Here is a 56,426-nt window from a genome sequence, read left to right as displayed (position 1 = left end):
GACGTCCTCCAGGGCAGCCCCGCCCGCAGCCTCTACGAACGCCACGGCTTCGTCCTCGACCACGAGGACCCGATCGACGTCTACCTGGTCCGCGAGCCCGCCGCCTGAACCGGGGCCGGCCCGTTGGTCGGGGCGTGGCGCCCGGTGACGCTCGCCCGGGTGACGCGAGTAGGCCGGACGGATGGTGACCGGCGGTCGGGCGCGGCGCTCACCCGAGCACCGGGCCCGACCGCTTGTTAGCGTCCCGTCCATGATCGACAGCCCGCACTCCACCGGCTCCGAACACCCCCGCGCCACCCGCCGCGGCCTGCTGCGCACCGCCCTCGGCGCCACCACCGCCGGAGCCCTCACCCTCACCGGCGCCCGCCCCGCCCAGGCCGCGCCCCGCACCGCCACCCGGCGCATCGACTTCCACGGCCTCCACCAGGCCGGCATCACCAACCCGCCCCCCGGCTACGGCACCTTCCTCGCCCTCGACGTCAAGGCCCGCGACCGCAAGGCCCTCGAAACCCTCCTGCGCACCCTCACCGACCGCATCCGCTTCCTCACCGCCGGCGGCACCCCGCCCGACCTCGGCCCCGCCGCCGCCCCCTCCGACAGCGGCACCCTCGGCCCCGACCTGCCCGCCGACGACCTCACCGTCACCGTCGCCGTCGGCGCCTCCCTCTTCGACACCCGCTACGGCCTCACCCGCCACCGCCCCCGCCGGCTCACCGCCATGCGGCCCTTCCCCGTCGACGCGCTGCGCCCCGCCGAATGCCACGGCGACCTCTCGCTCCAGATCTGCGCCGAGAACCGCGACACCGTCCAGCACACCATCCGCGACCTGCTGCGCAGCACCAACGGCCTGATCCGCCCGCGCTGGCAGCTCGACGGCTTCCAGAACCGCTCCCGCCCCACCGGCGCCGCCCGCAACCTGCTCGGCTTCAAGGACGGCATCGAGAACCCCGACACCACGAACGCCCGCGAGCTGGACGCCCTCGTCTGGGTCGGCGAGGGCGGCGACGAACCGCGCTGGGCCGCCGGCGGCAGCTACCAGGTCATCCGCGCCATCCGCACCCTCGTCGCCGGCTGGGACGAGGTGCCGCTCAAGCAGCAGGAACGCCTGATCGGCCGACGCAAGAACGACGGCGCCCCGCTCGGGGCGGCCGGCGAGACCGACACCCCCGACTACCGCAACGACCCCGACGGCGCCGTCATCCCCCTCGACTCCCACATCCGCCTCGCCAACCCCCGCACCGACGGCACCCGCGACAGCCGCATCCTGCGCCGCGCCTTCAACTACGACCGCGGCCTCGATTCCGACGGCGAACCCGACCTCGGCCTCGCCTTCTGCTGCTACCAGCAGGACGTGGCCCGCCAGTTCGAAGCCGTCCAGACCCGCCTCAACACCGAACCCCTCGCCCGCCACCTCCGCCCCACCGGCGGCGGCTACTTCTACGTCCTCCCCGGCGCCCACGACACCACCGACTGGCTCGGCCGCACCCTCCTCACCGCCACCTGACGCCCCGGTTCGCGCGCCCGTCGCCCAACCGGGGCGCGGGCGCCCGCCGTTGGGGCGACCTGCCGAAACCGAGGGGGCCGTCCGCCGCCGTACCGGCCCGCACCCCGACCGCCCCGGCGGCCGGGATGTCGGTGGGGCGGGTGATGATGGGGGCTGTTTCGAGAGGCAGGACGGAAGGACACCCCCTTATGAGCTGGTGGCAGCAGCCACTGGTCGGCTTCGACCTGGAGACCACGGGCACCGACCCGGCCGTGGACCGCATCGTCACGGCCGCGCTCGTGGACACCGTCGGGGCCCGCCGGGTGGGGGCCGCGCACTGGCTGCTCGACCCCGGGGTCCCGATCCCGGCCGAGGCGGAGGCGATCCACGGCATCGGCGACGACCTGGCCCGCGGCAAGGGCCGGCCGGCCAAGGAGGCGGTGGAGGAGATAGCCGGCGCGCTCTGCGAGCGGCTCGCCGCAGGGCGCCCGGTGGTCGCGTTCAACGCGCCGTTCGACCTGTCGCTGCTCGACGCCGAGCTGCGCCGGTACGGGCTGGTGCCGCTCGCCGAGCGCCTCGGCGCCCCGGTCGGGCCGGTGCTGGACGCGCTGGTCGTCGACCGGGCGGTGGACAAGTACCGCAAGGGCTCGCGCACCCTGCAGCGGGTCTGCGAGGTGTACGGCGTCGAGCTGACGGACGCGCACGAGGCGGGCAGCGACGCGCTGGCGGCCGTCCGGGTCGCCGTCGCCCTCGCCGAGCGCTACCGGGCCGAGGTCGGCGACGTCGCGCCGGCCGAGCTGCACGAGCGCCAGATCGGCTGGTACCGGGAGTGGGCCGAGGGCTTGCAGGCGTGGCTGCGCCGCGGCAAGGACCCGCAGGCCGTGGTCGACCCGCGGTGGCCGATGAGGTGACCGCCCCCGGTGAGGCCGGCGGGCCGGGCGGGGCCTAGCCGGCCGGCCAGTCGAAGGTGTAGCCCTGGGCGACCAGCCAGGGCAGCAGCTGCTTGAGCGCGGCCACGGTCTGGGTGCGGTCGCCGCCGCCGTCGTGCATCAGGATCACGCCGCCGGGCTTGAGCTGCTTCTGCACGGTGGAGACGATGGCCGGCACGCCCGGGCGGGACCAGTCGCGCGGGTCGACGGACCAGCCGAGCGAGGACATGCCGAGGCTCGCGGTGATCTGCTCGTTGTCGGCGTTGAAGCCGCCGCCGGGGGCGCGGAACCAGCTGACCCGGGTGCCGGGGCCGCCGGCCTTGACGATCATGTCCCTGGCGGCGGAGATCTCGTAGGCGGCCTTGTCGTGGGGGAGCTTCGCGAACGGCTGCGGGTGGTGGACGCTGTGGTCGCAGAGCCGGTGGCCGGCCGCGAGGACGCGCTTGACCAGGGCCGGGTTGGCGGCGGCGTTCTGGCCGATCTCGCAGAAGGTGGCCTTGGCGTGGTACTGGGCGAGCAGGTCGAGGATCTGGCCGGTGGCGGGGCCGGGGCCGTCGTCGAAGGTGAGCGCCACGGTGTGGCCGCCGGAGGCGGTGGAGCCGATGACGGTGCCCGGCTTGACCGGCGCGGGCGGCGGCGCGGGGGTGCCCGAGGGCGTGGTCGCTACGGGCGTGGTGGTGACCGGGGCGCTCGGCGTGCCGCTGTGGGGCGCGGCGGTCGTCCCGGCCGGCGCCTTGGGCGTGCGCGGCTTCGGGACGGCCGGCGGGGCGGCGGAGGCGGGTGCGCTGTCGGAGCCGGGGGCGGGCGCGACGGTGGCGACGGGGCCGTCGGTCGGCCGGGAGTCGGTCGGCGCGATGGTGATCGGGGGCTGGGTGCTGACGCCGGCCGTCGGCTGGAGGGCTCCGCTGGCGGTGCCGCACGCGGCCAGGCCCAGGGTGGCGGCCGCCACGACGCAGCCTGCGACCAGCCGGCGGCGGGCCGTGAGGGCCGTACGGGTCGGAGGGGAGGGCCGGCGGGTGGCGGAGTGGGGCATGGCGGCGGCTCCTGTGGTGCAGAGGGGTGCAGAGGACGGGTGCCGATCCCTCGGTCAGGATGACTGTCCGATAGGACGCCGAGCGTACGTGCCCCGGTTGCGGAGCGGACCGGAGCGCCGTAGGAGTCTTCTCACACGCGCCCGGGTTGGCGCCCCCGCGGCCCGCCGGGTATCCCGGGGGCCGTGACGGGGGCGTCCCGGCACTTCAAGGCCCGGCACTTCAGGAGCCCGCCACTTCGGAAGCCCGACGCCCCGGGAGCCCGACGCCTCAGAACGGGTACCAGCGCACCTCGGTGGCACCCTCCCGCAGCGAGGCGACCCGGCGCCGGAACTCCGCCAGCGCGGCCGGATTGCCGGGCACCTGCTGGGCGACCCAGGAGGCGCTGGCGGTCTCCCGGGCCCCGCGCAGCACCGCGAAGCCGGGCCAGGCGCGCACGTCCCAGCCGTACGCCTCGACGAAGGCCCGGTACTCCTCGCCGGGCACGCCGTACCGGTCGTGGCTGAGCGCGAGGACCACCAGGTCGTGTTCGCGCAGGTCGTGCGAGACGTTCTCCAGGTCGAGCAGGACGGGCCCGTCCGGGCCGACGTGGACGTTGCGGGGCAGCGCGTCGCCGTGGATCACACCGGGGTGCAGGTGCGGGGCGAGGTCGGGCAGGGCGGCGGCGAAGCCGTCGCGGCGGTGGCGCAGGAAGGCGACGTCGGCCGGGTCGACGTGGCCCTCGGCGGAGGCCAGCCAGCGTTCGACGGGGGCCAGCAGGTCGCGGTGGGCGAGCGGGAAGGGCGGCAGCGGCAGCCGGTGCAGGGCGCGCAGCAGCGGGGCGAGGTCGGCGGGGCGGGCGGGGCGGACGGCGGGGGCGAGCCGGTGCCAGAAGGTGACGGGGTGCCCGTGGGCGAGCTGGGGCTCGGCTTCCACCGCGTCGTACGGGCGGACCACCGGGACGTCCTGGGCGGCGAGCCAGTGGGCGACGGCGAGTTCGTGCCGCGCCCGTTCGTACAGTTCGGGGCCGCGGCCGACCTTGGCGACGACGGCCGGGTCGCCGAGGTCGAAGACGGCGTTCTCGCCGAGCGCGAGCAGCCGGGCGTCGCCGGGGCCGGGCAGTCCGGCGGACTCGCAGGCGTGGGCGAGCAGCAGCCGGGCGCGGCCTTCGTCGAAGGGGATCATGGCGGTGCTCCGTTGGGGCGGCGTTCATCCGGAGGCCTCCGGACGGTGATCATCATGACGGACCGGGGTGGGGTTTTCCCTACCCTCCTACCCTGACATCTCCTCCCAGGGGGTAGGGGAGAGATCCACCCTGAGGGGGAGCTGTCTCCACCCGGAGCACGAGGTCAAGGGGCGTGCGCCCGGGAGAAACTGGGTCGGGGCCGCTTCGGAGCGGCCTGACGGGGGTTGGACCACGGGGGCTCCTTGCCGGGCGGCAAGCAAGTACTCGTAGGATGACGCCCAAATCCACTTACCTGCCGACCGGCTAGGGAGCGCCGCCGCGCGTCTCCCACCGGTCCAGCCGTCGCCCGGCGTCCCGTCCCCCAAGGGCTGCGGTGAACCATGCCCAGGAGGCATCGAGCATGTTCCACCGACTAGGACAATTCGTCGTACGCCGCGCGTGGTGGGTGATCATCGCGTGGGTGATCGGAATGATCGCCGTCCTCATGACCGCGCCGAAGGTCAGCTCGCAGACCGACGAAGCCGCGTTCCTCCCCAAGCACTACGAGTCCATCCAGGCCGCACAGGTGCAGGAGCGCGCCTTCCCGGCCGCCTTCACCCCGGGCGCGCTCGCACTCTTCGAGCGCAACGACGGCGCCGCGTTCACCGACGCGGACAAGGCCGCGATGGGCAAGCTCGTCCAGGACCTGACGGCCAAGAAGATCGACGGCGTCGAGAAGATCATCCCGCCGTCCGACCAGCTGGGCATATCCCCGGACCACAAGTACGCGATGGCCATGATCGCCGTCGACAAGTCGAAGCAGCAGGACCAGAACGGCACCGCGGACATCGCCAAGGCCCTCCGCGACGACGGCAAGGCACTGGCCTCCGGCACCGACCTGAAGTTCCAGCTCGGCGGCCCCGCCGCCCAGGCGCTCGACCAGAAGGAAGCCTCCGGCTCGGCCGAGGGCATCATCACCATGGCCACGGTGCTCCTGGTCATCGTGATCGTCGGCATCATCTTCCGCGGCATCCTGGCCGGCCTGCTGCCGGTCCTGGTCTCGCTGATGATCGCGCTGCCCGCCTCCATCGGCCTGATCAACTACGCGACCGACATCTTCAACCTCAAGAGCACACCCATCCTGATGGCGATCCTGATCGTCGTCGTGCTCGGCGTCGGCACCGACTACTTCCTGTTCCTCGCCTTCCGCTACCGCGAGCGGCTGCGGGCCGGCGACGACCGCAACGCCGCCGTGGCCAACGCGGTCGGCCGGGTCGGCGAGGCGATCGCCTCCGCCGCCGGCGCCGTCACCATCGCCTTCGCCGCGCTGATCCTCTCCAGCCTCGGCATGTTCCAGGCGCTCGGCCCCGCGCTGGCGATCGCGGTCGTGGTCACCGCCCTGGCCTCGCTCACCCTGGCCCCCGCGCTGCTCGCGGTCATCCCCGCCCGCGCCGTCTTCTGGCCCGGCAAGAAGTGGACGGACGAGCCGAGCACCGCGCGCTTCACCGCGCTCGGCCGGGTCGTCCAGAAGCGCCCGGCGCTGGCCGCCGTCGCCTCCGGCGGCGTACTGGTCGCCCTGTCCGTGGGCGCGCTCGGCTACAACGGCCTCTTCGACATGGCCGGCAGCTCCATGCCCAAGGACAAGGAGTCGATGGTCGTCCAGGACAAGATGGCCAAGGGCTTCTCCGCCGGCGCCGCCGACCCGAGCCAGGTCTACCTGAGCAGCACCGACGGCAAGAAGCTCGACCCGGCCTCCTTCCCGGCCTACGCCGACAAGCTGCAGGGCGTCGGCGGGGTGTCCAAGGTCTACCTGCCGAGCGCCGACGCCAAGAGCATCAGCGCCGACGGCGCCACCGCCCAGTTCACCGTCATGCTCAAGGACGCCCCGACCAGCAACGAGGCGATCGACGCGGTGACCGAGCTGCGCACCGTCGCCCACGCGCAGGCCCCGGCCGGCAGCGAGGCCAAGGTCGGCGGCCTCACCTCGGTGTTCAAGGACATCAACCTGGCGATGACCCACGACTACAAGCTGGTCTTCCCGATCGCCGGGCTGCTGATCCTGCTCATCCTGGCCCTCCAGCTGCGCAGCGTGGTCGCCCCCTGGTACCTGATGGCCTCGGTCGGCCTCGGCTTCAGCGCCACGCTGGGCGCCACCACGCTGATCTTCCAGAAGATCGGCAACGAGACCGGCCTGATGTTCATGATGCCGATCCTCATCTACCTCTTCGTGGTGGCGATCGGGACGGACTACAACATCCTGATCATCGCCCGTCTGCGCGAGGAGGCCCGCGCGGGCCGCAGCCCGCGCGAGGCGGCCCGCGAGGCGCTGCGCCACGCCGGCCCGACCGTCGCCGCGGCCGGCTTCATCCTGGCGGCCTCGTTCGGGACGTTCATGCTCGCCGGCAACACCTTCATGATGGAGTTCGGCTTCGCGATGGCCTTCGGCATCGTGCTGGCGGCCTTCGTGATGGCGATGTTCTTCACCCCGGCGCTCACCGCGCTGATCGGAAACCGGGCCTGGTGGCCCGGCCACGGCGCCGACCCCGAGCACGGCCACGGCGCAAGCCTCGGTGCCGGCCCGGCGCCGGCGGCGGACGCGTACGGCGTGCCGGAGCCGGCCGGACGGCGCTGATCGCCTCGTTCGGACACGGGCGACGCCCGACCGACGCGCCAAACAGGCGGCGTCCCGCTTCGGCGGGGCGCCGCTTGCCCCCTTTCCCTGGCCGTCAAACGTGATCTGTTGAGCACAAAAGTCCCCGGTCAATCGGGGTGTCGCCGTGCTACAGTCGACTCAGTTGCAGTTTTGGTTCCCATGAACGCATGTGTGCGCCTGCTGGTCCAACCAACAGGCGCATTTGTTTTGTCCGGTGTTTCAGTCTCCGGATGGGGATCGCGGCTACTCCGGGGTTCACGCGGTGTGAATCCCTGATGCCCCAGTTTTTTGAGGAGACGGTTATGGCTACCGGCACCGTGAAGTGGTTCAACAGCGAAAAGGGCTTCGGCTTCATCGAGCAGGCCGAGGGCGGCCCGGATGTGTTCGCGCACTACTCGAACATCCAGGCCAACGGCTTCCGTGAGCTCGTTGAGGGCCAGGCCGTCGAGTTCGACGTGACCCAGGGCCAGAAGGGCCCGCAGGCCGAGAACATCCGCGTCATCGGCTGACGTCAGCCTCCACGCTGACTCGCGATCTCGCGAAGCGGGGGCCCGTACCACACGGTGCGGGCCCCCGCGCATGCCGCCGTACGGCCGGGGCGGCGAGTTTCCTACCGACGGCCGACCAGCCCCCACCCGGGGCTGCCGACCGACGTACGGAGACTTCGTGACCACCCCTGCCCGCCCGCCGCGTGACCGCGCCGCCCGCACCACCGACCAGGCCCGCCGCGGCGAGAACCCGCGCCGCAGCGCCGGCGCCGGCCGCGGCGAGAACGCCGGTCGCACCGGCGCCGGCGACCGCGCCCGCCGCGGCGAGAACCCGCGCGCCACCGGCGACGCCGAGCGCGCCCGCAAGCCGCGCGGCCGCACCGGCGCCCCCAAGAACACCCGCGCCGCCGCCGTGCCCGAGGCCGCCGACTTCACCGTCGTCGAGGGCACCCCGGCCCGGCCCCCGGCGGACACCTTCGCCGAACTGGACCTGCCCAAGGGCATCCTCAGCACGCTCACCCGCGAAGGCGTCACCGCGCCGTTCCCGATCCAGGGCGCCACGCTGCCCGACTCGATCGCCGGCCGCGACGTGCTCGGCCGCGGCCGTACCGGCTCCGGCAAGACCCTCGCCTTCGGCCTGCCGCTGCTCGCCCGCACCGCCGGGCGCCGCGCCGTCGCCCGCTACCCGCTGGCGCTCGTCCTGGTGCCCACCCGCGAGCTCGCCCAGCAGGTCACCGACGCGCTCACCCCCTACGCGACCGCCGTCAACCTGCGGATCACCACCGTCGTCGGCGGCATGTCGATCAACCGCCAGGCCAACGCCGTCCGCCGTGGCACCGAGGTCCTGGTCGCCACCCCCGGCCGGCTCGACGACCTGATCGGCCGCGGTGACGTCAACCTGTCCGACGTCGCCATCACCGTCCTCGACGAGGCCGACCAGATGGCCGACATGGGCTTCCTCCCGCAGGTCAGCAAGCTGCTGGAGCAGGTCGCCGAGGGCGGGCAGCGGATGCTGTTCTCCGCGACCCTGGACCGCAACGTCGACCGCCTGGTCAAGCGCTTCCTCACCGACCCGGTCACCCACTCGGTCGACCCGTCGGCCGGCGCGGTCACCACCATGGACCACCACGTCCTCCAGCTGGACCAGGCCGACAAGGCGTCCACCACCGCGCACATCGCCTCCCGCGACGGGCGCGTGATCATGTTCGTGCACACCAAGCACGGCGCCGACCGCCTCACCAAGCAGCTGCTCGCCACCGGCGTCCGGGCCGCGGCCCTGCACGGCGGCAAGTCCCAGCCGCAGCGCAACCGGGTCCTCGACCAGTTCCGCGACGGCCACGTCACCGCGCTGATCGCCACCAACGTCGCCGCCCGAGGCATCCACATCGAAGGCCTCGACCTGGTCGTCAACGTCGACCCGCCGGTCGACCACAAGGACTACCTGCACCGCGGCGGACGCACCGCCCGGGCCGGCGAGTCCGGCACCGTCGTCACCCTCGTCCTGCCCGAGCAGCGCCGCGAGGTCAACCGGCTGATGACGGTCGCGGGCATCCGCCCCACCGTCACCAAGGTCCGCCCCGGCGACGCCGACCTCGCCAAGATCACCGGTGCCCGCACCCCCAGCGGCGTCGCGGTCGCCGTCGCCGTCCCCGCGCCCGCCGAGGCCCCCGCCGCCAAGGCCGACGCCAAGTCCGGCAACCCGCGCCGCCGCCCCGGCAAGCGCTCCGCGCTGCCCGCCGACGTCGACATGAACGGCAACCCGCGCCGCCCCCGCCCCAAGCAGCGCATGGGCGGCGCCGCCACCCAGGGCGACCGCCCCCAGGCGGCCGGCTTCATCGGCCGCTCCTCCGGCCGCGCCAAGCCCGGCAGCGGCGCCAAGTCCGGCTCCAACTACGGCACCGGCCGCCAGCGCCGCGCCATCGACTGATCCCCGGCGACCGCCCGACGGCCCGGCCCCCTCGCACCGAGGGGGCCGGGCCGTCTCGTCGTGGACCCGGCTGTCCGACGGACACCATCACCCCGCGGCGGTCCGACCCGGGCGAACCTCCGTTGATGTTGGTCATGTGCAGTGCTATGTACATCACCACCATCGATCGACGGAGGTATCCGGATGTCCGTGACACAGATCGACATCGATGACGACGCACTGGAACGAGCAATGACGCTCGCCGGAGTTCGGACCAAGAAGGACGCAGTCAACCTGGCACTGCGCTTCTACGCCGAGCGGCAGGAACGTGCTGCCCGGATCAGCCGGCATTTCGAGCGGGCTCGGCACTGGGGAGCCGTCGAGGACGCAGAGCGGATGCACCGAGCGGAGAAGGACGCCCGGTGATCTATCTCCTCGACACCTCCGGACTCGTCCGGTTGTTGGGCGAGCCCAAGCTCCTGGCCGTCTGGTACGACGCGATCGACGCGGGGTCGATCGCGTCGTGCTACCCGCAGCGCGCGGAGTTTCTGCACAACGCGCGCAGCGGCCGGGAGTACGACGAGATCACCGAGATGTTCGCCGACCTGTACCCGGACGTCTCGGTACCGAAGAACGCTGGGCGCTGGATCGACACGGTTCAGCGGCGCACGGCCCTCGCCGGGCAGCACCGTAGTGCCTCCGCGGTCGACCTCATGATCGCGGCGACGGCCGCGCACCACGGCCTCACGGTCCTCCACGACGATGCGGGCTACCGCACGGTGGCGCGGCACGCCGCCGACCTGAGCGAGCACAGCATCCTCGATCACGAGTGAGTCGGCCCCGTGGTCAGGCGGTGAGCGTCCGGGGCATCGTGGCGGCCGCACGCGCCTCGTCGTAGCGCTCCAGGAGGAGGGTGGCGAGTTCGGGGGCGGGGCCCAGGACGGCGGCGACGGCGTCCGCTCCGGCGGCGGCCTCGGCGATGCGGTCGGGCAGGAGGCCCGGGGCCAGCAGGTAGGGGGAGACGGCGGTGCGGGCGGCGCCCGCGGCGCGCAGGGCGGCCAGGGCGTCGGGCACGCGCGGGCCGGTGGCGGAGGCGTAGGCCACCTCGACGGCGGCCCAGCCGCGGCCGCGGCGCCACGTGGTGGCCACCGCGCGGGTGGCGGCGTCGGCGGCCGGGTCGGAGGAGCCGGCCGCCGCGAGCACCACGCCGGTGCGGGCCCGGACGGCGGCCGAGCGCACGTCCACCCCGGCTTCGGCGAGGCGGCGGTCCAGGGCGGCGAGCAGCAGCGGCGACGGGCCCAGGACGGCGGCGACGGGCAGGGCCGCGCCGGCCGTGCGCAGGGCGGCCGGGACGTCGTGCTTGGCGTGGTAGGCCCGGTTGAGCAGCAGCGGGACGGCCACCGCGTCGTCGAGCCGCCCGACGACCTGCGGGATGCGCGGCGCGCAGTGGTCCAGGTAGGCGGTGGCGACGTCCAGCCCGGGGCGCAGCGCCCGCACCTCCTGGACCAGTGCGGCCACGGTCGCGGCGTGCCGCGGGTCGCGGCTGCCGTGGGCGATCAGCAGGAGGGCGGGCATCGGCGTCGGCCTTACTTGACGGCGGCCAGCAGGCCGCGGTTGCGCAGCACCCGGCGCTCGACCGGGGTGAAGACGAGCAGTTCGATGGCGATGCCGACGAACAGGATCAGGATGATGCCGAGCAGCACCCCGGACATGTCGGAGAACTCGCGCTGGTCCTCCAGGAACCGGCCCAGGCCCCGGCCGAGGTCGGGGGAGGAGGCGACGAGTTCGGCGGCCATCAGGGAGCGCCAGGAGAACGCCCAGCCCTGCTTGAGGCCGGCCAGGTAGCCGGGCAGCGCGGCGGGGATCAGCACGAGCCGGGCGCCGGTGAGGCCGGTGGCGCCGATGGTGCGTCCGGCGCGCAGGAACAGCGGCGGCACCTGGTCGATGCCGGCGACCAGGCCGTTGGCGATGGAGGGGACGGCGCCGAGCAGGATCACCGCGTACATCATCTGGTCGTTGATGCCGAGCCAGATGACCGCGGCCGGCACCCAGGCGACCGAGGGCAGCGACTGCAGGCCCTGGAGGACCGGGCCGATGGCGGTGCGCACCGGCCGGACGCGGGCGACGACCAGCCCGATCGGGGTGCCGATGACGCCGGCGAGCAGGAAGCCGGACAGGCCGCGCCAGACGCTGGTCCAGATGATCGAGAACAGCGTGCCCTGGTACCAGAGCTCCTGGGCGGAGTGCCACACGTCGGTCGGGCTGGGCAGCTTGTAGGCGGAGGTGAGGTGCAGGCTGTAGGCGCCCTGCCACAGGGCGAGCACCACGAGGACGCCGATCAGTGGCGGCAGGGCCTTGGTCCGCAGCGCCTCGCCGAGCGAGCCGCGCTGGGCGGAGACGGCGTCGAGGGCGTCCAGGCCGGCGCCGACACCGGCGGTGTCCGTGGCGGCGGCCCTGTCGGTCCTGTCGGCCTTGTCGGTCTTCTCCAGGACCGGGGTGCTGTCAGTGCTGGCCATGGCGACGGATCTCCCCACGCAGTTCTTCGGTGATCTCGATGGACAGGTCGGCGACGCCGGTGGACTCGATGCGGCGCGGCTGCGGCAGGTCGATCCGCCACTCGCGGGCGACCCGGCCGGGGCGGGAGGAGAGCAGGACGACGCGCTGGGCCAGGCGCACGGCCTCGCGCACGTTGTGGGTGACGAACAGGACGGACAGCTGCCGCTCGGCCCAGATCCGGGTGATCTCGTCGTGCAGCACGTCGCGGGTGATGGCGTCGAGCGCGGCGAACGGCTCGTCCATCAGCAGCACCTGGCTGCCCTGGGCGAGCGCGCGGGCCATCGCGACGCGCTGGCGCATGCCGCCGGACAGCTCGTGCACGCGCTTGCCGTACGAGCCCTTGAGGCGGACGAGTTCGAGCAGGCGCTCGGCTTCGGCGCGGCGCTCGGGGCGGGGGACGCCGGCCAGCTTGAGGGCGAGTTCGATGTTGCGGCCGGCGGTGAGCCAGGGGAACAGCGCGTGCTCCTGGAACATCAGCGCGGGACGGCCGCCCGGCACCTCGATGGCGCCGGCGGTGGGCTGGTCGAGGCCGGCGACCAGGTTGAGCAGGGTGGACTTGCCGCAGCCCGAGGCGCCGAGCAGGGTGACGAACTCGCCGGGCGCGACGTCGAGGGTGATGTCGTCCAGGACGTGGGTCTGCGTGCCCGGGCGGCCGAAGGACTTGTGCACGTGCGAGATCCGGACGGCGGGCGCGGCGCCGCCGGCGTCGGCGCCGGCGGTGTCCGCCGAGGTGGTCAGTGCCGGTGTCATCCGGGCACCTCCTGCGTGAGTGGTCTGGCTGAGGGCTGGCGGAGCGGGGCCGGGGCCCGGCCCCGCCCGTCCCGGTGGGCATCGATCGCGGATCGACCGGGCGGGCGGGGGTCCGGACCGCGGAGTCGGGGGCGGACTCGGCGCGGCTCGGCGTTACTCGGCACCGCTCGGTGCCGTTTCGGAGCCGGGTGGCGCTACTTGGCGCCGAGTCCGGCGTCCGCCACGGGGCCCTGGCCCTTGGCCGCGAGCACCTTGTCGAGCAGGGTGAGGTCGTAGATGCCGTTCAGGTTGGGCTTCTTGAGCAGCCCGGCGGTGACGGCGTGGTCGGCCTCGGCCTGGAGGGTGTTCGCCAGCGGGTCGTCGAGGAAGTCGATGTCGGCCCAGGCCGGGTCGAGGATGGCCGGCTCCAGCGCGTTGCCGGCCTCCTTCTTGATCGCGTCGTTGGCGTCGGCCTTGGCCTTGTCCGGGTTGGCCTTGATGAAGGCGTTGGTGTTCACCGAGCCGCGCAGCACGGCCTCCACCACGTCCGGGTGCTCCTTGAGGAACTTCTGCGAGACGATGATGTTGGTGATCACGAACTTCTTGTCCGGCCAGACGTCCTTCTCGTTGAGCAGGACCTTCGCGCCGAGGGTGACCAGCTTGGAGGCGGTGGGCTCGGGCACCCAGGCGCCGTCGATGGAGCCCTGTCGGTAGGCGTCGGGGGTGACCTTGTTGTCCGTGCGCACCACCGAGACGTCGCCGGCACCGGACGCCGCGTCGACCTTGAAGCCCTTGCCGGCCAGGTAGTTGAGCAGCGCCACGTCCTGGGTGTTGCCCAGCTGCGGGGTGGCGATCTTCTTGCCCCTGAGGTCGTCCAGCGAGGGGATCTTGTCCGGGTTGACCACCAGCTTGACCCCGCCGGAGGCCGAGCCGCCGATGATCTTCAGGGACTGGCCGTCGGACTTGGTGTAGCCGTTGATCGCGGGGGAGGGGCCGATCCAGCCGATGTCGATGGAGCCGGCGTTGAGCGCCTCGATCTCGGACGGGCCCGCGTTGAAGACCTGGGTCTTGATCTGGGTGGCGCCCAACTCCTTCTGGAACAGCCCCTCCTGGAGGCCGACCAGGGCGGTGCCGTGGGTCAGGTTCGCGAAGTACCCGATCTTCACGGTGTCCGCGGACAGCTTCGCGCCGGAGGCGCCGGCCGAACTGGCGGCGGAGTCGGCGCCCGCCTTCTTGTCGTCCGCCTTGGAGCCGTAGCTGCACGCGGACAGCAGGGTCACGGCGGTCAGGCCGGCCACCGCGGCCACCGCGGAGCGTCTGATCCGGCCGGCGTCGGGGCGGGCACGGGTATGCGAGAGGGCCGGGTTCGGGGCCATGGTGAAGTCCTGTTCATCGACGGACCGTCAGGAGGCGGTCTCGGGGACGTGGCGGTCGCCCGTCGGGGCGGCCGGGGGTCGCAACTCAGCGCTGTCGGCCCGCACATCGGGTCAGGCCGCCCTGGCCGCTGCCGAGGACGCCGCTGCCGATGCGGCCGCCTTCCTTGTCCATGTCCGAGAACGCCTCGCTGGGCATCAGACCCAGTCCTCCTCAGCGGGTTCGGTGGCGCGTACGGTCGCGAAGGCCTCGCCCGCCATGCCGGCGGTGAGGGTGGTGCCGTCGGCCGGGTCGATCAGCAGGAACGAGCCGGTGCGGCGGTTGTCGGAGTAGGCGTCGAGTGCCAGCGGCTCGGCGGTGCGCAGCACCACGTGGCCGAGGTCGTTGACGTTCAACCCCTCGGCGCCGGAGCGCTGTTCGAGGGTGTCGCCCGCCTTGGTCGGCAGAGCGATGCGGTAGGTGATGTCCTTGACCAGCGCGCGCACGGTGCGGGTGGTGTGCTTGAGCAGGACCTTGTCGCCGGCGCGCAGCGGGCGCTCGTAGAGGTGGCTGACGGTGGCCTCGATGTCCCTGGTGGGCGCGGGGATCACGCCGGCCGCGATCAGGTCGCCGCGGGAGACGTCGAGGTCGTCGGCGAGCCGGACGGTGACCGACTGGGGTGCCCAGGCGAGGTCCGTCTCGCGGCCGAGCGCGTCGATCCCGGCGACGGTGGTGGTGTGGCCCGAGGGCAGTACCGTCACCGGGTCGCCGACCCGCAGCACGCCGGAGGCCAACTGCCCGGCGTAGCCGCGGTAGTCGGGGTGCTCCTCGCTCTGCGGGCGGATCACGTACTGGACCGGGAAGCGGGCCGGCTCGGCGCCCGGGTCGCTGCCGACCGGGACGGTCTCCAGGTGCTCCAGCAGGGTCGGGCCGCCGTACCAGTCCATGTGCGCGGACGGCTCGACGACGTTGTCCCCGGCGAGGGCGGAGATCGGCACGGCCACCACGTCGCCCACGCCGAGCGAGGCGGCGTAGGCGGTGAACTCCTCGGCGATGGCGGCGAAGACGGGCTCGGCGTAGTCGACCAGGTCCATCTTGTTGACGGCCAGCACCACGTGCGGCACCCGCAGCAGCGCGGCGACGGCGGCGTGCCGGCGGGTCTGCTCGACGACGCCGTTGCGGGCGTCGACCAGTACCACGGCCAGTTCGGCGGTGGAGGCGCCGGTCACCATGTTGCGGGTGTACTGCACGTGCCCGGGGGTGTCGGCGAGGATGAACCGCCGCCGGGGGGTGGCGAAGTAGCGGTAGGCCACGTCGATGGTGATGCCCTGCTCGCGCTCGGCGCGCAGGCCGTCGGTGAGCAGCGCGAGGTCGGGCGCTTCCTGGCCGCGGCCCAGCGAGACGCGTTCGACGGCCTCCAGTTGGTCGGCGAGCACGGACTTGGAGTCGTGCAGCAGGCGGCCGACCAGGGTGGACTTGCCGTCGTCGACGGATCCGGCGGTGGCGAAGCGCAGCAGCGACGTGGCGGTTGCTTCCTGGGTGGTGCTGGTCATCGTTAGAAGTACCCCTCGCGCTTGCGGTCTTCCATCGCGGCCTCGGACAGCTTGTCGTCGGCCCGCGTCGCGCCGCGCTCGGTGAGGCGGCTGGCGGCGATCTCGGCGATCACGGCCTGGATGTCGGTGGCGTCCGAGTCGACGGCGCCGGTGCAGGACATGTCGCCGACGGTGCGGTAGCGGATCAGCCGCCGCTCGACGGGCTCGTTCTCCTTGGGGCCGCCCCACTCACCGGCGGTCAGCCACATGCCGCCGCGGGAGAAGACGTCCCGCTCGTGGGCGTAGTAGATCTCCGGGAGGTCGATGCCCTCGCGCTCGATGTACTGCCAGACGTCCAGCTCGGTCCAGTTGGACAGCGGGAAGACGCGCACGTGCTCGCCGACGGCGTGCCGGCCGTTGTACAGCGACCACAGCTCGGGGCGCTGGCGGCGCGGGTCCCAGGCGCCGAACTCGTCGCGCAGGGAGAACACCCGCTCCTTGGCGCGGGCCTTCTCCTCGTCGCGGCGCCCGCCGCCGAACACCGCGTCGAAGCGGTTCGTCTCGATGGCGTCGAGCAGCGGGACGGTCTGCAGCGGGTTGCGGGTGCCGTCCGGGCGCTCGCGCAGCCGGCCGTCGTCGATGAAGTCCTGGACGTGGGCGACGTGCAGGCGCAGGCCGTGCTCGGCCACGACGCGGTCGCGGTAGGCGATCACCTCGGGGAAGTTGTGGCCGGTGTCGACGTGTAGCAGCGAGAACGGCACGGCGGCCGGGTGGAAGGCCTTGAGTGCCAGGTGCAGCATGACGATGGAGTCCTTGCCGCCCGAGAAGAGGATCACCGGGCGCTCGAACTCCCCCGCGACCTCGCGGAAGACGTGCACCGACTCGGCCTCCAGCACGTCCAGGTGGGACAGCGCGAAAGGGCCCCTGGCCGGCTGGTTCTGGGCGTCGGCGGTGCGGACCGGGCCGTCGGTCGCGGTGGTCATGCGAGACCCCTCTCGGTCAGGAAGGCGTGCAGCTCGGCGGCGGACTCGGCGACCGCGCGGCCCTGCGTCTGGATCCGCAGCTCCGGCTTCTCCGGCGCCTCGTACGGGTCGTCCACGCCGGTGAGGCCGGCCAGCTCCCCGGCGGCCTGCTTGGCGTACAGGCCCTTGACGTCGCGTTCGGCGCACAGCTCGACCGGGGTGGCGACGTGGACCTCCAGGAACTCGGTGCCGGCCGCCGCGTGCCGCTCGCGCACCGCGGCGCGCGAGTCGGCGAACGGGGCGATCACCGGGGCGAGCACCTTGACGCCGTGGGCGGCGAGCTTCTCGGCGACGAAGCCGATCCGGGTCACGTTGGTGTGCCGGTCCTCGCGGGTGAAGCCGAGGCCCTTGGAGAGGAACTCGCGGATCTCGTCGCCGTCCAGGACCTCGACCCGGTGGCCCTCGGCGCGCAGCCGTCCGGCCAGCGCGAAGGCGAGCGTGGTCTTGCCCGCGCTCGGCAGCCCGGTCAGCCACACGGTGGCGCCGCGCTCGCAGGGGGCGGCCGCGGGGGCCGCCTCCGCGGCTCCGTCGGCGGCCCGGGTGTGAGCTGTCACAGTCTCAAGTCCTTCGTCGGTAGTGGGGGGTGGGTCAGAGGTGGATGCCGCACTCGGTCTTGCCGGAGCCGGACCAGCGCCCGGCCCGGGCGTCCTCGCCCTCGGCGGGCTTGCGGGTGCAGGACAGCGGCGAGCAGCCGATCGAGGTGTAGCCCTCCCACAGCAGCGGGTTGAGCAGCACCCCGTGGGCGGTGACGTAGGCGTCCACGTCCTCCTGCGTCCACCGGGCGATCGGGGCGATCTTGACCTTGCGGCGCCGGGCGTCCCAGGACACCACCGGGGTGTCCGCCCGGCTCGGGGACTCGTCGCGGCGCAGCCCGGTCGCCCAGGCGTCGTAGCCGCCGAGGCCGCGGTTGAGCGGCTCGACCTTGCGCAGCGAGCAGCACAGGTCCGGGTCGCGGTCGTGCAGGTGCGGCCCGTGCTCGGCGTCCTGCTCGGCCACGGTGCGCAGCGGCCTGAGGGTGATGACGTTGACCGGCATGGTCGCGGCCACCGCGTCCCGGGTGCCGATGGTCTCCGGGAAGTGGTAGCCGGTGTCCAGGAACACCACGTCCACGCCGGGGAACACCGAGGAGGCGAGGTGGGCGACGACCGCGTCCTCCATCGAGGAGGTGACGCAGAAGCGGCGGCCGAAGGTGTCGGCGGCCCAGGCCAGGATCTCCTGGGGCGTCGCCTCCTCCAGCTCGCGGCCGGCCCGGACGGCTATCTCCTCGTGGTCAGTCTTCGCGCTGGTCACCGGACGAACCCCCGTCGTTCGCAGTCGAGTTGGCCGAAGTCGTGGCGGCCGAAGCCGAGTTGGCCGCGGTCGAGGCGGTCGAGGCGGTCGAGGCGGTCGAGTTGGCCGCGGTCGAGGCGGTCGAGGCGGTCGGGGACAGCAGGCCGAGGAACTTCAGCTGGAAGGCGCGGCGGCACCCGTGGCACTCCCAGGCGCCGTGCCCGGCCTCGGAGGGGCGCAGGTCCTCGTCCCCGCAGTACGGGCAGAAGAACGGCGCGGCACGCTCACTCACGACAGCTGCTCCTCGCCGGCCCGGGCCGCCCACTGGGCGAAGCGCTCGCCCTCGGTGCGGTCGGCCTGGTAGCGGGTCAGGACGCGCTCGACGTAGTCGGGCAGGTCGTCCTTGGTGACCTTGAGGCCGCGGACCTTGCGGCCGAACCCGGCCTCCAGGCCGAGCGCGCCGCCCAGGTGCACCTGGTAGCCCTCGACCTGCTCGCCGTTGCCGTCCGGGACGAGCTGGCCCTTGAGGCCGATGTCGGCGACCTGGATGCGGGCGCAGGCGTTCGGGCAGCCGTTGATGTTGATGGTCAGCGGTTCGGCGAAGTCCGGCAGGCGCTTCTCCAGCTCGTCGATGAGCGTGCGGCCGCGCTCCTTGGTCTCGACGATGGCGAGCTTGCAGTACTCGATGCCGGTGCACGCCATGGTGCCGCGGCGGAACGGCGACGGGGTGACCCGCAGGTCCAGCGCTTCCAGGCCGGCCACCACCGAGTCGACCTGGTCCTCGGCGATGTCGAGGACCAGCATCTTCTGTTCGGCGGTGGTGCGCAGCCGGTCGCTGCCGTGCGCGGCGGCGAGGTCGGCGATCTGGCCGAGCAGCCGGCCGTCGACCCGGCCGACGCGCGGCGCGAAGCCGATGTAGTACCGGCCGTCCTTCTGCCGGTGGACGCCGACGTGGTCGCGCCAGCGGCCGCTGGGCTCCTGCGGCGCGGGGCCGTCGACCAGCCGGTACGCGAGGTACTCGTCCTCCAGCACCTGGCGGAACTTCTCCACGCCCCAGTCGGCGACCAGGAACTTCAGCCGGGCGCGGTTGCGCAGCCGGCGGTAGCCGTAGTCGCGGAAGATGCCGATGACGCCGCCGTAGACGTCGGCCACCTCGTCCAGCGGGACCCAGGCGCCCAGGCGCACGCCCAGCTTGGGGTTGGTGGACAGCCCGCCGCCGACCCACAGGTCGAAGCCGGGGCCGTGCTCGGGGTGGACCACGCCGACGAAGGCGATGTCGTTGATCTCGTGCGCGACGTCCAGCAGCGGGGAACCGGAGACGGCGGACTTGAACTTGCGCGGCAGGTTGGAGAAGTCCTTGTTGCCGATGAAGCGCCGCTGGATCTCCTCGATGGCGGGGGTGCCGTCGATGATCTCGTCCTCGGCGATGCCGGCCACCGGGGAACCGAGGATGACGCGCGGGGTGTCGCCGCAGGCCTCGGTGGTGGACAGGCCGACGGCCTCCAGCTTCTGCCAGATCGCCGGGACGTCCTCGATCCGGATCCAGTGGTACTGGACGTTCTGGCGGTCGGTCAGGTCGGCGGTGTTGCGGGCGTACTGCTCGGAGACCTCGGCGATCGCCTTCAGCTGGGCGACGGTCAGCCGGCCGCCGTCGACCCGCACGCGCAGCATGAAGTACTCGGCGTCGAGCTCGTGCGGCTCCAGGATCGCGGTCCTGCCGCCGTCGATGCCCTCCTTGCGCTGGGTGTACAGGCCCCACCAGCGCATCCGGCCGCGCAGGTCGGCGGGGTCGATCGAGTCGAAGCCCCGGTGGGCGTAGATCGTCTCAATACGTGTCCGTACGTTGAGACCGTCGTCGTCCTTCTTGAACTGCTCGTTGGCGTTCAGGGGGGTGAAGTGGCCCATGCCCCACTGGCCCTCGCCGCGGTGACGGGTCACCTTGCGAGGCGCGGCGGGGCGGCGCGCGGCGGCGCGGTCGGCCGTGGGCTCGGCGGTCTCGGGGGTGGTGGCCATGGTGAAGTCCTTCGGGGCAGATGGCTCTGACGCCGGGTGGGTCGCTGGGGGTGCGTGGCGGTGCGGTGCTGCTGTGACCTGCGGGTATTCCCAGGGCCGGGGAGAGCAGTGACCGTGGCCGGCCGGGCGCCCGCGCGTCCGCTCCAGCGGGGACTGCGAGGTGGGTGGCGCCGGGTGCGGTGGTGCGGCGGGGTGGGCTCAGATCGCCGGACAGATGGCGCTGGACACGCGAAGGAGATCGACGTGGAGTCGACCAACTAGGGTGGTTCCGGCGCTCGGCATGGCAAGAGATTGGCACGGCGCGGGACTCGCGGTCCACTAACATCCGGATGGCGGACGCTGAGGTTTCGACATGTGAGACTGCCGGGGATCCCCGCCGCTCCCCGCCCCGACGTCCGTCCACGCGCCCGTACCCCGGGGGAGATCAACCGCGCGGCCCCGGCCCGATACCGTTAGACCCGTGCAAGCAGCAGGCGAGACGAGCAGACCGAACCCCGAACGGCCCTCCCGGCGCCGGGGCAAGGGCTCCCGACGCGCGGCCAAACAGGCCGCCTGGCGCCGCACGGCGTGGGAGCTGGTCAAGGACACCACCAACACCTGCGTCGAGTACCGGGTCACCGGACTCGCCGCGGAGGCGGCCTTCTTCACCCTGCTGTCGATCCCACCGCTGCTCCTCGGCCTGGCCGGCACCCTCGGCTACCTCGACGAGTTCCTCGGCGCCGGCACCATCGACCGGCTCAAGCACGACATCGTCTCGGCCTCCGGGACGGTCCTGTCGGACTCGTCCGTCAAGGAGGTCGTGGTGCCGCTGCTGGACCAGGTCTTCGCCCACTCCCGGCCCGACCTCGTCTCGATCGGCTTCCTGCTGTCGCTGTGGTCCGGCTCCAGAGCGCTCTACATCTTCATCGACACCATCACCGTCATGTACGGGCTCGACGGCAAGCGAGGCATCGTCAAGACCCGGCTGATGTCCCTCGGCCTCTACTTCGGCGCCCTCGTCATCAGCTCCCTGGTGCTGCCGCTGCTGATGGCCGGACCCGGACTCATCGAGAACGCCGTGCCCGGCGTCGCCGGACTGGTCGGCGCCGCCTACTGGCCGGTCGCCATCGTGCTGCTGATCGTCTCCCTCACCACCCTCTACCACCTGGCCGTCCCCGTCTCCACCCCCTGGCGCGAGGACGTCCCCGGCGCCCTGGTCGCCCTCGTGGTGCTGGTCGTCTGCAGCGTCGCCCTGCGGATCTACCTGGTCAGCTCGGTCGAGGTCCCCTCGGTGTACGGCTCGCTGGCCGCGCCGGTGGCCGTACTGCTGTGGATCTTCGTGGTCGCCCTGGCCGTCCTCATCGGCGCCGCCATGAACGCCGCCATAGACCGCCGCTGGCCCACCCTGGAGACCGCCGACGCCCGCGCCGAGAACGAGCGCGCCCAGGAGGAGGCCGCCGCCGCCGTGGTCCGCGAGGTCGCCGCCCGGCGCGCCGCCGAACGGGCCCGGCGCGCCCGCGAACTCGGCCTCGCCGAAGGCGCCGAGGAGGAGTGGGGCGAGGAGGACGGCGACGACGTCGACGTCCCCTCCGAGTACCCGGAGCGCTGGGCCGACGTCCTGGCCGCCGACAACGTCCGCGGCCGCCTCACCGCCCGCGGCGGGCCCCACCACCGGCCCGGTCCGCCCCCGCCGGACAGCGACCGGCCGTCCGGGCCGCCGCCGGAGCGGCGGGCGCCCGACTACCCGCCCCGGCCGCCGTGGGAGCGGCAGTAGGGGCAGGGTTCCGGCACCACGACGAACGGCACAGGGCCTCCCCCGCGGGATGCGGGGGAGGCCCTGTGCCGTTCGTCGTCTCCTGGTGCCGGTTCGCCGGTTCGCCGTCGCCCGTTGCCCAGAGGGCGGCCCGGGGCCCGGCGGTGGGTCAGGCGGTGGGTCAGGCGGTCGCCGGGTTCGGCGGGAAGGGGGACGGCGGGGCCGGGTGGTACCCGTACGGGGACTGCTCGGCCGGAGGGTGCGGGGCGGCCGGGTTGACCTCGGTCCGGTCCGGATCCGGATCCGGGCCCGGGGCGGCCGGGCGTGGGAGCGTCAGCTCCGGGGCCGTCGGGTTCGGGCCGCTCGGCGCGGTCGGGTTCGGGCTCGGATCCATCGCGGCCGGACCACCCGGGGCCGCCGACCGACCCGCCGGCCCGGCCTGCGCCGGGAGCGGATCGGGGCTCGGCGGCGCCGGCTCCAGCGCCGTGCGCCCGGCCGAGTCGCTCAGCTTGATCAGCAGCGCCACGATCAGCCAGTTCGCCAGCAGCGACGAGCCGCCCGCCGCCAGGAACGGCAGCGCCTTGCCGGTCAGCGGCACCAGCCCGCTCACCCCGCCGACCACCACGAACACCTGCAGCGCCAGCGCCGTCGACAGTCCCGTCGCCAGCAGCTTGCCGAACGGGTCGGTCAACCCGACCGCCGTCCGCAGCCCGCGCTGGACCAGCAGCAGGTACACCAGCAGCACCGCCGTCACCCCGGCCAGGCCCAGCTCCTCGCCGATCGTGGTGAAGACGAAGTCGCTGCGCCCGGCGAAGCCGATCAGCCACGGCCGCCCCGAGCCCAGGCCCGTCCCGGTCAGGTGCCCGGTGCCCAGGCTGAACAGCGCCTCGGCGGGCTGGTCGGAGATGATCGCCGGGTCGTGGTGCTCCTTGTAGATGTCGAGCGGGTGCAGCCAGGCCTCGACGCGCCCGTGCACGTGCGGCTCCACGGTGCCGACCACGGCCGCGCCGCCGACCGCCATCAGCAGGCCGAGCACCACCCAGCTGGTGCGCTCGGTCGCCGCGTACAGCATCACGACGAAGACGCCGAAGAAGATCAGCGAGGTGCCGAGGTCGCGCTCGAAGACCAGCACCAGCAGGCTGACCACCCAGATCGCCAGCACCGGGCCGACGTGCCGCCCGCGCGGCAGGGTCATCCCCCAGATCTTCCGGCCGGCCAGCGCGAGCGCGTCCCGGGAGGCCATCAGGTAGCCGGCGAAGAAGATCGTGATCGCGACCTTCACGAACTCGTCCGGCTCGAAGGAGAGCCCGAACAGGCGGATCCAGCGCTTGGCGCCGAAGTCCTCCGCCCGGCCCGGGAAGAACGCGGGCGCCGCCAGCAGGATCAGCGCCCCCGTCATCAGCAGGTACACGTACCGCTGGAAGAACCTGTGGTGCTTGATCAGCACGATCAGCGCGATCGCCACCGCGACCGAGATGAACACCCACATCAGCTGCGAGGGCGCGGCCGGGAGCTTCTGGTAGTCGCCCTTCCTCGCGTGCGCCGCCGCGTAGGAGATGTCCAGCCGGTCCAGCAGCATCAGCCCGAAGCCGGTCAGGAAGACGCCCAGCGGCAGGATCAGCGGATCCGCGTACGGGGCGAACCGCCGCACCGCCAGGTGCGCCGCCCCGGCCAGGCCGCCCAGCGCCAGGCCGTGGACCAGCAGCCCGGGCGGCATTTTGCCGGTCAGCGCCAGATCGGCGTCGACGTGCCCCGCCAGACAGACGGCCACCGCGAGCGCCAGCAGGCCCAGCTCGATGTTGCGGTGGCGCGCCGCCAGCCGGCGGCCCTCGCCGCGTGCAGTGCTTTGCACCCTTGTCGTCCCCTTGTCATCACCCGCGTGGCCGGTATCGCCGACGGTGCATCCTGCCAGACGAACACGCCCCTGCGCCGGTTGCGGTCCGGGGGCCGTCGAGGCCTGAACTTTGCCTGGGCAAAGCTTTTTCCGGGCTCGGTAAAGCTTTGTTCAGGTGCAGGTATAGAGGCGGGCCCCGGGCGCGGCGGGCCCCGGCCGGGAGGCCATCATGGCCGGGCGCCGCGGTCCGGTCCGCGCCGTCCGACGGACCGCCGGACGGCGCGGGCGGCGGCAGGGCGCGAACGAGGTGGGCGGACGGATGGACGGCGCGGTGCGAGTGCTCGCCTACAGCGGACCGCCGCCCTGGCAGTGGTCCGACCTGGCCACCTCGTGGACGGCCGAACCGCTCGTGCTCGCCCTCTCCGTGCTGCTCGGCGGCTGGTACCTGGCCGCGGTGCGCACCGTCCACCGGGCGGGCGGCGAGCGCTGGCAACCGTCCCGCACCGCCGCCTTCCTGGGCGGGCTGCTGCTGTGGATCTGGTGCACCTGCTCCGGCCTCGGCGTGTACGAGCGGATCCTGTTCACCGACCGGGCCGTCCAGGTCGTGCTGCTGCTGATGCTCGTCCCGCTGCTGCTCGCCCTCGGTGCGCCGGTCTCGCTGCTGGTCGCGGCCGCGCCGCCGGCCCGGCGCGAGCGCATCCTGCGGGCGCTGCGCAGCCGGCCGTCCAAGGTGCTGATGTTCCCGGCCGTCTCCACCGCGCTGCTGATGGCCCCGCCGTGGCTGCTCTACTTCACGCCCTGGTACGAGGAGTCGGTGTCCAGCGCGTTCGGGAACGTGCTGCTGCACCTGGCGCTGGTGCTGCTCGGCCTGGCGTACTTCTGGCCGCGGCTGCAGATCGACCCGGTCGGGCGCGAGTACCCGCACCTGGTCGGGCTGTTCATCACCTTCGCCGAGGTGATCTTCGACGCGGGGCTCGGGCTGGTGCTGATCTACGGCGGCCACCTGGTCGCCGAGCACTACTACGTGGCGCTCGGGCGGCCGTGGGGGCCGAGCCTGGCGCAGGACCAGACCTGGGGCGGCAACATGCTCTGGGTGCTGGGCGACCTGGTCGGGCTGCCGTTCCTGGCCGCGCTGGTGCGGCGGATGGTGGTGCAGGGGCGGGAGGAGATCAAGGCGGTGGACGCCGAACTCGACGCCCGTTTCGAGGAGGCCGCGGCGCGGGCGCAGGCGGCGGGGCTGCCGGCCGAGGAGGAGGCCGGGATGCGGCCCTGGTGGCTGGACGACCCGAACCTCAAGCACCGGTACGGCGGGTAGTCGGCTCCGGAAGGTAGTCGGCTCCGGAGGGTAGCCGGCTCCGGCGGGTTCCTGAGCGAGGGCCCGCACTTCTGTAGGTCCAATGCTGGCCCCCTGTGGATCCCTTCACCGCGTTTCCGCAGGTCAAAAACCAGTTGGCCCTGCCACCCCGACCCGCTAGCGTTTCTCCCGTCCAGATCGGGGGCCTTCACGGCCGCCCGAGGAGTAGAGAGCAGGAGGTGAACCCCGTGGTCGTTGTCGCCCCGATAGCTGCCTTGGGCAGTACTCGCGTTCACCTCCTCTTCCCGGCCGCCGGCTGACCCTTTCCGCGCCAGCCGCAGCCCGCCGGGATCATCTCCTCCCGAAGGGCCCACCGCGTTGTTCAACGCTGCCTCCACTTCGTCGTCCCCCTCCACCTCTGGCTCCCTCTCTGACGAGCTGCCGCTGTCCGGCTACGGCTGGACGCCCGAGCTCGCCGAACTCTTCACCCCGCTCGCCGAGGCCGGGCTGATTCCGGCCCGGATCGTCCGGGTCGACCGCGGCCAGTGCGACGCCGTGCTCGCCGATCCGGAGACGGGCGAGCCGCGCACCGTCCGGCTCGACACCCGCCCGGTCGGCGACGCCGACATGATCAACTGCCCGTGCACCGGCGACTGGGCCGCCGTGGACCTCCACGCCCAGCCGATGGCCGCCGTCACCGCACTGCTGCCCCGCTCGACCGCGATCATCCGCAAGGTGGCCGGCAAGCGCTCCGACGGCCAGGTGCTCGCCGCCAACGTCGACACCGTCCTGATCGCCGCCTCGCTCGCCGCCGATCCGGACCTCGGCCGGATAGAGCGCTTCCTCGCCCTGGCCTGGGAGTCCGGCGCCGACCCCCTGGTCGTCCTCACCAAGGCCGACCTGGTGGACGACGCCGAGTTCATCCGCGCCGACGTCGAGGCGGTCGCGCCCGGTGTCACCGTGCTCGTGGTCAGCGCCGGGACGGGCGAGGGCATGGACGTGCTGCGCGCCTGCGCGCCCGGCACCACGGCCGTGATCGGCCAGTCCGGCGTCGGCAAGTCCACGCTCACCAACGCGCTCGCCGGCGTCACGGCGATGGCCGTCCAGGAGGCCCGATCGGTCGACCAGAAGGGCCGCCACACCACGACCACCCGTGAACTGATCCCGCTGCCCGGCGGGGGTGTGCTCATCGACACCCCCGGGCTGCGCGAGGTCGGCCTCTACGGTGGCGAGGGCGTGGACCTGGCCTTCGCCGACATCGCCGGACTGGCCGAGGACTGCCGCTTCCATGACTGCGGCCACCACACCGAGCCCGGCTGCGCGGTGCAGGCGGCGCTCGCCGACGGCACCCTGCCGCAGCGCCGGATGGACAGCTACCTCAAGCTCCAGCGCGAGAACGAGTGGATCGCCTCCCGCTCGGACGCCCGACTGGCCTCGGCCCGGGCGAAGAAGTGGAAGTCGCTCTCCAAGTCGATGCGCGCCGCGGGAGGCCCCGTGAAGCGCTGACCAGGAAAGCCGACCAGGAAAGCCGACCAGGAAAGCCGACCAGGAAAACAGGAGGCCGCGGTCGGCCTCCGCCCGGGCCACCCGGCTCGGCGGAGGCCGGGCGGGCCGGCAGCCGGAAGTGCTTCAGGGCCACTGCGGTGGCGTCGTCCACGGTGAAACCCGGGTCACCGAGGGCGGCGAGCCGCCCTGGCCGGCGGCCAGACCGCGAGCAACGCGCGTGCGCCGGGCACTGCGGCGCGGTCTTCCCCCGGCGTGGACCCGGGGCGGGCTCGCCAGTGCGGGTCTCCCGGCATGGGCCCCTGTGCGGGCTGTGAGGGCCCCCGGCGTGGGCCCTCCGGGCCGGTGCTCGGGATGGGTGGGTGGAGGTGGGCGGAGGGTGGGGTGGGGGGAGGGGAGCGGGAGGGACCCCAACGGCCATGTCCGATTTCCGCCAGTCACCCCCCGCCCCAGTGCCGCAGACTGGACAGCGTGATCGACGACGACATCCGGTACCGAGCCGTGGACAGCCGAGACGCCCGCTTCGACGGCGTCTTCTTCACGGCCGTCACGTCCACCGGCATCTACTGCCGACCGAGCTGCCCCGCCGTGACCCCCAAGCGCGTCAACTGCGTCTTCTACCCCAGCGCCGCGGCCGCCCAGGGGGCCGGCTTCCGCGCCTGCCGCCGCTGCCGCCCCGACTCCGTGCCGGGCTCCCCGGAGTGGAACCACCGCGCCGACCTGGTCGGTCGCGCGATGCGCCTGATCGGCGACGGCGTGGTGGACCGCGAGGGCGTCGCGGGCCTGGCCAGCCGCCTCGGCTACAGCTCCCGCCAGCTCCAGCGCCAGCTCATCGCCGAACTGGGCGCCGGCCCGATCGCGCTGGCCCGCGCCCGCCGCGCCCAGACCGCCCGCCTGCTGCTGCAGACGACCGAACTCCCGGTCACCGACATCGCGTTCGCCGCCGGCTTCGCCTCGGTGCGGCAGTTCAACGACACCGTCCGCGAGGTCTACGACCGCACCCCCAGCGGTCTGCGCGCCGAGGTCGTGGCCGGCCGCCGCGTCGCGACCCCGGCCGGCGGCCTCACCCTGCGCCTGGCCTACCGCGGCGCGCTCGACAGCGACCACCTGATCGACTTCCTCGCCCTGCGCGCCGTCCCCGGCGTGGAGGAGGTCGTCCCCGGTCCGCGCCCCGGCGTCCGCACGTACCGGCGCACCCTGGCGCTCCCGTACGGGCACGGCATCGCCGAAGTCGACGGGCTGGCGCCGGGCGAACCGCGCACCCGCGGCTGGCTCGACTGCCGACTGCTGCTCGGGGACCTGCGCGACCTCCCGACCGCCGTCCAGCGCCTGCGCGGCCTGTTCGACCTGGACGCCGACCCGGACGCGGTCGACGAGCAGCTCGGCGCCGACCCCGTGCTCGGCCCCCTGGTCCGGGAACGCCCCGGCCTGCGCTCGCCCGGCCACGTGGACCCGCACGAGCTGGCCGTCCGCGCCGTGCTCGGCCAGCAGATCACGGTCGGCGCCGCCCGTACGCTGGCCGGCCGGCTGACCGAGAAGTACGGCACCGCGCTGCCCGAGCCGAGCGGCGGCCTGCGGCTGCTGTTCCCGCCGGCGGCGGTGCTGGCCACCGCCGACCCGGAGGACTTCGCGATGCCCGCCGCCCGCCGCCGCGCGCTCACCGGCCTGTGCGCGGCCTTGGCCGAGGGGGCGGTGCGACTCGACGGCGGGGTGGACCGGGAGGAGTCCGCGGCCCGGTTGCTGGCCCTGCCCGGCATCGGTCCCTGGACCGTCGGCTACCTGAGGATGCGGGCCCTCGCCGACCCGGACGTCTTCCTCCCGGGCGATGTGGGCGTCAAGCACGGCCTCGTCCGGCTCGGCGCCCCCGGCGACCCGAAGAACGCCGCCCGCGCGGCCGAGGCGTGGGCCCCGTGGCGCTCCTACGCCGTGCACCGGCTGTGGGCCGGGCCCACGAGCGCCAGCACTGGAACGGAGAAGGCAGAGGCATGAGCACCACCGTCTACACCACCATGGAGAGCCCGTTCGGCCGGCTGCTGCTGTCCGGCGTCCTGCCCGAGGGCGGCGGCGCGGCGGCGCTGGCCACCGTCACCGCGCCCGGGCAGAAGTACGCGCTGGCCGAGCCCGCCGACGACTGGGTCCTCGACCCGGAGGCGCTCGCCGAGCCGGTCGCCCAGCTGACCGCCTACTTCGCGGGCGAGCGCACCTCCTTCGACCTCCCGCTCGCCCCGGCGGGCACCGAGTTCCGCCGGCGGATCTGGGCCGCCCTGGACGAGATCCCGTACGGCGAGACCGTCACCTACGGCCAACTCGCCGATCTGGCGGGGGAGTCGCCGCGCGCGGTGCGGGCGGTCGGCGGCGCGGTGGGCGCCAATCCGCTGCTCATCGTCCGCCCCTGCCACCGCGTCATGGGCGCCAACGGCTCGCTGACCGGCTTCGCGGCGGGCGTGGACTGCAAGCGCCGGCTGCTGGAGCTGGAGAGCGGCACGCTGTTCTGACACGTCCGCCCGGGCGGCGGCGCGGCTCAGCCCGCCGCCCGCAGGTCCACCCGCCAGTTGTGGCTGCGCATGAACCGCCCGGGCGGGAACTCGAAGTCCGTCTCGCCGACGAGGCTGAACCCGGCCTTCGCGCAGACCGCGTTGGAGGCCGGGTTGTCCACCGAGGGGAAGGCGTGCAGGTGGCGGTGGGCGGCCTCGCGGCGGGCGGCCGCGACGGCGGCGCGGGTGGCGGCGACGGCGATGCCCCGCCCCTGGTGGCCGGGCAGGACGTTCCACCCCATCTCGTGGACGGTCTCGCCCTCCCAGGTGCGGGTGCCGTAGCCGACGGTTCCGACGGCCTCGCCCTCGGGGAGCAGCACGATCCGGTACATGCAGCCCAGGCCGGACGGGACGAAGTCCAGGTAGCGCCGGTGCCGGACGAGGAGTTGCTCCTCGGTCTCGGGGCCGCCGACGTGCTTCTTCATCTCCGGGGTGTTGACCCGGCGCAGCAGTGCGAGGTCGGCGTCCGTCCAGGGCTCGATCTGTACCTGTGCTGTGCTCATGCCGGGGACGGTAGTGGTCCGTACGGGTAGGTGACCAGCGGTTTTGCAGGCATCCGGGGGTGCTGGCCGGGGTTCGGCCCCGGCTCGGCCCCGGTTTGGGCCCGGCCGGGGTTCAGGCCTGGTCGGGGCCCTGGCCGGTCTCGGCGAGGGCGCGGGCGAGCTGTTCGAGGGCGGGCAGGGCGTGGACGACGGCGTCGCGGTCGGTGGGATCGAGGGTGTCGAGGGCGGTGGCGATGCGGCGCTCGTGGGCGCGCTGCCAGTCGTCGAGCTGGCGCCGGCCGGCCGGGGTGAGGGCGATGCGGGCGGTGCGACGGTCGCCGGGGTCGGCCTGGCGGTCGACGAATCCGGCGTCGAGGAGCTTGCCGATCAGCCCGCTGACGGTGTTGGGGGCGAGCCGCTGCCGGGCGGCGAGTTCGCCGACCCGCAGGGGGGCGGCGGCGAGGGTCTGGAGGAGTTCGACCTGCGCCATGGGCAGGGACTCCCACGGGTAGTCGGTGCGGATGCTGCTGCGCAGGGCGCGGCGCAGGCGGGTGACGGTGTCGGTGAGCCGCCGGGCGTGGTCGACCGCCGTTTCGGGGGTTTCGGTGGCGGGGTCGGGGACGTGTGGTGACGACGGCATGGCGGACAGCGTATCGCCTGGTACGGGCCGGTCCGGCGGGTTGTCCACCGTCGAGCGGGGGCCTCCCGGAACTCTGCGGGGCCTCGTGGAGCTCGGTGGAACTCTGCGGGCTCCCGTCGGAAAGCGAGCAGCTCGTAGAAAGAACATATCTGCGTCCGATATATTTGTGCCATGAACGCCACCGCCCTTGCCGCGCGGCTGCTCACCGAGCGGCCCCGGCCCCGCGGCATAGCCGGCTGGCGTCACGCCCACTGGCTGGCCGTCGGCACCGTCTGCCTCGGGGCCTTCCTCGGCCAGCTCACCGCCAGCGTCACCGCCCTCGTCTTCCCGGCCCTCGGCCGGCACTTCAACGCCGGCTTCGCGGCCGTCGAATGGGTCGCCCTCGCCTACCTCCTGGTGCTGGTCGCCCTGCTCGCCCCGGTCGGCTGGCTCTCCGACCTCATCGGCCGCAAGACCATGTACCTCGGCGGCTTCGCCGTCTTCGCCCTGGCCTCGCTCGGCGCCGGATACGCCGGAAGCCTCGGCGTGCTGGTCGCCTGCCGGGCCGTCCAGGCCGTCGGCGGCGCGATGATGCAGGCCAACAGCGTCGCCCTGGTGGCGCGCGGCGTCCCGGAGCACGCGATGCGGCGCGCGCTCGGCATCCAGGCAGCGGCCCAGGGGCTCGGTCTGGCGCTGGGCCCCAGCCTCGGCGGGCTGCTGGTGGAGCACGCCTCCTGGCGGTGGGTGTTCTGGATCAACGTGCCGATCGGGGTGCTGGGAATCCTGGCCGGATGGTTCCTGCTGCCCCGTACCCGCACCGGGCCCCCGCCCGCCGCCGGTGCCGGGAAGCAGCTCATCGCCGGTACCGGGGGCCCGCTCACCGCCGATCCCGGGACCCCGCCCGCAGGGGCCGCCGCGAGCCTGCCCGCTCCCCGCGCCGGGGGCGCCCCCCGCGCGAGTGCCGCCGCGAGCCCTCCCGCCACTGTGCCCGCCACCGCGTCCGGAGCCCGCTTCGACCTGCCCGGCCTGCTGCTGCTCACCGGCTCCACCACCGCGCTGCTGCTCGCCCTGTCCACCGCCTCCGGACTGCCGCTGCCCGGCTGGGCCGCCGCCGCCCTGCTGCTCGCCGCCGCCGTCCTCGCGCTCGCGCTGGTCCGTCAGGAACGGCGGGCCGCCCGGCCGATCCTGGCGCCCGGCCTGGTCAACACCCCCGGGGTGCGGTCCGGGCTGGTGGTTTCGCTGATCGGCTACCTGCTGCTGTTCTGCCCGCTCGTGCTCGGCCCGGTGCTGCTCACCGGCGCGGGCGTGCCGGTGGCCCGGGCCGGCCTGGTGATCACCCTGCTGCCCGCCGCGTTCGCGCTCGCCGCGACCGTCGGCGGCGCGCTGCTGCCGCGCGGCTGGTCGGACGTCGCCCGCTGCCGCGCGGGCGCGGTGCTCGCGGGCGCGGGGCTGCTGCTGTTCGCCCTGCTGCCGGTCTCCGGGGCGGCCGTGGCGGTGCCGCTGCTGCTCGCCGGCTACGGGCTGGGACTGCTGCTGCCCGCCAACAACGCGCTGGTGATGCGGGCGATCCCGGCGCAGTGCTCGGCGGTCGGCGGCGGCATGGTGAACATGGCCCGCAGCCTCGGGACGGCGCTCGGCACCGCGCTGCCCGTCCTCGGAGTCCATCTGGCGGGCCCGGCGTCCGGCGGCCGGACGGTACTGCTCGCTCTCGCGGCGGTCGCGGTGGCGGCCGTGGCCCTGACCCGGCCGGTCCGCCAGGCCTGAAGCCGGGGCCCCTTCCCCTAAGCCTCCGAGCGGACGTTCAGCGCGTCCTGGGCCCGGTTGAGGCCGCGTCGCACCAGCGTGTCCAGCGCGTCCGCACACCGGTCCAACACCCCTGGCAGGGCGGCCTGTTCGCGGTCCGAGAACTTCTTCAGCACGAAGTCGCCGACGCTCTGCCCCTTCGGCGGGCGCCCGATGCCGAAGCGCAGCCGCACGAAGTCGGGGGTGCCGAGCACCTCGCCCACCGAGCGCACGCCGTTGTGGCCGCCGGGGCCGCCGCCGCGCTTGAGCCGTCCGGTGCCGAACGCGAAGTCCAGGTCGTCCTGCACGACCACCAGGTGCTCGACCGGGACGCCGTAACGCCGCAGCAGGCCGGACACCGGCCGGCCGGACAGGTTGACGAACCACTGCGGCTTGGCCAGCACCACCCGGTGGCCGTCGACCTCGATCTCCGCCACCAGGGCGCCGATCCCGCGCCGCCGGAACCGCGCGCCGTACCGTTCGGCCAGCCGCTCCACGGTCAGGAAGCCGGCGTTGTGCCGGGTCAGCCGGAACCACGGGCCGGGGTTGCCCAGTCCGGCGATCAGCCAGGGTGCGGCGGGGGTCATCGGGAACTCCAGGGGCTTGTCGCGGACGCGGGACGGCCGGGGCACGGTACGCACGGTACGGGACCGTCGACCGCGCCCCGGCCGTCCGAGGACACGCGCAGTGGGGTGGGTCAGGACTCGGGCACGCCGGGGGCGGCGCCGCGCTCCGTGAGCATGTCGGTCATCAGCTGCACCTCCGAGGTCTGTGCGACCACCATCGACTGGGCGAGCCGCTTCTCGGCGTCGTTCTTCGCCAGGTCCACATAGCCCCGGGCCATTTCGACGCCGCCCTTGTGGTGCTGGATCATCAGCTGCAGGTAGGACACCTCGGCGTCCCGCCCGCTGAGCGAACGCAGCTTCGCCAGTTGGGTGTTGGTGGCCATGCCGGGCATCAGCGAACCGTCGTGGGCCTGGTAGTCGTGGCCCATCTTCATCCACGCCATCGGCTTGGCCGCCGAGTGCTGCGGCAGCCCCCACTGGTCGATCCAGCCCATCATCATCCCGCGCTGGTTGGCCTGGGTGTTGATGATGTCGAAGGCGAGGGTGCGGGTCGCGTCGTCGCCGGTGCGGTCCCGGACGATGAACGACAGGTCCACCGCCTGCTGGTGGTGGGTCGCCATGTCGCGGGCGAACCCGGCCTCGGGCGAGTCGTCCGCCGGGACGGCCACCGAGGCCGACCCGGACGCCGACGTCCCGCTCGCCACCAGGGCGGGCACCCCGAGGGCCAACGCGAGGGCGGCGGCCAGCGCGGCCGGCCACCACAGCCGCCGACGGGCCGGGCGCGGCGCCCCGGCCTCGTCCGCGAACTCCTCGGCGGCGTGCTCGGAGCCGTCCTCGGGCGGCGCCGCGTCGGCGGTCACATCTGCCCCATGGTGCAGGAGGCGCCCGGCTCCTGGGTCTGCTTGCCCTGGACGTACTTGGTGAAGAACTGGTTCACCCGCGGGTCGCTGGCGCTCTCCACGATCAGCTGGGTGCTCCAGGCGTTCAGGGTGATGGTGCCCTTCTCGTCCGGGTACGGGCTCATCAGCGAGTACGGGGTGGTCTTGACCTTGTCGGACAGGGTCTTGATGTCGTCCGGCGTCGCCTTGCCGTTGTACGTCACCCAGACCGCGCCGTGCTCCAGCGAGTGGACGGCGCGCTCGTTCTCGACCGGCTGGTCGTAGACGTGGCCCATGCAGTCCAGCCAGATCGCGTTGTGGTCGCCGCCGACCGGCGGGGTCATCGGGTAGCTGACCTTGTCCTTGACGTGGGTGCGGCTCAGCTCGCCGAAGGTCTGCACGCCCGGGATGTCCGCGTTGGCGGCGGCCTGCTCCTTCTTCTTGCTCTGGTTGGCGTCCATGACGATCCAGGTGCCGGTGGCGATCGCGCCGATCACCAGCACACCGGCCGCGACCGAGGCGATGACCTTGTTGCGGCGGTCGCGGCGCTGCTCGCCGGCGCGCAGCTCGGCTATCCGGGCGCGGCGGTCGGTCGGGCCGGGCTTGCCGGACTGCTTGCTGGACTGCTTCGAGGCGGAACCCATGGTGGTTGTCCTTGTCCCCGCCGCGCACTGCTGGAGGCGCGGCGGTCAGCTGAAAGAAGGGGAGGGGCGGATCCGCCGGCGGATGCCGGGCGGTGGGTTCCGCTCAGGACCGGTGTACTTGCAGCTCGTGTAGATCGGGTGCCGGATGCGGACCGTCCAGCAGCCCGGCGGGCACCACCCTGGGCAGCGCCTCGGCTGCCGGCGCGAGCGGTGACGCGGCCGGCTGCGGATGCGGCGGCGGGTTCGGCAGCTGGGCGTCCTGCGCGCAGTACGGGTGGCTGGAGCAGCCGTTGTCACGGCGCGGCTGCCCGCCGTCGGCGGTGCACCACGTCCAGTGCCGCTGCTCCCCGGCGCGCTGGCGCTGGTCGGAGGCCTTGGCGGCGGGGCCGGCGTGCGGGACGTGACTGGCGACCGTCGTGACGGTGACGGTGACGGCGGCGGTGACGGTGGTCGGCGTCGGAGCGGCGTGCGCGCCGACCGCCTTCGACTGACCGGCGCACGGCAGCGTCGTGAGCAGCGCGACCAGCAGCAGGACCCACAGCACACCCACCGGGCGGCCCGCCGGTGCGGCCCTCCCCGGTCGAGGTGAGCTGGGGGCCGACGCGGTCATGCGCACATTTAATCAGCCGAACGAGTGAAGCGATGCCCCTCCTCCACCCCCATTTTCGGCCGCTCCCGGACCCGAACACCCCGGAAACGCCCTGCTCCGGGCACATCCGGCAAGCACGGACGGAACGGGACCGAACGCGGGGGTGAACCCGGGGGTGGACGCGGGGCCGGACGCGGGGCCGGATTCCCCGGTGAAACCCGAGGTGGGCGCGGTGGCCGGGAACGGCCCGGCGCTGACCGGTTGTCGCCGAAACCCGGACAGCGTCGTTGCACTTGGAGACAATGACGTCGAGTCCGGCCCCGCCGGGGGCGGCGCGACCACGGACCGACCAGGAGCCGCCAGATGAGCAAGCAGGGTGCCCCCGCACAGTCGCACCGGCCGGACGACGGCTGGTGGGACACGGTCTACGACGGCCCGGCGGGCACCCTCCCCGACACCCCGCACGCGGACCCCGGCGACGGCAGCGTCGACGACTGGTTCGACACGGCGGTCGGCCTCATCGGCCAGCAGCGCACGGCCGAACCGGAGTCGGTGCTGGACGCGGGGCCGGTGCTGGGCGTGGAGCCGGTGCTGGGCGTGGAGCCGGCGTCGGAGTCGGCAGCGGTGCCGGAGCCGGAGCCGGAGTCGGCAGTGGTGCCGGCAGCGGCCGAGGTGCTGGAACGGGACAGCATCGACGACTGGTTCGACACCGCGATCGGCGTCATCGGACCCCAGCGGGCGGACGAGGAGCGGGTCTTCGCCCCTGACGTCCAGGAAAGCGAAGCCGACACCCTCCCCACACCGGTCTCCCTGGACAAGCCCGCCCCCGAGCCCGCGCCGCAACCGGAACCGGAACCGGAACCCGAACCGCAACCCGAGGCCGAACCGGAGGCCGCCACTGAGGAACCCGAGCCCGAGCCCGAGCCCGAAGCCGAGGCCACCGAGGAACCCGACGCCACCGTCCCCGACCCGCGCCCGGCCGTCCGCTCGCCGCTCTCCGACGGCGCCCCCACCGTGCCGCACATCGGCGAGCGCCCGCCGACCTACGGGCCGGAGCCGACCGCCGTCCCGGAGGCGGACCCGGGCGTCCTCGGGGCGCTCGTGCCGGACACCGTCCTGGAGGGCGCCCAGTACGGCCCGTCCGTTCTGCGCGCCGTCTCCGTCCGCGGCGACTCCGCCCGCTACCGGGGCGAGTCGCGGCGGGACGCGCTGCTGATCACCAGGTTCGGGGACGGCCCGGACGGGCTGCTGCTCGCCGTGCTCGCCGGCATCGACCGGACCGGCACCGCCGCGGACGAGGCGCTCGCCCCGGGGGCCGTCGCCACCAGCACCCGCGAGGCCTGCCGCCATCTGGCCGCCGCGGTCGGCCGCAGCCGCGAGGGCCTGGCCGCCGACCTGCGCGACGGCGCCCGGGACCGGCTGCGCTACGGCCTCCAGCGGCTCGCCACCGGCGCCGTCGCCCCGCTGCGCGCGCTCGTGCCCGGGAACGAGGAGGACGGCACGCCGTCCCCGGCCTCGCTGCACTGCCTGCTGCTGTCGCTCGACCCGGCGGTCGGCCACCGGGCGGCCTTCGGGGTCGGCCCGGGCGGGCTCTACCTGCTGCGCTCCGGCCACTGGATCGACGCCTACGCGGCCCGCCTGCTGCACCACCCGGACGGCCGGCAGCCGCCGGAGGAGCCGAGGCCGTTCCGCTTCCGGCTGGTCCCCGCCACCCCGGGCGACGTGCTGCTGCTCTGCACCCCCGGCCTGGCCAGCCCGATCGCCGACGAGCCGGCCGTCGCCCACTTCCTGTCCACCCACTGGGCCCACCCGCACCCGCCCGGCACCGTCGACTTCCTCCGCCAGGTCCAGGTCCGTGCCAAGGGCTACGCCGACGACCGCACGGCCGCCGCCGTCTGGACCGAATGACGACCGCATGACGACCGCGGGGCGGCTGGAGCGCCGCCGGCCCGCCGGTGCCGCGCCCGACACCCGGTCAGCGCACCCGGTCAGCGCACCCGTTCGGCGCACCCGGGGGGAAGGCGGCGCGCGGCGCGGAGCCGCGGACGGTGACTGCGGCCCGGAGGGCGGGCAGCACCCAGACGACCTGCACCGCGGCGTACCAGGGCGGGCAGACGCCCGGGATCGGTTGACGCCGATGAGGGCGATCGGCAGGACGACGGTGAGGGCGGCATGACCGACGACGACGACACCGACCGCCGCGTCCGCGCCGTCCTCACCTACCTGAGCAAGCCCTAGCCTGATCCGGGCCCCTCCCGCGGCGAAATATGTAGACCGACCGACAGATTTCCCGGCCGCGCGAGAAGTCGGCGGGCCCGACTTCTCGCGCGCTGCTCGCGCTTGCGGGTAGTGAATATGTAGACCGACCGACATATTTTTCCCTGGTCACGACCGCGCCGACCGCGCCGACGGGAGTGGATCGCGCAGGAAGTCGACCGGGCCGACTTCCTGTGCACCGCGCGCACTCACGCGCCCCACACGCCACGCGCCACGCGCCCCACACGCCACGCATCACGCGCGCGCATCGCGCCGTCGCGTCACCGAGGGAAATCTATAGACCGGTCGGTATATTTTCTCCCTCGCCGCCGCAGCCCCTGGTCAGGTGCGCAGGAGGATCGCGGTGACGGCGGTGGCCTGGGTGAGGGCGGCGGGGCGGTGGGTGCCGGGGAGGCCGATGGCGAGGGGGACGGCCAGGCCGTCGAGGAGGGCGCGGATCTGGGTGGCCCGGTCGGCGGCGGGCCCGGGGGTGAAGTGGCCGGTGGCGGTGCCCTCCTCGATGAGGGCGACCAGGTCGGCCTGCCAGGGCGCCTCGATCTCCTGTTGCCCCTGGCGGATCTCGGCGCTGGCGGGGGAGCGCCCCCACACCTCGACCCACAGGATCCAGCGCGGATCGCCCGCCCCGTCGGGCAGGTAGAGGCGCAGGTAGGCGTCGAGCCGCTGCCAGGGGTCGCGCAAGCGGTCGGCGAGGGCGTCGCGGCGCCGGGCCCCGAGCTGGTCCTCGCTCCAGCGGAGGGTTTCCAGCAGCAGCTGGTCCTTGCTGCCGAAGTAGTAGAGCAGGTGTCCGGCGCTCATCTGGAGCTGTTTGCCGAGCCCGGCCATGGTGAGTTTGGCGAGCCCGTGTTCGGCGATCGCGGCCCGGGCGGTGGCGAAGACCTCCTCGCGGGGGCGCGCCGGCCGGCGCGGGCGGGGGTCGGCCATGTGCGGTGCGCTCCCTCGGTGGTGCGGAGGTCGGAAGGCTGCCGGGGCGGGGGAGGTGCCCCCGCCCCGGCAGCCGGGTGGCCCAGGTGCCCAAGGTGGCCCAGGTGCCTCAAGTGGCCTGGGATCAGACGGACTTCGGCTGCTGCTGCGTGATGCAGTGGATGCCGCCGCCGTTGGCGAAGATCTCGCGGGCGTCGACGAGTTCGACGGTGCGGCCCGGGTAGGCGCGGCCGAGGGCGGCGGCGGCCTCCTGGTCGCGCGGGTCGTCGAAGGCGCACAGGATCACGGCGCCGTTGGCCACGTAGTGGTTGATGTAGGAGTAGTCGACCGGTTCGCCGTCCTCGTCCAGCAGGACGGTGGGGGCGGCCAGTTCGATGACCTCCAGCGCCCGGCCCCGGGCGTCGGTGGCGGCGCGCAGGACGGCGACGAGCTCCTGGCAGACCGCGTGGTCCGGGTGGGCGGGGTCCGGCTGGACGTGGGCGACGACGACGCCGGGGCGCACGAAGGAGGCGACGATGTCGATGTGCCCGCGGGTGCCGAACTCGTCGTAGTCGCGGGTGAGTCCGCGCGGCAGCCAGATCGCCTTGGTGGTGCCGAGGAAGGCGTGCAGCTCGGCCTCGACCTCCTCCTTGGTCCAGTCCGCGTTGCGGCCCTCGCCGAGTTGGACGGTCTCGGTGACCAGGACGGTGCCCTCGCCGTCGACGTGGATGCCGCCGCCCTCGTTGATCAGCCGGGAGGCGAAGCGCTGGACGCCCGTCAGTTCGCTGATGTGCTCGGCGATGTGCTGGTCGTGGTCCCAGCGGGCCCAGGACTGGGCGCCCCAGCCGTTGAAGATCCAGTCGGTGGCGGCCAGCGAGCCCTTGCCGTCGATCAGGAAGGACGGGCCGATGTCGCGCATCCAGGCGTCGTCGAGCGGGCGCTCGACGATCTCGACCTGCTCGGAGACGTACCGGCGGGCGTCCGCGGTCTCGCCGGTGTTGACGACCAGGGTGACCGGCTCGTACCGGACGATGGTGTTGGCGACGGCGGCCCAGGCCTCGCGGCCCGCGTGCAGGTTCTCGGGGGTGTCGAAGGTGGGGTTGGCGGTGGGGAAGGCCATCCAGGTGCGGTCGTGCGGGTGCCACTCGGCGGGCATCCGGTAGCCGAGGGAGGCGGGCGTGGGGGTGGTCATCCGGGAGTCCTAGTGGGGGGAGGCGTTCGGCGGAGGTGTCAGCGGAAGTGTCAGAGGAAGTAGAGGCGGCTGAGCGAGACGCTGTCCGCGGGTTCGGAGCGCAGCGGTTCGCCGTCCAGCGAGACCAGGCCGGTCTGGGTGACGTCGACGCGGCCGACCCGGGCGTTGCGGACCATGTCGCGCGGGCCGATGCCGCGGGTGTTGCGGACGCCGACGCGGCGGCGGCGGGTGGGCAGCCCGTCGGCGGGGCGGTCGAGGTAGGCGCCGTCGGCGGCGGCCTGGGCGACGAAGGCGACCGAGATGTCGGCGGCGGTGGCGCCGTGGGCGCCGAACTGCGGTCCGAGGACGAGGGGTTCGCAGGTGTCGGTGGAGGCGTTGGGGTCGCCGACCACGCCGTAGGCGGGGAAGCCGGCCTTCAGGACCAGCTGCGGCTTGGCACCGAAGTGGTCGGGGCGCCACAGCACGATGTCGGCGAGTTTGCCGACCTCGATGGAGCCGACCTCGTGGGAGAGACCGTGGGCGATGGCGGGGTTGATGGTGAGCTTGGCGATGTAGCGCAGGACGCGCTCGTTGTCGTCGCCGCTCTCGGTGGTGCCGTAGCCACCGTCCAGGGGGCCGAGTTCGGCCTTCATCTTGCCGGCCATGGCGAAGGTGCGGCGGACGGTCTCGCCGGCGCGGCCCATGCCCTGGGCGTCGGAGGAGGTGATGCCGATGACGCCGAGGTCGTGCAGGACGTCCTCGGCGCCCATGGTGCCGGCGCGGATGCGGTCGCGGGCCATGGCGGCGTCGCCGGGCAGGTCGGTCTTGAGGTCGTGGGCGGAGACGATCATGTCGAAGTGCTCGCCGAGCGCGTCGCGGCCGAACGGCAGGGTGGGGTTGGTGGAGGAGCCGATGACGTTGGGCACGCCCGCCATCTTCAGCACGTTGGGGACGTGTCCGCCGCCGCAGCCCTCGATGTGGAAGGCGTGGATCGTCCGCCCCTCCAGCACCTTGAGCGTGTCCTCCACCGACAGGCACTCGTTCAGGCCGTCGGTGTGCAGGGCGACCTGGACGTCGTACTCCTCGGCGACGCGCAGCGCGGTGTCCAGGGCGCGGGTGTGGGCGCCCATGTCCTCGTGGACCTTGAAGCCGGAGGCGCCGCCCTCGGCCAGGGCCTCGACGAGCGGGGCCGCGTCGGAGGACGAACCGCGGCCCAGGAAGCCGATGTTGACGGGCCAGGCGTCGAAGGCGTTGAAGGCGTGGCGCAGGGCCCAGGGGGAGTTGACGCCGACGCCCCAGACCGGGCCGAACTCCTGGCCGATGATCGTGGTGACGCCGGAGGCGAGGGAGGCCTCCATGATCCGCGGCGAGAGCAGGTGGACGTGGGTGTCGATGGAGCCGGCGGTGGCGATCATGCCCTCGCCGGAGACGATGGTGGTGCCGGTGCCGACGACGACGTCCACGCCGTCGAGGGTGTCGGGGTTGCCGGCGCGGCCGATCGAGGCGATCCGGCCGCCGATCAGGCCGATCGAGGTCTTGCGGATGCCCTGGATGGCGTCGATCACCAGGACGTTGCTGATCACCACGTCGCAGGTGTCGCGGACGGCGGCGGCCTTGAGGTGCAGTCCGTCGCGGGCGGTCTTGCCGAAGCCGGCCAGGAACTCCTCGCCGGGGGCCTGGGAGTCGGACTCGACGCGGACGATCAGGCCGGAGTCGCCGAGCCGGATCCGGTCGCCGGCCCGGGGGCCGTGCACCGAGATGTAGTCGTGGGGGGTGATGGACGTCATGACGGCACCTCCGCGTCGTCGAAGGTGGTCAGGTAGCCGGTCGCGCGGGCCTTGGCCAGGGCGGCCTCCTTCGCGCCGGGCGCGTCCAGCGGGCCGTCGACCAGGCCGGCGAAGCCGATCGCGACGCGCTCGCCGCCGATCGGCACCAGGCCGACCTGGACGGTGGCGCCCGGGTCGAAGCGCACCGAGGAGCCGGCCGGGACGGCCAGGTGGGTGCCGTAGGCGGCGGCGCGGTCGAAGGCGAGGCGCGGGTTGGCCTCGAAGAAGTGGAAGTGCGAGGTGACCGAGATCGGCACCTGGGAGGTGTTGTGGACGGGCAGCAGCACCGTCTCCTCGACCGGGTCGTAGCCGGCGCCGTCGCCGATCAGCGCGCCGCCGGGGGCCTCGTCGCCGAGCGAGCCGGCGCCCCGGAACGGGTCGTTGACGACGGCCAGGCGGGTGCCGTCGTCGAAGACGGCCTCGACCTGGACGACGGTGACGACGTCCGGCACGCCGGGCAGCACGTCGGCGGCGGTGAGCACGCTGCGGCCGGCCTCGATGGCCTCGGCCAGGCGCCGACCGTCGCGGGCGGCCTCGCAGACGGTGTCCGCGATCAGGGCGGTGGCCTCGGGGATGTTGAGGCGTACGCCCCGGGCGCGGCGGGCGCGGGCCAGTTCGGCTGCTGTGAAGATCAGCAGCCGGTCCCGCTCGGTGGGGGTCAGTCGCACGGTTCCTCGCTCGCGGTCGCCGGGGAGGGGGTCGGCTTTCGGGGGCGATGTTAGAACGTCGTTCAAACATCTCGGGCCATTGAACCCGGACCGGGCCGCCGTGTCCAGCGTTGCCGGTCCGCAGGGGTTCGGCCCGCCGGGCGCGCGGCGGGGGTGAAGCCCTGGAGGGGAGGGCGCGCGGCCGGGGTGCGCCGGGCGCGCGGAGCAGGACGGGGCCCGGCGCGCGGCGGGGTGCGACGGGGAGTGGGAGGGCGGCGCGGGCCGGCGCCCGGGCGCCGGGTGTGCGCGGGATCGGGCGGGGGCGGACTCGAAAACAGGCTCTGCGCTTCGCAAACCTGTCCGGCGCGGGCAGTTGGATCACGTGAACCTCCCCGTGCCCCTTTCACCCCACGTGATCGGACGCACACTGTTGCAAACGCCGTCAACTGGGCATGAGGATGGGTGGTCAGAACGTGGGGGCCACCCGGCCGGCGGGGGATCCGGAGGCGGGGGCTCGGATTCGAGGGCGGGGGCATGTGTTGATGGACGGTCAGTCGCGATTCCCGCGGCAGCGGACGAGTTCGGGTGACGCCTACCGGTCCGGGCCCGCCCCGGGCGCGGCCGGCGGCACCGGGACGACCCTGCCGGGCACCTCGGCCCCCGGCTGCGCCCTGCACCGCCGGCTGCACCTGACGCTCGACCCGGCCGACCTGGTCGCGGTCGGCTCGGTCCGCCGGCGGCTGCGGACGGCGCTCAGCCACTGGGGGGTGCCGGAGCTGTCGGACACCGCCGAACTGCTCTCCTCCGAGCTGGTGACCAACGCGCTGCTGCACACCGGCAAGGGCGCGGTGTTCGACGCGGTGCTCGGGTCGGACCACCGGCTGCGGATCGAGGTGCAGGACGGCACGACCCGGCTGCCCGGCCGGCGCCGCGATCCGGACGCCGAGTACGCGACCTCGGGGCGCGGCCTGCTGCTGGTGGAGTCGCTCGCGGACGCGTGGGGCGTGCAGCTGCGGGGCGACGGCAAGGTCACCTGGTTCGAGCTCGCCCTGCCCTGAGCCCGGCCGCTCGCGGGGCGCGGGCACGGGGCGCGGGCACGGAGCGCGGGCACGGAGCACGGAGCACGGGCCCGGGGCGCTCGGGGCGCGGGGCATGTGGGGGTACGCGGCCCGCCGCACCGTTCGCCGTCGATTCATTCGCCTTCGAAGCATGCCCAGAACAGAAGGCGGAGCGGAAGATTTCCGGCCCGTTACCATTGCCGCTCGGCCCAACATTGGACAGGATGGTGGGAATGTGTGTCCACGTGCGGGAAGCAGCGGGGAGACCGAACCTCGACCGACCCCGCCCGTCGACACCGCCCGATCCAGCACCACCCATCACACCGCCACGCGGCCCGTCCGGACGGTCGGCGCGGTCCGCCACGGCAGCGGCAGGAGCAGCATGCCCACTGAGCCCGAGTCGCCGGGGCCGGCGCTTCCATCCGGTGCGCCCACCGCCGAACCGCAGCAGGCAGCCTCCACCCACACCACCGGTCCGAACCCCGCCGGTCCCGCTCCCGTGACGGTCGACCAGCCCCCCGCCGGCCCCACCGCGGCCGGGCCGGGCCGGGCGAAGCCGCCCGCGCAGGCGGTGCGCCGGCCCGTGCCGCGCCCGGCGCCCGCGCTCGCCGCCGGACGGCTGGCGACGGTGCTCCCCGGCAGCCTGCCGCCCGCCTCCGCGGACACCATGCCGGACTGGCTGGAGCCCGCGATGGCCGCCAACGGCATCGGCTCCTTCGACTGGGACATCCGCCGCGACGTCCTGGAGGGCGACCACCGGGCCTGCGCGATCATCGGCCTGGACAGCATGGACCAGGGCCGCTTCGATCGCACCGCCGGTTCCTTCCTGGCCCTGCTGCACCCCGAGGACGCGCCGGTGGTGCGCCGCCGGGTCGAGCGCGCGGTGGCCGAACTGGGCCAGTGCGGCGCCTACTACCGCACCGTCGGGCCCAACGGCACCATGCGCGCGGTGCGCTTCCGCGGCCGGGTGCTCGCGGACGCCTTCGGCCGGGCCTCGCGGATGGTGGGCTTCGTCTGGGACGCCACCGTCGAACTGCACAAGCGCGACCGCGCCGACCGGATGGCCCTGCTGCGCGAGGAGCGCTCCCGGTTCATCAAGGAGGCGGCCCGCGCCCTCTCCGAAGCCGTCACCGTCCGCGACGTGGCCCGGGTGTTCACCGGACTGCCGCTTCCCGGACTGCCGCCGGACGGCCTGGTGCTGGCCTCCTTCGAGGCCGGCCGGGCGCAGGTGCTCGGCGCCTCCGGCTACCGGACCGAGGCGCTGGCGGTCTGGGACCGCACGGTGCTGCCGGCCGGGCACCCGGCCGCCGAGGCGGTGCGCCACCGGGCGCCGGTGTTCATCCCGACCCGCGAGGAGTTCCGCGCGTCCTACCCCGAGGTCTGGGAGCCGACCAGCCGTACCGGGCGTGGCTCCTGGGCGTTCCTGCCGCTGGTGGCCAGCGGGCGGGCGATCGGCGTCTGCGTGGTCAGCTTCGACGACGAGCGCGAGCTGGACGCGGACGAGCGCACCCTGCTGTCCACCCTGGGCGGGCTGGTCGCCCAGTCCCTGGCCAGGGCCCGGCTGCACGACGCCGAGCACGAACTGGCGGCCGGCCTCCAGCGGGTGATGCTGCCGCGCACCGTGCCGTCGGTGCCGGGGGTGACGACCGCCGTGCGCTACCTGGCGGCCGGCTCCGGCCTGCAGATCGGCGGCGACTGGTACGACGTGGTGCCGCTGCCGGGCGGGCACGTCGGCCTGGTAATCGGGGACGTCCAGGGCCACGACGTGCACGCTGCCGGGATCATGGGCCAGCTGCGGATCGCGCTGCGCGCCTACGCGGCCGAGGGGCACCCGCCGGCCGCGGTGATGGCCCGCGCCTCCCGCTTCCTCGCAGACCTGGACACCGACCACTTCGCGACCTGCGCCTACGCCGAGGTCAACGTGGATTACGGCGTGGTCTACGCCGTCCGGGCCGGCCACCTCGACCCGGTGGTGCGCCGGGCGGACGGCACCGCCGCCGTGGTGCCGGTGGCCGGCGGGCTGCCGCTGGGCATCGACCCGGACCAGGAGTACCGGGTCACCCGGTTCAGCCTGGACCCGGGCGAGACGGTGCTGCTCTGTACCGACGGCCTGGTCGAGGCGCGCGGCATGGACCTGGACGAGGGCATCGCCCGGCTCACCCGGGCGCTCGCCCGTCCGCTGCCGCCCGCCGAGGAGGCGGCCCGCGACCCGCTGGAGGACCTGGCCGACCGGATCGCCTCCCAGGCCGCCGACTCCAGCGAACGCGAGGACGACATAGCGCTGCTGCTCCTGCGCTGGGACGGTCCGGCCGGCGGCCTGGCCGCCCAGCAGCTGCGCCGCCGGATCGGCCAGGCCGACCTGGCGCGGATCTCCGAGGTCCGGGCCGAACTGCGCGACGCGCTGCGCCGCTGGGGCGTCGCCGAGTTCATCGACACCGCCGAACTGCTCTCCTCCGAGCTGGTCACCAACGCCATCCGGCACACCGACCGGGACGCCATGTTCACCGCCCGGCTCTACCGGGAGCCGGCCTCGGACGGCGGCCGGGCCCGGCTGCGGGTCGAGGTGGAGGACGAGTCGGACCTGTGGCCGACCCGCCGGACCCCGGGGGAGCAGGCCTCCTCCGGGCGCGGGCTGATGCTCGTCGAGGCGCTGGCGGACGCCTGGGGCGTGGAGCCGCGCGGCTCCGGCAAGCGGATGTGGTTCGAGCTCAGCGGCACGCCCGCTACCTAGGTCCGGTCACCCGAACTGCTGCTCCAGGTCCTTCAGTTTGCGCTCCAGCGAGTCCAGCCGGGGCAGCGTCACGGTGTCCTCGTCGACGGTCAGGTCGATGGTGCGCCGCTCCGGGCGGGCGGGCAGGCCCGGCTGCGCCACCGTGCCCTCGGCGGGCACCACCGCGCCCTCGGCGGCCTCGACCTCGCGCGGCCCGGCGGGCCGCTCCGCCGCGGGCCCGCCGGCTATGGCGGGTTCCGAGCCGGACTCCAACTGCCGTGCGCCGCCGCCGCGACCGCGCCAGGCGCTGTTGCTGCGGCTGATCGCCCGGATCTCCGCCCGCTCGCGGCGGCCGGCCAGCCTGCGGCGCTCCCGCTCCACGGCCCTCTCCCGCTTGTCCTCGCGGACCTCGTCCACCGCCTCGTCGAGGCTGCGGACGCCTTCCAGGAGCATCAGCGACCAGGCCGCGTAGGTCTCGCGCGGGGCGCGCAGCCAGCGCACGATGCGGATCTGCGGCAGCGGGCGGGGGACGAGTCCCTGCTCGCGCAGCGCGGCCCGGCGGGTCTGCTTGAGCGCCCGGTCGAACAGGATGGCCGCCGAGAGGGACATGCCGGAGAAGAACTGCGGGGCGCCGGCGTGGCCGAAGCCGCGCGGGGCGTGCACCCAGTTGAACCAGGCCGAGGCGCCGGCGAACAGCCAGACCAGCAGCCGGGAGCCGAGCGCGGCGTCACCGTGGCTGGCCTCGCGGACGGCGAGCACCGAGCAGAACATCGCGGCGCCGTCGAGGCCGAACGGCACGAGGTACTCCCAGCCGCCGGACAGCCCGAGGTTCTGCACCCCGAAGCCGACCAGCCCGTGGAAGGACAGCGCGGCGGCGACACCGGCGCAGCAGAACAGCAGCGTGTACGAGGCGCCGCCGTACAGGGATTCCTTGCGGCGGCGCCGTTCCTCGGAACGCTCCCAGGAATCCGGCCCTCCGGCGGCGGCGGATCCCCGGCTCCGGACCAGGGCCACCAGGAGCGCGCTGACCAGCAGCCCCGCACCTCCGGTGACGGCCCAGCCGAGCGGTATGTCGGACAATTTCATCGCCGGAACCAGCCTCGCTTTCCTGCGTCGCGTTCCTGCGTCGTGATGGCGGGGACCATCATGGCGGATGCTCGGCGGGGGAATGGCCGATTCGGTGCCAATGCGCTGAGTAGAGGGATTTCTGACCCCGCGACAATCGCATTTTCTTATGCATTTGAAGCGGGTTATTCCCGGAATTCCGGGCTTTCCGGATCCGGCCTCGCACGTGTTTTCGTCAACCCCGCATGACGCGGGGGCAGCCGCCGCAGATGTCCTCCGGTTGGGCGGTGTACACGAGGCAGCAGCTGGCCCGGGCCCGGTCGGTGCCCGAAGCATCCCCGCACCCGGCCGCCGGCACGGCGAAACCGGCACCCGGGGTGAAGGGGGACGGGGCCGGAGCGGGGCCGCCGGTCACGCCGGGCGCGCACGCCGGTGCCGCCGCCGCGCCGCCCGCCTGTGGGGGCTCCAGCAGCGCGGACAGCTCGGCGCGCGCCCGCTCCTGCTCCCCGAGCAGCCCGCCGGCGTACCAGAGCCCCTCCACCGCCGCGTCCGTGGCCATCGCCCACAGCACTCGTGGCCCGCGCCGCACCTCGGGCCGGAAGGCGGCCAGCACCGGTTCCAGGAACCCGCCCAGCGCGCACCGCAGTTCGGTGTCCAACGCGTTCGCGTCCGGCACCGTACGGGCCTGCGGCACGCCGCCCGCCGGGTCGTCGGGCAGACAGGCGAACGCCTCCGGGCGGACCGTCAGCTCCACCCGGTCGGCACCGCGGCGCACCGAGACGTCCTGCGGGCCGAGCAGCAGGACCCGGCGCTCCAGGAACCACGGCAGCGTGAACAGCAGCGAGAGCGGCCACACGACGCGGTGCAGGCCGAAGCCGGCCGCCACGTCCGGGCGCAGCGGCCGCCCGTAGCGGGCCAGGCCCTGCCGGGCGTCGTGGGCGATCAGCTCGCGGACCGCCTCGGGCCGGGTGGTCAGGTCGGCGGCGGGGATCCAGCCGTCGCCGCGGCGGGGCGGGGCGCAGCGCACCCGAAGGACGGGGGCGAGCGCGGTGAGCCGGTGGTACGAGGTCGCGCCGGGGGCGTCGGCGGGCGGCGTGGGAGTGAGGGCGTGCGCCTCGGTGGTGCGGGGGGCGCACGGCGTGGGGCCGGGCCGGGTGCTGCTCGCGGTCATGGGCGGGCCCCATCGGGTCGACCGGGGACCGCCCATGGACCGCCCGGCGGTGCCCGGTCGGGGTGGTGGCCCGCCCGGGCCCGGCCGGACCGGGGCATGGCGGTGCCCGGGGAACGGCAAGGCGAACCCGGCCGGGGTACTGCTCACCCCGGCCAGGTTAGGCTCACCTTAGCTGATCGTCCCCCAGGTCTCGCGGGTGATGCGCCCGTCCGGGGGAGGTCCCGGCGTGTGGGCCCCGTCCGGGGGGAGCCCCGGCGTGCGGGCCCCTTCCGGGGCAGGCCCCGGCGTGCGGGTGGTGCCCAACTGGCGCGCGAGCCAGACCGGCACGCCGCCCAGGGCGTGGACGAGCCGGGCCGCCTCGGCGCGCAGCCGGGCGGCCTCGGCCGGCTCGGACACCTCGGCGAGCGCCGCGAGCGCCGGCGCCACCCCCACCGTGAAGCCGAGTTGCTCGCGCAGCCGCAGCGAGGCGTCGAAGCCCTCGCGGGCGTGGTCGCGGTCCCCGCGGGCCAGGGCCAGTGCCGCCAGGTGGCGCCAGGTGTACGAGCGCAGCAGTTCGTCCCCGCGTTCGCCCGCGCCGTCGTGCGCCCGGCGGTAGGCGATCCAGGCGGCGCCGCGGTCGCGCAGCAGGTTCTCGGCGACCAGTCCGCGCCGGAAGTCCAGCAGCGGGCGGCCCGGCGCGTCCGGCGGCAGCAGTGCCGAGGTGCGTCCGAGCGCGGCCTGCGCCTCGTCCAGTCGGTCCCGGGGGCCGAGCACGCTGGCCACGTACGCCAGGAAGCCGCGGGCGCAGGCCGCGGCCGCGCGCTGTTCGGTGCTGGCCACCACGGCCTCCGCGAGGCGCAGCGCCTGTTCCGCCTGGGTCCACTGCGCGGCGGTGAACAGGCACTGCTCGATGAGGAGTTCGGCCCGTGCCAGGGCCGCCGTCGGGTCCTGTTCGGCGGCCGGGCGCAGCAGTTCGGCCGCCTCCTGCCAGCACCCCCGGGACCTCAGTCGCCACACGGTGTCGCCCGGCTCCTCCGCTGCCGCCCGCCCCCGCCCGTTCGGGCCGTTCGGGCCCCATCCGTGCTCTGACAACGCCACCTCCTTGTGTGCGCCATCCAGCGGGGCGCGGCCCTGCCCGGCGTCGCCGCCGTCGACTGTCGGCGGCACGGCGACGGCAGCGCAAGGGCCCGCGCTGTGGCGGCAATTCAACACGGGGGTGAGCTTGTGCACCAGATCACGAGCGGAGGTTCTTGCATTCGCGGGGGAAATGATCTAGGGCCTGGCCTGATCCACAAGGCACGCCCTGGCGGACGCGCCCCGGCGGCCTCCGGTCGGTCAGGACGTCCAGCCGGTTTCCATCAGGGCCTCGGCGGCGCCGTTGGCGGGCTGCGGCACCCCCGCCAGGTCCAGGCTGAACAGGGCGACCAGCAGCTGTTCGCCGCGCACGGTGGCCTGGTGCGAGTAGCCGGCCAGGGTGAACATGGCGGCGGCCATCTCCTCGGCGTGCAGGGTCTGCAGCCACAGGCACTCGACCGACTTCACGTCGGCCGGCTCGGTCCAGGTGTCCACCTGGGCGACCATCCGGCTGCCCAGCAGGGTCACCCCGTCGCGCTCCTGGGCCTCGGTCAGCTCCAGGTCGTCGAAACCGAGCCACTCCAGGTAGCGGGCGGCGGTGAAGACCGCGTCCTGCGAGGTGCGCACCGGGTGCGGGCGGAACGGCGCGCGGTGGCGGAAGGGCTTGGGCTGGCCGCCGGAGCCGCCGGGCGGGGCGGGCACCGGGGCGCCCATCGGGTGGGCCGGGTACGGGCGGGAGGACTGCGGGCCGGGGGTGGCGAGCGGGCCGGCCGTGCCGCCGCCGAGCCGGGTGGTGCGGTCCACCGGCAGCCGGACGGTGGCGCCGCAGTTGCAGGTGAACTCGGGCTGCGGCCACTGGTCGGAGCGGCCGCAGTGCGGACAGCGCATGCTCAGCCAGGAGTCCTCCCAGGAGCGGAACCGCACCTGCACCGGCACCCCGCCGCGCAGCAGCGGCACCTTCAGCGAGGCGCCGCACGGACAGGGCAGCGACGGCGGCTCGTAGAGGTGCTCGCGGCGGCAGGCGGGGCAGCGGATCGCCCGGGCGCCACCGCCCGCCCCGTGCCCTGGCCTCGCGGGGTCGTGTCCGGTGAAGTCGTCGGGCAGTCCGGCCATCGCGGGCTCCGTCCGTTCGAGTCGGGTGGTGGAACGGTTTCCATGCTCCCCGAAACGTTGGGTCCTTGGCACGGAATGGGGCAATCCTCAGGGTCGGATCAGGGGTGTGCGCCCGGCCGGTGCCCGCCACGGGTGCTTCGGGCACCCGGGCCGGCCGGGTGCGGTCAGCCGGCGGACCAGCGGGCCAGGTCGGCGGGGGTGTCCAGGTCGTCCGGGACGGCGACGTCGGCGCACTCGACCAGCGTGACCGCGCCCGGGTGCGCGGCCAGCAGGGTGCGGGCCCCGGCGTCGCCGGACGCGCCGGCGGCCGCCTCCGCGAAGTGCCGGGCGCCGATCAGCACCGGGTGCCCGCGCCGCCCTCCGTAGGCCGCCGCGGCCAGTTCCGCGCCGGCCCGGTGCGCGGCCAGCAGCCGGGCCACCGCGGCCGCGGTGACGCCCGGGGTGTCCACCAGCATCACCAGCACCGCCGACACCTCCGGCGCCAGCGCGGCCAGCCCGGCGCGCAGCGAGGAGCCCATGCCGCCCGCCCAGTCCGGGTTGGTCACCAGCCGGCAGCCCGGCAGGTGCGCCGTCGAGCGGACGCGTTCGCCGGCCGCGCCCAGCACCACCGTGACGTCCGCGCAGCCGCCCGCCCGCACCACCGCCACCGCGTGCTCGACCAGCGGGCGGCCCGCGTACCGGATCAGGGCCTTGGGCCGCCCGCCGAGGCGTCGCCCGCCCCCGGCGGCGAGCACCAGCGCGGCAACGGGCCCGGTCGGGTCTTCGGTGGTCTGCATGGGCCCAGCCTGCCCGCCGGTGCCGCCGCCGCGCAGCCGTACGAACCCACAGTTGTACGAATGCACAAGGGGAACCCGCAGGTGGTGGCCGCCCCCCGGCGGTTCGGCCGCTGGTCCTGCGGCCCGCCGGCCCCTGTACTGGGTCGATGAACACCGCACCGCGCCCGCTGCTGGACCGTTTCGGCCGGGTCCACACCGACCTGAGGGTCTCGCTGACCGACCGCTGCAACCTGCGCTGCACCTACTGCATGCCGGCCGAGGGCCTGGACTGGCTGCCGAGGGCGCAGACGCTGGGCGACGACGAGGTGGTGCGGCTGGTGCGGATCGCGGTCGGGCGGCTGGGGATCGCCTCGGTGCGGCTGACCGGCGGGGAGCCGCTGTTGCGGCGGGGCCTGCCGGAACTGGTGGGGCGGATCGCCGCGCTGGGGCCGGAGGTGTCGCTGACGACGAACGGGATCGGGCTGGCCCGCACGGCGGTGGCGCTGCGGGCGGCGGGGCTGGAGCGGGTGAACGTCAGCCTCGACACGCTGCGCCCGGAGCGGTTCGCGCGGATCACGCGGCGGGACCGGATCGCGGACGTGTTCGCGGGCCTGGCGGCGGCGCGGGCGGCGGGGCTGGGGCCGGTGAAGGTGAACGCGGTGCCGGTGCGCGGGGTGAACGAGGACGAGATCCCGGAGCTGGCGGCCTTCGCGGTGGAGCACGGGTACCGGATGCGGTTCATCGAGTCGATGCCGTTGGACGCGCAGGGCGCCTGGGACCGTTCGGCGATGGTCACCGCCGCGGAGGTCCTGGAGCGGCTCGGGGAGCGCTTCGACCTGCTGCCCGTGGGGCGGCGGGGCAACGCCCCGGCGGAGGAGTGGCGGGTCGCGGGCACGGACGCCGTCATCGGGGTGATCGCCTCCGTGACCCGCCCGTTCTGCGGGGGCTGCGACCGGGTCCGGCTCACCGCCGACGGTCAGTTGCGCAACTGCCTGTTCGCGACGGAGGAGTCCGATCTGCGCGCGCTGCTGCGCGGCGGTGCCGACGACGACCGGATCGAGGCGGCCTGGCGGGCCTCGGTGGCCGGGAAGGGGCCCGGACACGCCGTCAACTCCGCCGGCTTCGTCCGGCCCGACCGCCCGATGTCCGCCATCGGCGGCTGACGCCCGGGGTGTGAGCTTCGACATGGTCGGCGGGGTTCGCGTGGCGTCGCCTTGACCTGCTCTCGGGGTGGCTGATCTGCTGGTTCGCCGTCAACCCGCCCCAGATCCCGGGAGTTATCCGTGCCCGCCCGCCGCACCGCCCTGTCCGCCGCCACCGTGTTCCTGATATGCGCGCTCGCGCTGGCCGGCTGGCTGCTCGGCGGCCGTGACCACAAGAGCGGCGACTCCGCCGCGCCCGCCGGGGGCCTGGGCACCAGCCCGCTGCAGAACCCGGACGGCACCAAGCCCGGCCTGGCCCCGCTGACCACGCCGGAGGAGCAGAAGGCGGGCCGGGACGTGATAGCCAAGGTCGCCACCGCCGCCGCCGGCCCCAAGGACGGCTACGACCGCAACGAGTTCGGCCCCGCCTGGACGGACAACGTCGACGGCGTCCCGCTCGGCCACAACAACTGCGACACCCGCAACGACCTGCTCGCCCGCGACGGCACCGCCGTCGAGCGCAAGGACGGATCGAACTGCGTCGTCACCGCGATGACCATCTACGACCCGTACACCGGCAAGAACGTCCAGTGGACCAAGCAGCAGGCCACGAAGATCCAGATCGACCACGTGATGCCGCTGTCCTACGACTGGCAGCTGGGCGCCGCCAAGTGGGACAAGGCCAAGCGCGTCCAGATCGCCAACGACCCGCTCAACCTGATCCCCGCCGACGGCTCGCAGAACGGCTCCAAGGGCGACTCCGGCCCGGCCACCTGGCTCCCCGCCAACACCGCCGTCCGCTGCTCCTACGCCGTCCGCTTCGCCCAGGTCTCCCTGAAGTACCAGCTCCCCGTCACCGCGGCCGACAAGCAGGCCATGCTGCAGCAGTGCGGCGGCTGAGGAATCGTTACGGCAGGTGCTGGTGTGACGGCAGCGGGCGCCGGGTGGTATTCGTGGGCGGTGCACTCGTCGAACCCCCGGCGCCCGCTCCGCGCCCTGCTCACCGTCGCCCTCCTCGTGCTCGCCGCGGGCTGCACCGGGCCGTCGGACCCGGGCGCCCGCCGGCCCGGCACCGCGGCCGCGGCCGGGCCCCAGGACCTGGTGCCCGGCACGGCCGCCCCCGCGCTCGCGGCCCTGTACCTCCAGCCGCTGGACTGGAAGGACTGCCCGGACCGGCCCGAGCGCCCGGCCGGGGAGCCGGTTGCGCAGTGCACCGGACTCAAGGTCCCGCTGGACTACGCCGATCCGGGCGGCGAGACGATCGACGTCGCCGTCTCCCGGATCCGCGCCACCGAGGCCGACCGGCGGATCGGGGCACTGGTGCTCAACCCCGGCGGGCCGGGCAACTCCGGCGTGGACCGGGTCGTCTGGGGCTGGGAGGACTACCGCGGCACCCTCTCCGACCACTTCGACCTGGTCGGCTTCGACCCGCGCGGCGCCGGCCGCACCACCCCCGTGCACTGCCTCGACGACCGCACCCGGGACGAGTGGACCAGCACCGACGACCCCGGCTACGACCGCGGCCGGGTGCTCGCCGACGCCTGCCAGGCCCGGTACGCCACGCTGCTGCCCCACCTCTCCACCCGCGACACCGCCCGCGACCTGGACGTGCTGCGCGGCGCCCTGGGCGAACGGCGGCTCGACTTCCTCGGCAGCTCCTACGGCACCTACCTGGGCGCCCTCTACGCCGAGGAGTTCCCCGCCCGCACCGGCCGCCTCGCCCTGGACGGCGCCTTCGAGCGCAGCCTCGACCCGGTCCGGATGAACGTCGAGGCCGCCGCCGCCACCGAGACCGCGCTGCGGGACTTCGCCGCCGACTGCGCGGGCCGCGACGGCTGCCCGCTCGGCCGCGACCGCGCCGCCGCCCCGCAGCGGCTCGCCGACTTCCTGGACGGCCTGCGCGCGCACCCGCTGCCCGCCGCCGACGGCCGCCGCCTCACCGCCACCCTGGCCTGGAACGGCACCCTCGACACCCTCTACGACGGCCACCGCTCCTGGGAGCGGCTGCGCCAGGCCCTCGACCCGGCGATCACCCGCGGCGACGCCGCCGAACTGCTCGCCCTCGCCGACGGCGCCAACGGCCGCGCCGAGGACGGCGGATACTCCACCGCGGCGGACGCCTTCGTCGCCATCAGCTGCGCGGACGCCCTGATGGCCCCCGGCGCCGGGGACCTGCGCACCGACCGCGCCGAACTCGCCGCCCGCGCCCCGCTGATGAGCCGGCACGACACCTCGGCGGCGCTGTTCGCCCCGGACTGCCGCTCCTGGCCGTACCGCACCGCCGAACGGCCCGCCCGGATCCGGGCCGAGGGCAGCGCCCCGATCCTGGTGGTCGGCTCCACCGCCGACCCGGTCACGCCGTACCCGTGGGCGCAGCGGATGGCCTCCGCCCTCGCCGACGCCGTCCTGCTCACCCGGGACGGCGACGGGCACACCGGCTACGACAAGAGCGGGTGCGTGCGGGACGCGGTGGCCGCGTTCCTGGTGGACGGCACGCTGCCCGCCGCCGGGACGCACTGCCCGTCCGCCTGACGGGAGCTGACGGGAGCTGACGGGGGCTGGCCAGGGGACAACGCGAAGGGGCGCACCGCCGGCTGCGGTGCGCCCCCTGGGGTGGGACGGTCAGGACGTCGGGGCCGTCAGGTCGTAGAAGGTGGTGGAGCCGACCGTCTTCGCGGTGAAGTGGCTCGTCACCCAGCTCTCGATCTGGGAGGTCTCCGACTCCTTCTCCCCGGTGTCGCCCCGTCCGCTCTCGGCCCCGCCGAAGCCGCGGTGGGAGCCGCCGGCGATGAACCAGTGCACCTTGCCCTCCTGGACGTACTTCTGGAAGCCGGCCAGGCTGAGCGAGGGGTCGGTGCCGTTGAAGCCGCCGAGGGCCATCACCGGCTTTCCGGTGGCGAGTTGGTAGCTGGCGGCGTTCTGCGAGCCGCTGGTGGCGGCCGCCCAGGTGTACTGGTCGGCGTTCTCCTTGAGCAGGGCGGAGGCCTCCTCGCTCACCTTGGTGCCGCCGAGCAGGCCGCCCATGCCGCCCGCGCCGCCCATGCCGCCCGCTCCGGGGCCGCCCGCGCCGCCCGGGCCGAAGGCGCCGGGATCCTCGTCGCTGCCGGGGTTGCCGGTGCCCGGGTTGCCGGTGTCGGGGTTGGCGCCCGTGCCGCGCTCGCGGTGACCGTTGCCGCCGCCCGGGCCCTTGCCCGAACCGCCGCCCGGCCAGCCGCCGTTGCCGCCGTTGAAGCCGCCCTGGCCGCCGTTGCCCCCGCCGTTGAACCCGTTGCCCCCGCCCTGGGTGCCCGGCCGGCCGCCGTTCTGCCCGCCGCCCCCGCCGGGGAAGCCGGGTGCGCCGCCGTTCTGCCAGCCGCCGTTCTGCCCGCCGCCGTTCTGGCCGGGCTGGAACGCCCGCCCGTTGCCCGGGAAGCCCTGCCCGCCGTGCCGTCCGCCGCCGCCCGGGCCGGAGGCGCCCTGGACGGCCGGCCCGGCCGTCACGATGGAGCCGCTGTGCGCCGTGCCGACGGTGTCCACCGCGTACGCGGCCGGCCCGCCGAGCGCCGCCGCCAGGCCGAGCAGGCCGGCGACCGAGGCGATCCGGGCCCCGAGCCGCCCGTCGGCCCGCCCGGCCAGCTGTCCGGCGACCAGCGTGGCCGCCGCCACCAGCCCGCCGACCAGCACCGCCCAGCGCAGCCAGGGCAGGAACTCCGCGCTCCGCCCGAGCAGGACGAACGCCCACACCGCCGTCACCGCGAGGGTGCCGGCCAGCACCAGCGCCCACGGAAGCCGGTGCCGGGCCCGCCACAGGCCGTCCACGCCCATGCCGACCAGCGCCGCGACGGCCGGGGCGAGCGCCACCGTGTAGTACTGGTGGAAGATCCCGGACATGAAGCTGAACACCAGCGCGGTGGACAGCATCGCGCCGCCCCAGACCAGGAACGCCGCGCGGGCGGTGTCGGTGCGGGCGTAGCGGCGGGTCGCCCACAGGGCGGCGACCAGCAGGATCAGCGCGGCCGGCAGCAGCCAGGCGATCTGTCCGCCGATGTCGCTCCCGAACAGCCGGGTGAGGCCGCTCTGGCCCCAGCCGCGGCCGCCGCGCATCGCCCCGGCCGGCAGGTCGAGCCCGGCCGGGAGCCGCCCGCCGCCGCCGACGCTGCCGGTCTCGTCGCCGTTGATCCGGCCGAGGCCGTTGTAGCCGAAGGTGAGGGAGAGGAAGCTGTCGTCCTGCGAGCCGCCGACGTACGGGCGGGCCGAGGCCGGCAGCAGCTCGACCACCGCGACCCACCAGCCGCCCGCGACCACCATGGCCGCGCCCGCGAGCAGCAGCTGCCGCACCCGCCGCCACAGGCCGGTGGGCGCGACGACCAGGTAGACCAGCGCGAAGGCGGGCAGCACGAGGAAGGCTTGCAGGGTCTTGGTGAGGAAGGCCAGGCCGAACATCGCCCCGGTGAACACCAGCCACCGGGTGCCCGCCGCCTCGATGGCCCGTACCAGCCCGTACGCGGCCAGGGTGAGCAGCAGGGCCAGCAGCGCGTCGGGGTTGTTGAAGCGGAACATCAGCGCCGCGACCGGGGTGAGCGCCAGGGCGGCCCCGGCGAGCAGGCCGCCGAGCGGGGAGAAGCGCCGGCGCACCGTCGCGTACACGACGCCGACGGTGGCGGCGCCCATCAGGGCCTGCGGGGCGAGCACGGACCAGGAGGACAGGCCGAAGACCCGCACCGAGAGGGCCATCGGCCACAGCGACATCGGGGGCTTGTCGACGGTGATGAAGTTCCCGGCGTCGGAGGAGCCGAAGAAGAAGGCCTTCCAGCTCTGGCTGCCGGCCTGGACGGCGGCCGAGTAGAAGGCGTTGGCCCAGCCGGAGGCGCTCAGGCCCCAGAGGTAGAGGACGACGGTCGCGGCCAGCAGTGCCAGCAGGGCCGGGCGCACCCAGCGCGGGTCGTCCGCGCGGCCGCGCCAGGCGCGGGCGGGGAGGGTGCGCAGCCGGCCGG

50 protein-coding genes (2 of these 50 cut by a window edge) are annotated in these 56,426 nt (G+C 74.3%); 20 read left to right on the top strand and 30 right to left on the bottom strand.

Annotation, left to right across the window (positions count from 1 at the left end):
* From ACIP37_RS21340 to ACIP37_RS21330, 3 genes are all read left to right on the top strand, one after another.
* Positions 1 to 108, top strand: partial view of a GNAT family N-acetyltransferase gene (locus tag ACIP37_RS21340; protein WP_363584142.1) — the 3' portion only. Its footprint begins 348 nt before the window's first position; 108 of the gene's 456 nt are visible here — the last part of the coding sequence; the start codon falls outside the window, past its left edge; the stop codon is at positions 106 to 108.
* Positions 109 to 250: 142 nt separating this feature from the next.
* Complete coding sequence (efeB, locus tag ACIP37_RS21335; RefSeq protein WP_400810800.1) at positions 251 to 1,504, top strand: iron uptake transporter deferrochelatase/peroxidase subunit; 1,254 nt, start codon at positions 251 to 253, stop codon at positions 1,502 to 1,504.
* 188 nt (positions 1,505 to 1,692) lie between these two features.
* Complete coding sequence (locus ACIP37_RS21330; RefSeq protein WP_363584138.1) at positions 1,693 to 2,394, top strand: exonuclease domain-containing protein; 702 nt, start codon at positions 1,693 to 1,695, stop codon at positions 2,392 to 2,394.
* Between the two features lie 34 nt (positions 2,395 to 2,428).
* On the opposite strand, the gene ACIP37_RS21325 is transcribed toward ACIP37_RS21330, so the two are convergent.
* Complete coding sequence (locus ACIP37_RS21325; RefSeq protein WP_400810798.1) at positions 2,429 to 3,445, bottom strand: polysaccharide deacetylase family protein; 1,017 nt, start codon at positions 3,443 to 3,445, stop codon at positions 2,429 to 2,431.
* A gap of 268 nt (positions 3,446 to 3,713) precedes the next feature.
* Positions 3,714 to 4,607 carry an aminoglycoside phosphotransferase family protein gene (locus tag ACIP37_RS21320; RefSeq protein WP_363584134.1) on the bottom strand — a complete coding sequence of 298 codons (894 nt, stop codon included), beginning with the start codon at positions 4,605 to 4,607 and terminating at the stop codon, positions 3,714 to 3,716.
* 470 nt (positions 4,608 to 5,077) lie between these two features.
* Between ACIP37_RS21320 and ACIP37_RS21315 the strand changes: the two genes are divergently transcribed.
* The 5 genes from ACIP37_RS21315 (at position 5,078) to ACIP37_RS21295 (ending at position 10,467) form a co-directional block, all read left to right on the top strand.
* Positions 5,078 to 7,219, top strand: coding sequence for an MMPL family transporter (locus ACIP37_RS21315; protein WP_363584208.1), 2,142 nt, complete (start codon positions 5,078 to 5,080; stop codon positions 7,217 to 7,219).
* 323 nt (positions 7,220 to 7,542) lie between these two features.
* Positions 7,543 to 7,749, top strand: a complete 207-nt coding sequence (locus tag ACIP37_RS21310; RefSeq protein ID WP_350881634.1) for a cold-shock protein — start codon at positions 7,543 to 7,545, stop codon at positions 7,747 to 7,749.
* A gap of 157 nt (positions 7,750 to 7,906) precedes the next feature.
* On the top strand, positions 7,907 to 9,655 hold the full coding sequence (locus tag ACIP37_RS21305) for a DEAD/DEAH box helicase (protein WP_400810796.1): 1,749 nt from the start codon (positions 7,907 to 7,909) through the stop codon (positions 9,653 to 9,655).
* A 183-nt stretch (positions 9,656 to 9,838) separates the two neighbouring features.
* Positions 9,839 to 10,060: a type II toxin-antitoxin system VapB family antitoxin gene (locus tag ACIP37_RS21300; RefSeq protein WP_350881630.1), complete on the top strand. Its 222-nt coding sequence runs from the start codon at positions 9,839 to 9,841 to the stop codon at positions 10,058 to 10,060.
* Positions 10,057 to 10,467, top strand: coding sequence for a PIN domain-containing protein (locus ACIP37_RS21295; RefSeq protein WP_363584130.1), 411 nt, complete (start codon positions 10,057 to 10,059; stop codon positions 10,465 to 10,467). Before ACIP37_RS21300 ends, ACIP37_RS21295 begins: the two co-directional genes overlap by 4 nt.
* A 13-nt stretch (positions 10,468 to 10,480) precedes the next feature.
* On the opposite strand, the gene ACIP37_RS21290 is transcribed toward ACIP37_RS21295, so the two are convergent.
* The 11 genes from ACIP37_RS21290 to ACIP37_RS21240 all read right to left on the bottom strand — a co-directional run bounded on the left by ACIP37_RS21290 (position 10,481) and on the right by ACIP37_RS21240 (position 20,390).
* Entirely contained in the window at positions 10,481 to 11,209 is a 729-nt protein-coding gene (locus tag ACIP37_RS21290; protein WP_400810794.1) for a sirohydrochlorin chelatase, read from the bottom strand.
* Between the two features lie 11 nt (positions 11,210 to 11,220).
* Positions 11,221 to 12,150, bottom strand: a complete 930-nt coding sequence (locus ACIP37_RS21285) for an ABC transporter permease (RefSeq protein ID WP_400810792.1) — start codon at positions 12,148 to 12,150, stop codon at positions 11,221 to 11,223.
* Complete coding sequence (locus tag ACIP37_RS21280; RefSeq protein ID WP_363630256.1) at positions 12,137 to 12,940, bottom strand: ABC transporter ATP-binding protein; 804 nt, start codon at positions 12,938 to 12,940, stop codon at positions 12,137 to 12,139. Before ACIP37_RS21280 ends, ACIP37_RS21285 begins: the two co-directional genes overlap by 14 nt.
* A 194-nt stretch (positions 12,941 to 13,134) precedes the next feature.
* On the bottom strand, positions 13,135 to 14,295 hold the full coding sequence (locus ACIP37_RS21275; RefSeq protein ID WP_400810789.1) for an aliphatic sulfonate ABC transporter substrate-binding protein: 1,161 nt from the start codon (positions 14,293 to 14,295) through the stop codon (positions 13,135 to 13,137).
* A gap of 195 nt (positions 14,296 to 14,490) precedes the next feature.
* Positions 14,491 to 15,825, bottom strand: coding sequence for a GTP-binding protein (locus ACIP37_RS21270; RefSeq protein ID WP_363584120.1), 1,335 nt, complete (start codon positions 15,823 to 15,825; stop codon positions 14,491 to 14,493).
* A 2-nt stretch (positions 15,826 to 15,827) separates the two neighbouring features.
* The gene (gene cysD, locus ACIP37_RS21265) at positions 15,828 to 16,787 is read right to left on the bottom strand and encodes a sulfate adenylyltransferase subunit CysD (RefSeq protein WP_363584118.1); all 960 of its coding nucleotides are present in this window, start codon (positions 16,785 to 16,787) and stop codon (positions 15,828 to 15,830) included.
* Positions 16,784 to 17,380 (bottom strand): adenylyl-sulfate kinase, encoded by a 597-nt coding sequence (gene cysC, locus ACIP37_RS21260; protein ID WP_363584117.1) that lies wholly within the window; start codon positions 17,378 to 17,380, stop codon positions 16,784 to 16,786. Before cysC ends, cysD begins: the two co-directional genes overlap by 4 nt.
* 34 nt (positions 17,381 to 17,414) lie before the next feature.
* Complete coding sequence (locus ACIP37_RS21255) at positions 17,415 to 18,116, bottom strand: phosphoadenylyl-sulfate reductase (protein WP_363584115.1); 702 nt, start codon at positions 18,114 to 18,116, stop codon at positions 17,415 to 17,417.
* A complete protein-coding gene (locus ACIP37_RS21250; RefSeq protein WP_363584212.1) occupies positions 18,097 to 18,387 on the bottom strand; it encodes a hypothetical protein in 291 nt (96 codons plus the stop codon). Before ACIP37_RS21250 ends, ACIP37_RS21255 begins: the two co-directional genes overlap by 20 nt.
* Complete coding sequence (locus ACIP37_RS21245) at positions 18,384 to 20,108, bottom strand: nitrite/sulfite reductase (protein WP_363584113.1); 1,725 nt, start codon at positions 20,106 to 20,108, stop codon at positions 18,384 to 18,386. The genes ACIP37_RS21250 and ACIP37_RS21245 overlap by 4 nt, the downstream gene beginning before the upstream one ends.
* A 198-nt stretch (positions 20,109 to 20,306) precedes the next feature.
* Positions 20,307 to 20,390 (bottom strand): putative leader peptide, encoded by an 84-nt coding sequence (locus ACIP37_RS21240; RefSeq protein WP_347878562.1) that lies wholly within the window; start codon positions 20,388 to 20,390, stop codon positions 20,307 to 20,309.
* Positions 20,391 to 20,568: 178 nt separating this feature from the next.
* Here ACIP37_RS21240 and ACIP37_RS21235 point away from each other — a divergent pair, with 178 nt between their 5' ends.
* Positions 20,569 to 21,861, top strand: coding sequence for a YihY/virulence factor BrkB family protein (locus ACIP37_RS21235; protein WP_363584111.1), 1,293 nt, complete (start codon positions 20,569 to 20,571; stop codon positions 21,859 to 21,861).
* Positions 21,862 to 22,021: 160 nt separating this feature from the next.
* Here ACIP37_RS21235 and ACIP37_RS21230 read toward each other — a convergent pair whose 3' ends face one another.
* The gene (locus ACIP37_RS21230; protein ID WP_400810785.1) at positions 22,022 to 23,692 is read right to left on the bottom strand and encodes an FtsW/RodA/SpoVE family cell cycle protein; all 1,671 of its coding nucleotides are present in this window, start codon (positions 23,690 to 23,692) and stop codon (positions 22,022 to 22,024) included.
* A 211-nt stretch (positions 23,693 to 23,903) separates the two neighbouring features.
* On the opposite strand from ACIP37_RS21230, the gene ACIP37_RS21225 reads away from it, so the two are divergent.
* From ACIP37_RS21225 to ACIP37_RS21210, 4 genes are all read left to right on the top strand, one after another.
* Complete coding sequence (locus ACIP37_RS21225) at positions 23,904 to 24,989, top strand: cytochrome c oxidase assembly protein (protein WP_400844283.1); 1,086 nt, start codon at positions 23,904 to 23,906, stop codon at positions 24,987 to 24,989.
* A 357-nt stretch (positions 24,990 to 25,346) separates the two neighbouring features.
* On the top strand, positions 25,347 to 26,474 hold the full coding sequence (gene rsgA / locus ACIP37_RS21220) for a ribosome small subunit-dependent GTPase A (RefSeq protein WP_363584105.1): 1,128 nt from the start codon (positions 25,347 to 25,349) through the stop codon (positions 26,472 to 26,474).
* Between the two features lie 468 nt (positions 26,475 to 26,942).
* Entirely contained in the window at positions 26,943 to 28,460 is a 1,518-nt protein-coding gene (locus ACIP37_RS21215) for an AlkA N-terminal domain-containing protein (protein WP_363584103.1), read from the top strand.
* Positions 28,457 to 28,966 carry a methylated-DNA--[protein]-cysteine S-methyltransferase gene (locus tag ACIP37_RS21210; RefSeq protein WP_363584101.1) on the top strand — a complete coding sequence of 170 codons (510 nt, stop codon included), beginning with the start codon at positions 28,457 to 28,459 and terminating at the stop codon, positions 28,964 to 28,966. Before ACIP37_RS21215 ends, ACIP37_RS21210 begins: the two co-directional genes overlap by 4 nt.
* Positions 28,967 to 28,992: 26 nt before the next feature.
* Here ACIP37_RS21210 and ACIP37_RS21205 read toward each other — a convergent pair whose 3' ends face one another.
* Together ACIP37_RS21205 and ACIP37_RS21200 are read right to left on the bottom strand one after the other, a co-directional pair.
* Positions 28,993 to 29,508: a GNAT family N-acetyltransferase gene (locus tag ACIP37_RS21205; RefSeq protein ID WP_363630242.1), complete on the bottom strand. Its 516-nt coding sequence runs from the start codon at positions 29,506 to 29,508 to the stop codon at positions 28,993 to 28,995.
* 112 nt (positions 29,509 to 29,620) lie between these two features.
* Positions 29,621 to 30,127 (bottom strand): MarR family transcriptional regulator, encoded by a 507-nt coding sequence (locus tag ACIP37_RS21200; protein ID WP_363584097.1) that lies wholly within the window; start codon positions 30,125 to 30,127, stop codon positions 29,621 to 29,623.
* A gap of 171 nt (positions 30,128 to 30,298) precedes the next feature.
* On the opposite strand from ACIP37_RS21200, the gene ACIP37_RS21195 reads away from it, so the two are divergent.
* The gene (locus tag ACIP37_RS21195) at positions 30,299 to 31,870 is read left to right on the top strand and encodes an MFS transporter (protein ID WP_400844280.1); all 1,572 of its coding nucleotides are present in this window, start codon (positions 30,299 to 30,301) and stop codon (positions 31,868 to 31,870) included.
* 17 nt (positions 31,871 to 31,887) lie between these two features.
* Here ACIP37_RS21195 and pth read toward each other — a convergent pair whose 3' ends face one another.
* The 4 genes from pth to ACIP37_RS21175 form a co-directional block, all read right to left on the bottom strand.
* Positions 31,888 to 32,475: an aminoacyl-tRNA hydrolase gene (gene pth / locus ACIP37_RS21190; RefSeq protein ID WP_363630300.1), complete on the bottom strand. Its 588-nt coding sequence runs from the start codon at positions 32,473 to 32,475 to the stop codon at positions 31,888 to 31,890.
* Positions 32,476 to 32,585: 110 nt separating this feature from the next.
* The gene (locus ACIP37_RS21185; protein WP_400844303.1) at positions 32,586 to 33,218 is read right to left on the bottom strand and encodes a DUF305 domain-containing protein; all 633 of its coding nucleotides are present in this window, start codon (positions 33,216 to 33,218) and stop codon (positions 32,586 to 32,588) included.
* 92 nt (positions 33,219 to 33,310) lie between these two features.
* Positions 33,311 to 33,976 (bottom strand): DUF3105 domain-containing protein, encoded by a 666-nt coding sequence (locus ACIP37_RS21180; protein ID WP_363584094.1) that lies wholly within the window; start codon positions 33,974 to 33,976, stop codon positions 33,311 to 33,313.
* Between the two features lie 103 nt (positions 33,977 to 34,079).
* Positions 34,080 to 34,586 carry a hypothetical protein gene (locus tag ACIP37_RS21175; RefSeq protein ID WP_363584092.1) on the bottom strand — a complete coding sequence of 169 codons (507 nt, stop codon included), beginning with the start codon at positions 34,584 to 34,586 and terminating at the stop codon, positions 34,080 to 34,082.
* A 342-nt stretch (positions 34,587 to 34,928) separates the two neighbouring features.
* Between ACIP37_RS21175 and ACIP37_RS21170 the strand changes: the two genes are divergently transcribed.
* Positions 34,929 to 36,473 carry a hypothetical protein gene (locus tag ACIP37_RS21170; protein ID WP_400844277.1) on the top strand — a complete coding sequence of 515 codons (1,545 nt, stop codon included), beginning with the start codon at positions 34,929 to 34,931 and terminating at the stop codon, positions 36,471 to 36,473.
* Positions 36,474 to 37,163: 690 nt separating this feature from the next.
* Here ACIP37_RS21170 and ACIP37_RS21165 read toward each other — a convergent pair.
* From ACIP37_RS21165 to ACIP37_RS21150, 4 genes are all read right to left on the bottom strand, one after another.
* On the bottom strand, positions 37,164 to 37,763 hold the full coding sequence (locus ACIP37_RS21165) for a TetR/AcrR family transcriptional regulator (RefSeq protein ID WP_400844274.1): 600 nt from the start codon (positions 37,761 to 37,763) through the stop codon (positions 37,164 to 37,166).
* Positions 37,764 to 37,887: 124 nt separating this feature from the next.
* Positions 37,888 to 38,934 (bottom strand): agmatine/peptidylarginine deiminase, encoded by a 1,047-nt coding sequence (locus tag ACIP37_RS21160; protein WP_400844271.1) that lies wholly within the window; start codon positions 38,932 to 38,934, stop codon positions 37,888 to 37,890.
* Between the two features lie 50 nt (positions 38,935 to 38,984).
* The gene (locus ACIP37_RS21155) at positions 38,985 to 40,700 is read right to left on the bottom strand and encodes an urease subunit alpha (protein WP_363584086.1); all 1,716 of its coding nucleotides are present in this window, start codon (positions 40,698 to 40,700) and stop codon (positions 38,985 to 38,987) included.
* Entirely contained in the window at positions 40,697 to 41,407 is a 711-nt protein-coding gene (locus tag ACIP37_RS21150; protein ID WP_363584084.1) for an urease subunit gamma, read from the bottom strand. The genes ACIP37_RS21155 and ACIP37_RS21150 overlap by 4 nt, the downstream gene beginning before the upstream one ends.
* Positions 41,408 to 41,928: 521 nt before the next feature.
* On the opposite strand from ACIP37_RS21150, the gene ACIP37_RS21145 reads away from it, so the two are divergent.
* Positions 41,929 to 42,444 (top strand): ATP-binding protein, encoded by a 516-nt coding sequence (locus ACIP37_RS21145; RefSeq protein WP_107452835.1) that lies wholly within the window; start codon positions 41,929 to 41,931, stop codon positions 42,442 to 42,444.
* A 382-nt stretch (positions 42,445 to 42,826) separates the two neighbouring features.
* A complete protein-coding gene (locus ACIP37_RS21140) occupies positions 42,827 to 45,175 on the top strand; it encodes a SpoIIE family protein phosphatase (protein WP_363584082.1) in 2,349 nt (782 codons plus the stop codon).
* Between the two features lie 6 nt (positions 45,176 to 45,181).
* Here the strand turns inward: ACIP37_RS21140 and ACIP37_RS21135 are convergent, their stop codons facing one another.
* The 5 genes from ACIP37_RS21135 to ACIP37_RS21115 all read right to left on the bottom strand — a co-directional run bounded on the left by ACIP37_RS21135 (position 45,182) and on the right by ACIP37_RS21115 (position 50,332).
* The gene (locus ACIP37_RS21135; RefSeq protein WP_350881565.1) at positions 45,182 to 46,240 is read right to left on the bottom strand and encodes a DUF2637 domain-containing protein; all 1,059 of its coding nucleotides are present in this window, start codon (positions 46,238 to 46,240) and stop codon (positions 45,182 to 45,184) included.
* A gap of 214 nt (positions 46,241 to 46,454) precedes the next feature.
* On the bottom strand, positions 46,455 to 47,390 hold the full coding sequence (locus tag ACIP37_RS21130; RefSeq protein ID WP_400844267.1) for a (2Fe-2S)-binding protein: 936 nt from the start codon (positions 47,388 to 47,390) through the stop codon (positions 46,455 to 46,457).
* A 168-nt stretch (positions 47,391 to 47,558) separates the two neighbouring features.
* Positions 47,559 to 48,461: a hypothetical protein gene (locus tag ACIP37_RS21125; RefSeq protein ID WP_400810775.1), complete on the bottom strand. Its 903-nt coding sequence runs from the start codon at positions 48,459 to 48,461 to the stop codon at positions 47,559 to 47,561.
* A 243-nt stretch (positions 48,462 to 48,704) separates the two neighbouring features.
* Positions 48,705 to 49,556 (bottom strand): hypothetical protein, encoded by an 852-nt coding sequence (locus ACIP37_RS21120; protein ID WP_400810774.1) that lies wholly within the window; start codon positions 49,554 to 49,556, stop codon positions 48,705 to 48,707.
* A gap of 164 nt (positions 49,557 to 49,720) precedes the next feature.
* Positions 49,721 to 50,332, bottom strand: coding sequence for an NTP transferase domain-containing protein (locus tag ACIP37_RS21115; RefSeq protein ID WP_400844264.1), 612 nt, complete (start codon positions 50,330 to 50,332; stop codon positions 49,721 to 49,723).
* Between the two features lie 146 nt (positions 50,333 to 50,478).
* Between ACIP37_RS21115 and moaA the strand changes: the two genes are divergently transcribed.
* The 3 genes from moaA to ACIP37_RS21100 all read left to right on the top strand — a co-directional run bounded on the left by moaA (position 50,479) and on the right by ACIP37_RS21100 (position 53,985).
* Positions 50,479 to 51,474, top strand: a complete 996-nt coding sequence (gene moaA, locus ACIP37_RS21110) for a GTP 3',8-cyclase MoaA (RefSeq protein WP_363630234.1) — start codon at positions 50,479 to 50,481, stop codon at positions 51,472 to 51,474.
* A gap of 120 nt (positions 51,475 to 51,594) precedes the next feature.
* Complete coding sequence (locus tag ACIP37_RS21105) at positions 51,595 to 52,353, top strand: HNH endonuclease family protein (RefSeq protein ID WP_363584072.1); 759 nt, start codon at positions 51,595 to 51,597, stop codon at positions 52,351 to 52,353.
* Positions 52,354 to 52,413: 60 nt separating this feature from the next.
* Positions 52,414 to 53,985, top strand: coding sequence for an alpha/beta hydrolase (locus ACIP37_RS21100; RefSeq protein ID WP_363630232.1), 1,572 nt, complete (start codon positions 52,414 to 52,416; stop codon positions 53,983 to 53,985).
* 90 nt (positions 53,986 to 54,075) lie between these two features.
* Here ACIP37_RS21100 and ACIP37_RS21095 read toward each other — a convergent pair whose 3' ends face one another.
* On the bottom strand, positions 54,076 to 56,426 hold the 3' portion of the coding sequence (locus tag ACIP37_RS21095; protein ID WP_400844260.1) for an ArnT family glycosyltransferase. It continues 166 nt past the right edge of the window; the window shows 2,351 of its 2,517 coding nt (coding positions 167–2,517); the start codon falls outside the window, past its right edge — the gene reads right to left on this strand; the stop codon is at positions 54,076 to 54,078.

This window comes from Kitasatospora sp. NPDC088861, from assembly GCF_044750105.1.
GTDB lineage: Bacteria > Actinomycetota > Actinomycetes > Streptomycetales > Streptomycetaceae > Kitasatospora.
This window is presented reverse-complemented; position numbering and strand designations above follow the sequence as displayed.

Coding starts and splice junctions, on each gene's coding strand:
- ACIP37_RS21300 (WP_350881630.1), top strand. CDS start 9,839: ATGTCCGTGACACAGATCGACATCGATGACGACGCACTGGAACGAGCA.
- ACIP37_RS21135 (WP_350881565.1), bottom strand. CDS start 46,240: ATGAAATTGTCCGACATACCGCTCGGCTGGGCCGTCACCGGAGGTGCG.
- ACIP37_RS21175 (WP_363584092.1), bottom strand. CDS start 34,586: ATGACCGCGTCGGCCCCCAGCTCACCTCGACCGGGGAGGGCCGCACCG.
- ACIP37_RS21290 (WP_400810794.1), bottom strand. CDS start 11,209: ATGCCCGCCCTCCTGCTGATCGCCCACGGCAGCCGCGACCCGCGGCAC.
- ACIP37_RS21205 (WP_363630242.1), bottom strand. CDS start 29,508: ATGAGCACAGCACAGGTACAGATCGAGCCCTGGACGGACGCCGACCTC.
- ACIP37_RS21275 (WP_400810789.1), bottom strand. CDS start 14,295: ATGGCCCCGAACCCGGCCCTCTCGCATACCCGTGCCCGCCCCGACGCC.
- cysD (WP_363584118.1), bottom strand. CDS start 16,787: ATGACCACCGCGACCGACGGCCCGGTCCGCACCGCCGACGCCCAGAAC.
- moaA (WP_363630234.1), top strand. CDS start 50,479: ATGAACACCGCACCGCGCCCGCTGCTGGACCGTTTCGGCCGGGTCCAC.
- ACIP37_RS21165 (WP_400844274.1), bottom strand. CDS start 37,763: ATGGCCGACCCCCGCCCGCGCCGGCCGGCGCGCCCCCGCGAGGAGGTC.
- ACIP37_RS21180 (WP_363584094.1), bottom strand. CDS start 33,976: ATGGGTTCCGCCTCGAAGCAGTCCAGCAAGCAGTCCGGCAAGCCCGGC.
- ACIP37_RS21270 (WP_363584120.1), bottom strand. CDS start 15,825: ATGACCAGCACCACCCAGGAAGCAACCGCCACGTCGCTGCTGCGCTTC.
- ACIP37_RS21200 (WP_363584097.1), bottom strand. CDS start 30,127: ATGCCGTCGTCACCACACGTCCCCGACCCCGCCACCGAAACCCCCGAA.
- pth (WP_363630300.1), bottom strand. CDS start 32,475: ATGACCCCCGCCGCACCCTGGCTGATCGCCGGACTGGGCAACCCCGGC.
- ACIP37_RS21195 (WP_400844280.1), top strand. CDS start 30,299: ATGAACGCCACCGCCCTTGCCGCGCGGCTGCTCACCGAGCGGCCCCGG.
- ACIP37_RS21160 (WP_400844271.1), bottom strand. CDS start 38,934: ATGACCACCCCCACGCCCGCCTCCCTCGGCTACCGGATGCCCGCCGAG.
- ACIP37_RS21280 (WP_363630256.1), bottom strand. CDS start 12,940: ATGACACCGGCACTGACCACCTCGGCGGACACCGCCGGCGCCGACGCC.
- ACIP37_RS21140 (WP_363584082.1), top strand. CDS start 42,827: ATGCCCACTGAGCCCGAGTCGCCGGGGCCGGCGCTTCCATCCGGTGCG.
- ACIP37_RS21145 (WP_107452835.1), top strand. CDS start 41,929: ATGGACGGTCAGTCGCGATTCCCGCGGCAGCGGACGAGTTCGGGTGAC.
- ACIP37_RS21240 (WP_347878562.1), bottom strand. CDS start 20,390: ATGCCGAGCGCCGGAACCACCCTAGTTGGTCGACTCCACGTCGATCTC.
- ACIP37_RS21315 (WP_363584208.1), top strand. CDS start 5,078: ATGATCGCCGTCCTCATGACCGCGCCGAAGGTCAGCTCGCAGACCGAC.
- ACIP37_RS21285 (WP_400810792.1), bottom strand. CDS start 12,150: ATGGCCAGCACTGACAGCACCCCGGTCCTGGAGAAGACCGACAAGGCC.
- ACIP37_RS21320 (WP_363584134.1), bottom strand. CDS start 4,607: ATGATCCCCTTCGACGAAGGCCGCGCCCGGCTGCTGCTCGCCCACGCC.
- ACIP37_RS21170 (WP_400844277.1), top strand. CDS start 34,929: ATGAGCAAGCAGGGTGCCCCCGCACAGTCGCACCGGCCGGACGACGGC.
- efeB (WP_400810800.1), top strand. CDS start 251: ATGATCGACAGCCCGCACTCCACCGGCTCCGAACACCCCCGCGCCACC.
- ACIP37_RS21210 (WP_363584101.1), top strand. CDS start 28,457: ATGAGCACCACCGTCTACACCACCATGGAGAGCCCGTTCGGCCGGCTG.
- ACIP37_RS21155 (WP_363584086.1), bottom strand. CDS start 40,700: ATGACGTCCATCACCCCCCACGACTACATCTCGGTGCACGGCCCCCGG.
- ACIP37_RS21330 (WP_363584138.1), top strand. CDS start 1,693: ATGAGCTGGTGGCAGCAGCCACTGGTCGGCTTCGACCTGGAGACCACG.
- ACIP37_RS21120 (WP_400810774.1), bottom strand. CDS start 49,556: ATGGCCGGACTGCCCGACGACTTCACCGGACACGACCCCGCGAGGCCA.
- ACIP37_RS21130 (WP_400844267.1), bottom strand. CDS start 47,390: ATGACCGCGAGCAGCACCCGGCCCGGCCCCACGCCGTGCGCCCCCCGC.
- ACIP37_RS21310 (WP_350881634.1), top strand. CDS start 7,543: ATGGCTACCGGCACCGTGAAGTGGTTCAACAGCGAAAAGGGCTTCGGC.
- ACIP37_RS21325 (WP_400810798.1), bottom strand. CDS start 3,445: ATGCCCCACTCCGCCACCCGCCGGCCCTCCCCTCCGACCCGTACGGCC.
- ACIP37_RS21245 (WP_363584113.1), bottom strand. CDS start 20,108: ATGGCCACCACCCCCGAGACCGCCGAGCCCACGGCCGACCGCGCCGCC.
- ACIP37_RS21115 (WP_400844264.1), bottom strand. CDS start 50,332: ATGCAGACCACCGAAGACCCGACCGGGCCCGTTGCCGCGCTGGTGCTC.
- ACIP37_RS21225 (WP_400844283.1), top strand. CDS start 23,904: ATGGCCGGGCGCCGCGGTCCGGTCCGCGCCGTCCGACGGACCGCCGGA.